The sequence below is a fragment of the Streptomyces sp. NPDC053069 genome (assembly GCF_044546895.1).
Taxonomy (GTDB): Bacteria; Actinomycetota; Actinomycetes; order Streptomycetales; family Streptomycetaceae; genus Streptomyces.
This window is the reverse complement of sequence record NZ_JBITZN010000002.1, coordinates 441,350-497,192: the sequence shown is the minus strand read 5'-3', so window position 1 is coordinate 497,192 and position 55,843 is coordinate 441,350. Positions and strand designations below refer to the sequence as shown.

The 55,843-nt window shown below is 71.6% G+C and carries 47 protein-coding genes and 2 tRNA genes (1 of these 49 only partly in view); 17 read left to right on the top strand and 32 right to left on the bottom strand.

All coding sequences use genetic code 11. The features are described from left to right. A protein-coding gene (locus ACIGXP_RS05915) for an SOS response-associated peptidase (protein WP_399764432.1) crosses the window boundary here: on the bottom strand, window positions 1-29 show its start. 787 nt of this gene lie to the left of the window's left edge; the window shows 29 of its 816 coding nt (coding positions 1-29); it begins with the start codon at window positions 27-29; the stop codon falls past the left edge of the window. A gap of 50 nt (window positions 30-79) precedes the next feature. Here ACIGXP_RS05915 and ACIGXP_RS05910 point away from each other — a divergent pair, with 50 nt between their 5' ends. From ACIGXP_RS05910 to ACIGXP_RS05895, 4 genes are all read left to right on the top strand, one after another. Then, entirely contained in the window at window positions 80-802 is a 723-nt protein-coding gene (locus ACIGXP_RS05910) for a M50 family metallopeptidase (RefSeq protein WP_363214479.1), read from the top strand. A gap of 91 nt (window positions 803-893) precedes the next feature. After that, complete coding sequence (aroA, locus tag ACIGXP_RS05905; protein ID WP_363214480.1) at window positions 894-2,210, top strand: 3-phosphoshikimate 1-carboxyvinyltransferase; 1,317 nt, start codon at window positions 894-896, stop codon at window positions 2,208-2,210. Window positions 2,211-2,219: 9 nt separating this feature from the next. Next, complete coding sequence (gene rsgA / locus ACIGXP_RS05900) at window positions 2,220-3,230, top strand: ribosome small subunit-dependent GTPase A (RefSeq protein ID WP_399764427.1); 1,011 nt, start codon at window positions 2,220-2,222, stop codon at window positions 3,228-3,230. An 84-nt stretch (window positions 3,231-3,314) separates the two neighbouring features. After that, window positions 3,315-3,638 (top strand): multidrug efflux SMR transporter, encoded by a 324-nt coding sequence (locus ACIGXP_RS05895; protein ID WP_363214482.1) that lies wholly within the window; start codon window positions 3,315-3,317, stop codon window positions 3,636-3,638. Between the two features lie 19 nt (window positions 3,639-3,657). On the opposite strand, the gene ACIGXP_RS05890 is transcribed toward ACIGXP_RS05895, so the two are convergent. From ACIGXP_RS05890 to ACIGXP_RS05880, 3 genes are read right to left on the bottom strand one after another with little or no spacing between them, the layout of a single operon-like run. Next, on the bottom strand, window positions 3,658-5,451 hold the full coding sequence (locus tag ACIGXP_RS05890) for a dipeptide ABC transporter ATP-binding protein (RefSeq protein ID WP_399764423.1): 1,794 nt from the start codon (window positions 5,449-5,451) through the stop codon (window positions 3,658-3,660). Further along, a complete protein-coding gene (locus tag ACIGXP_RS05885) occupies window positions 5,448-6,329 on the bottom strand; it encodes an ABC transporter permease (RefSeq protein ID WP_399764420.1) in 882 nt (293 codons plus the stop codon). Before ACIGXP_RS05885 ends, ACIGXP_RS05890 begins: the two co-directional genes overlap by 4 nt. Next, a complete protein-coding gene (locus ACIGXP_RS05880) occupies window positions 6,326-7,315 on the bottom strand; it encodes an ABC transporter permease (RefSeq protein WP_399764416.1) in 990 nt (329 codons plus the stop codon). The genes ACIGXP_RS05885 and ACIGXP_RS05880 overlap by 4 nt, the downstream gene beginning before the upstream one ends. A gap of 135 nt (window positions 7,316-7,450) precedes the next feature. Here ACIGXP_RS05880 and ACIGXP_RS05875 point away from each other — a divergent pair, with 135 nt between their 5' ends. Further along, a complete protein-coding gene (locus ACIGXP_RS05875) occupies window positions 7,451-9,142 on the top strand; it encodes an ABC transporter family substrate-binding protein (RefSeq protein WP_399764413.1) in 1,692 nt (563 codons plus the stop codon). A 24-nt stretch (window positions 9,143-9,166) separates the two neighbouring features. On the opposite strand, the gene ACIGXP_RS05870 is transcribed toward ACIGXP_RS05875, so the two are convergent. After that, window positions 9,167-9,772, bottom strand: coding sequence for a TetR/AcrR family transcriptional regulator (locus ACIGXP_RS05870; RefSeq protein ID WP_399764410.1), 606 nt, complete (start codon window positions 9,770-9,772; stop codon window positions 9,167-9,169). Between the two features lie 179 nt (window positions 9,773-9,951). Here ACIGXP_RS05870 and hisN point away from each other — a divergent pair, with 179 nt between their 5' ends. Beyond that, entirely contained in the window at window positions 9,952-10,752 is an 801-nt protein-coding gene (gene hisN / locus ACIGXP_RS05865) for a histidinol-phosphatase (protein ID WP_363214488.1), read from the top strand. Between the two features lie 148 nt (window positions 10,753-10,900). Further along, complete coding sequence (locus ACIGXP_RS05860; RefSeq protein ID WP_363214489.1) at window positions 10,901-11,296, top strand: CBS domain-containing protein; 396 nt, start codon at window positions 10,901-10,903, stop codon at window positions 11,294-11,296. Between the two features lie 148 nt (window positions 11,297-11,444). Here the strand turns inward: ACIGXP_RS05860 and ACIGXP_RS05855 are convergent, their stop codons facing one another. Then, window positions 11,445-12,896 carry a catalase gene (locus ACIGXP_RS05855; RefSeq protein ID WP_399764403.1) on the bottom strand — a complete coding sequence of 484 codons (1,452 nt, stop codon included), beginning with the start codon at window positions 12,894-12,896 and terminating at the stop codon, window positions 11,445-11,447. 156 nt (window positions 12,897-13,052) lie between these two features. Here ACIGXP_RS05855 and ACIGXP_RS05850 point away from each other — a divergent pair, with 156 nt between their 5' ends. After that, window positions 13,053-13,469 carry a Fur family transcriptional regulator gene (locus ACIGXP_RS05850; protein ID WP_363214492.1) on the top strand — a complete coding sequence of 139 codons (417 nt, stop codon included), beginning with the start codon at window positions 13,053-13,055 and terminating at the stop codon, window positions 13,467-13,469. Window positions 13,470-13,593: 124 nt separating this feature from the next. On the opposite strand, the gene ACIGXP_RS05845 is transcribed toward ACIGXP_RS05850, so the two are convergent. The 4 genes from ACIGXP_RS05845 to ACIGXP_RS05830 form a co-directional block, all read right to left on the bottom strand. After that, window positions 13,594-13,667, bottom strand: a tRNA-Met gene (locus ACIGXP_RS05845). 76 nt (window positions 13,668-13,743) lie between these two features. Further along, entirely contained in the window at window positions 13,744-15,555 is a 1,812-nt protein-coding gene (locus ACIGXP_RS05840) for a tetratricopeptide repeat protein (RefSeq protein ID WP_399764400.1), read from the bottom strand. Window positions 15,556-15,759: 204 nt separating this feature from the next. After that, window positions 15,760-15,833, bottom strand: a tRNA-Met gene (locus ACIGXP_RS05835). A 41-nt stretch (window positions 15,834-15,874) separates the two neighbouring features. Beyond that, window positions 15,875-18,778 carry a UPF0182 family protein gene (locus tag ACIGXP_RS05830; protein ID WP_399764869.1) on the bottom strand — a complete coding sequence of 968 codons (2,904 nt, stop codon included), beginning with the start codon at window positions 18,776-18,778 and terminating at the stop codon, window positions 15,875-15,877. Window positions 18,779-18,942: 164 nt separating this feature from the next. Between ACIGXP_RS05830 and ACIGXP_RS05825 the strand changes: the two genes are divergently transcribed. Continuing rightward, a complete protein-coding gene (locus tag ACIGXP_RS05825) occupies window positions 18,943-19,488 on the top strand; it encodes a PPA1309 family protein (protein ID WP_363218147.1) in 546 nt (181 codons plus the stop codon). Window positions 19,489-19,566: 78 nt separating this feature from the next. On the opposite strand, the gene ACIGXP_RS05820 is transcribed toward ACIGXP_RS05825, so the two are convergent. From ACIGXP_RS05820 to ACIGXP_RS05805, 4 genes are all read right to left on the bottom strand, one after another. Beyond that, window positions 19,567-20,664 (bottom strand): PDZ domain-containing protein, encoded by a 1,098-nt coding sequence (locus ACIGXP_RS05820; protein ID WP_399764397.1) that lies wholly within the window; start codon window positions 20,662-20,664, stop codon window positions 19,567-19,569. A gap of 48 nt (window positions 20,665-20,712) precedes the next feature. Continuing rightward, a complete protein-coding gene (locus ACIGXP_RS05815; RefSeq protein WP_399764394.1) occupies window positions 20,713-20,886 on the bottom strand; it encodes a hypothetical protein in 174 nt (57 codons plus the stop codon). A gap of 128 nt (window positions 20,887-21,014) precedes the next feature. After that, window positions 21,015-21,476, bottom strand: coding sequence for a molybdenum cofactor biosynthesis protein MoaE (locus ACIGXP_RS05810; RefSeq protein ID WP_363218144.1), 462 nt, complete (start codon window positions 21,474-21,476; stop codon window positions 21,015-21,017). A 110-nt stretch (window positions 21,477-21,586) separates the two neighbouring features. Next, complete coding sequence (locus ACIGXP_RS05805) at window positions 21,587-22,699, bottom strand: SDR family oxidoreductase (protein ID WP_363218143.1); 1,113 nt, start codon at window positions 22,697-22,699, stop codon at window positions 21,587-21,589. A gap of 191 nt (window positions 22,700-22,890) precedes the next feature. On the opposite strand from ACIGXP_RS05805, the gene ACIGXP_RS05800 reads away from it, so the two are divergent. Both ACIGXP_RS05800 and ACIGXP_RS05795 read left to right on the top strand, forming a co-directional pair. Beyond that, a complete protein-coding gene (locus tag ACIGXP_RS05800) occupies window positions 22,891-24,327 on the top strand; it encodes a zinc-dependent metalloprotease (protein ID WP_363218142.1) in 1,437 nt (478 codons plus the stop codon). After that, entirely contained in the window at window positions 24,324-24,845 is a 522-nt protein-coding gene (locus ACIGXP_RS05795; protein ID WP_399764390.1) for an NUDIX hydrolase, read from the top strand. The genes ACIGXP_RS05800 and ACIGXP_RS05795 overlap by 4 nt, the downstream gene beginning before the upstream one ends. Window positions 24,846-24,909: 64 nt before the next feature. Here the strand turns inward: ACIGXP_RS05795 and ACIGXP_RS05790 are convergent, their stop codons facing one another. The 4 genes from ACIGXP_RS05790 to ACIGXP_RS05775 form a co-directional block, all read right to left on the bottom strand. Then, a complete protein-coding gene (locus ACIGXP_RS05790) occupies window positions 24,910-25,665 on the bottom strand; it encodes an AIM24 family protein (RefSeq protein WP_399764388.1) in 756 nt (251 codons plus the stop codon). A gap of 17 nt (window positions 25,666-25,682) precedes the next feature. Further along, window positions 25,683-26,363 (bottom strand): AIM24 family protein, encoded by a 681-nt coding sequence (locus ACIGXP_RS05785; RefSeq protein ID WP_363218139.1) that lies wholly within the window; start codon window positions 26,361-26,363, stop codon window positions 25,683-25,685. A 12-nt stretch (window positions 26,364-26,375) separates the two neighbouring features. Beyond that, on the bottom strand, window positions 26,376-28,097 hold the full coding sequence (locus ACIGXP_RS05780) for a TerD family protein (protein WP_399764385.1): 1,722 nt from the start codon (window positions 28,095-28,097) through the stop codon (window positions 26,376-26,378). Between the two features lie 129 nt (window positions 28,098-28,226). Further along, window positions 28,227-28,823, bottom strand: coding sequence for a M48 family metallopeptidase (locus tag ACIGXP_RS05775; RefSeq protein ID WP_363218137.1), 597 nt, complete (start codon window positions 28,821-28,823; stop codon window positions 28,227-28,229). A gap of 301 nt (window positions 28,824-29,124) precedes the next feature. On the opposite strand from ACIGXP_RS05775, the gene ACIGXP_RS05770 reads away from it, so the two are divergent. Genes ACIGXP_RS05770 through ACIGXP_RS05760 form a run of 3 tightly spaced genes read left to right on the top strand, consistent with a single transcriptional unit; the run spans window position 29,125 to window position 32,235 of the window. After that, window positions 29,125-30,342: a TOMM precursor leader peptide-binding protein gene (locus tag ACIGXP_RS05770; protein WP_399764381.1), complete on the top strand. Its 1,218-nt coding sequence runs from the start codon at window positions 29,125-29,127 to the stop codon at window positions 30,340-30,342. Next, a complete protein-coding gene (locus ACIGXP_RS05765) occupies window positions 30,335-31,705 on the top strand; it encodes an AarF/ABC1/UbiB kinase family protein (protein ID WP_363218135.1) in 1,371 nt (456 codons plus the stop codon). The genes ACIGXP_RS05770 and ACIGXP_RS05765 overlap by 8 nt, the downstream gene beginning before the upstream one ends. Before the next feature lie 5 nt (window positions 31,706-31,710). Continuing rightward, the gene (locus ACIGXP_RS05760) at window positions 31,711-32,235 is read left to right on the top strand and encodes a hypothetical protein (RefSeq protein WP_363218149.1); all 525 of its coding nucleotides are present in this window, start codon (window positions 31,711-31,713) and stop codon (window positions 32,233-32,235) included. Window positions 32,236-32,271: 36 nt separating this feature from the next. On the opposite strand, the gene ACIGXP_RS05755 is transcribed toward ACIGXP_RS05760, so the two are convergent. The 5 genes from ACIGXP_RS05755 to ACIGXP_RS05735 all read right to left on the bottom strand — a co-directional run bounded on the left by ACIGXP_RS05755 (window position 32,272) and on the right by ACIGXP_RS05735 (window position 36,165). Further along, window positions 32,272-32,484, bottom strand: coding sequence for a hypothetical protein (locus ACIGXP_RS05755; RefSeq protein WP_399764377.1), 213 nt, complete (start codon window positions 32,482-32,484; stop codon window positions 32,272-32,274). Between the two features lie 138 nt (window positions 32,485-32,622). Then, a complete protein-coding gene (locus tag ACIGXP_RS05750; RefSeq protein WP_363218133.1) occupies window positions 32,623-32,946 on the bottom strand; it encodes a hypothetical protein in 324 nt (107 codons plus the stop codon). Next, window positions 32,943-33,311 (bottom strand): WhiB family transcriptional regulator, encoded by a 369-nt coding sequence (locus ACIGXP_RS05745; RefSeq protein WP_023546912.1) that lies wholly within the window; start codon window positions 33,309-33,311, stop codon window positions 32,943-32,945. Before ACIGXP_RS05745 ends, ACIGXP_RS05750 begins: the two co-directional genes overlap by 4 nt. 173 nt (window positions 33,312-33,484) lie before the next feature. Then, window positions 33,485-33,805 (bottom strand): hypothetical protein, encoded by a 321-nt coding sequence (locus ACIGXP_RS05740; protein WP_399764374.1) that lies wholly within the window; start codon window positions 33,803-33,805, stop codon window positions 33,485-33,487. 164 nt (window positions 33,806-33,969) lie between these two features. Then, entirely contained in the window at window positions 33,970-36,165 is a 2,196-nt protein-coding gene (locus ACIGXP_RS05735; RefSeq protein ID WP_399764371.1) for an ATP-dependent DNA helicase UvrD2, read from the bottom strand. A gap of 183 nt (window positions 36,166-36,348) precedes the next feature. Here ACIGXP_RS05735 and ACIGXP_RS05730 point away from each other — a divergent pair, with 183 nt between their 5' ends. After that, a complete protein-coding gene (locus tag ACIGXP_RS05730; RefSeq protein WP_399764368.1) occupies window positions 36,349-36,606 on the top strand; it encodes a mycoredoxin in 258 nt (85 codons plus the stop codon). A gap of 228 nt (window positions 36,607-36,834) precedes the next feature. Here the strand turns inward: ACIGXP_RS05730 and nudC are convergent, their stop codons facing one another. The 5 genes from nudC to ACIGXP_RS05705 form a co-directional block, all read right to left on the bottom strand. Next, window positions 36,835-37,779, bottom strand: coding sequence for an NAD(+) diphosphatase (nudC, locus tag ACIGXP_RS05725; RefSeq protein ID WP_399764365.1), 945 nt, complete (start codon window positions 37,777-37,779; stop codon window positions 36,835-36,837). Window positions 37,780-37,933: 154 nt separating this feature from the next. Beyond that, window positions 37,934-39,337 carry a dipeptidase gene (locus ACIGXP_RS05720; RefSeq protein WP_399764362.1) on the bottom strand — a complete coding sequence of 468 codons (1,404 nt, stop codon included), beginning with the start codon at window positions 39,335-39,337 and terminating at the stop codon, window positions 37,934-37,936. Between the two features lie 53 nt (window positions 39,338-39,390). Continuing rightward, window positions 39,391-43,029 carry an ATP-dependent helicase gene (locus ACIGXP_RS05715; protein ID WP_399764359.1) on the bottom strand — a complete coding sequence of 1,213 codons (3,639 nt, stop codon included), beginning with the start codon at window positions 43,027-43,029 and terminating at the stop codon, window positions 39,391-39,393. 116 nt (window positions 43,030-43,145) lie between these two features. Continuing rightward, window positions 43,146-46,508 (bottom strand): ATP-dependent helicase, encoded by a 3,363-nt coding sequence (locus tag ACIGXP_RS05710; RefSeq protein WP_399764357.1) that lies wholly within the window; start codon window positions 46,506-46,508, stop codon window positions 43,146-43,148. 257 nt (window positions 46,509-46,765) lie between these two features. Further along, window positions 46,766-47,152 (bottom strand): MGMT family protein, encoded by a 387-nt coding sequence (locus ACIGXP_RS05705; RefSeq protein WP_399764354.1) that lies wholly within the window; start codon window positions 47,150-47,152, stop codon window positions 46,766-46,768. Window positions 47,153-47,338: 186 nt separating this feature from the next. On the opposite strand from ACIGXP_RS05705, the gene ACIGXP_RS05700 reads away from it, so the two are divergent. Next, window positions 47,339-50,281, top strand: coding sequence for a lysylphosphatidylglycerol synthase domain-containing protein (locus tag ACIGXP_RS05700; RefSeq protein WP_399764352.1), 2,943 nt, complete (start codon window positions 47,339-47,341; stop codon window positions 50,279-50,281). Between the two features lie 86 nt (window positions 50,282-50,367). Beyond that, window positions 50,368-51,915 (top strand): alpha/beta hydrolase, encoded by a 1,548-nt coding sequence (locus ACIGXP_RS05695; RefSeq protein WP_363218331.1) that lies wholly within the window; start codon window positions 50,368-50,370, stop codon window positions 51,913-51,915. A gap of 72 nt (window positions 51,916-51,987) precedes the next feature. Here the strand turns inward: ACIGXP_RS05695 and ACIGXP_RS05690 are convergent, their stop codons facing one another. The 4 genes from ACIGXP_RS05690 to ACIGXP_RS05675 all read right to left on the bottom strand — a co-directional run bounded on the left by ACIGXP_RS05690 (window position 51,988) and on the right by ACIGXP_RS05675 (window position 55,711). Then, entirely contained in the window at window positions 51,988-52,425 is a 438-nt protein-coding gene (locus ACIGXP_RS05690) for an RICIN domain-containing protein (protein ID WP_399764348.1), read from the bottom strand. Window positions 52,426-52,772: 347 nt separating this feature from the next. After that, window positions 52,773-53,951, bottom strand: coding sequence for an adenylyltransferase/sulfurtransferase MoeZ (gene moeZ, locus ACIGXP_RS05685; RefSeq protein WP_363218336.1), 1,179 nt, complete (start codon window positions 53,949-53,951; stop codon window positions 52,773-52,775). 63 nt (window positions 53,952-54,014) lie between these two features. Then, on the bottom strand, window positions 54,015-54,764 hold the full coding sequence (locus tag ACIGXP_RS05680) for a spherulation-specific family 4 protein (RefSeq protein ID WP_399764344.1): 750 nt from the start codon (window positions 54,762-54,764) through the stop codon (window positions 54,015-54,017). Further along, a complete protein-coding gene (locus tag ACIGXP_RS05675) occupies window positions 54,752-55,711 on the bottom strand; it encodes an NAD-dependent epimerase/dehydratase family protein (protein ID WP_399764342.1) in 960 nt (319 codons plus the stop codon). The genes ACIGXP_RS05680 and ACIGXP_RS05675 overlap by 13 nt, the downstream gene beginning before the upstream one ends. Between the last annotated feature and the right edge of the window lie 132 nt (window positions 55,712-55,843).

Sequence of the window (55,843 nt, the reverse complement as noted above, 5' to 3'; positions counted from 1 at the left end):
CTACGACTCGATGCATACCGTCCGCACATACGTGCCACACTGCCAGACTCCGCACAAGGAGAGGGAGCCACTCGGACACATGGACAGCCTCGCCGCCCTCGCGCTGCCCGACCTCTGGGACCGGCTCACCGGCACCCAGCCCGATCCCGCCCTGTGGGTGGTGCTCGCCACGGCGGCCGCCGCGCTCACCGTCGTCGTCCCGCACACCCCGTGGCGGATATCCCGCAACGCGATCACCATCGCGCACGAGGGCGGCCACGGCCTGATCGCACTGCTCACCGGCCGGCAGCTCACCGGTATCCGGCTGCACTCCGACACCAGCGGCCTGACGGTCAGCCGGGGCAAGCCGTACGGGCTGGGCATGATCCTCACGGCCGCCGCCGGGTACACGGCGCCCTCGCTGCTCGGCCTCGGCGGCGCCGCCCTCCTGGCCGCCGGGCGCATCACACTGCTGCTGTGGGCGGCGACGGCGCTGCTGGTGGCGATGCTGGTGATGATCCGCAACGCGTACGGCGTCCTGACCGTGGTGCTGGCCGGGGCCGCCTTCCTGCTGGTGTCCTGGCTGGCGGGGCCCCAGGTGCAGGCGGCGTTCGCGTACGCGGTGGTGTGGTTCCTGCTGTTCGGCGGGGTACGGCCGCCCTTCGAACTGCAGCTGAAGCGGTCACGGGGAGGCGCCGGGGAGTCGGACGCGGACCAGCTGTCCCGGCTGACCCATGTGCCGGCGGGGCTGTGGCTGTTCCTGTTCCACGTGGTGTCGCTCAGCTCGCTGATCGGCGGGGGGAGCTGGTTGCTGGAGGTGTGACGGCCGGCGGGGTCGGCGCTGCAGCTTTCGTCGAGGTTTCGGCCCTTTTGGTCGAGATCTCCGGTCGCGCCCAGCCACTAAAGTGGGGCGCATGACCGTGAACCCCGCACACACCGCCCTCTGGCCCGCCCCGCACGCGAGCGGAGCCGTCGACGCGACGGTCCACGTGCCCGGGTCCAAGTCGGTCACCAACCGCGCGCTGGTGCTGGCCGCCCTCGCCTCCGAGCCCGGCTGGCTGCGCCGGCCGCTGCGCTCCCGCGACACCCTGCTGATGGCCGGTGCGCTGCGCGCGATGGGCGTGGAGATCGAGGAGGGGGTCGGCCCGGACGGCTCCGGCGAGGCCTGGCGGGTGCTGCCGACTGGCCTGCACGGCCCGGCCACGGTCGACGTGGGCAACGCCGGCACGGTGATGCGCTTCCTGCCGCCGGTGGCCGCGCTGGCCGACGGCCCCATCCGGTTCGACGGCGACCCGCGGTCGTACGAGCGTCCCCTGCACGGCGTGATCGACGCGCTGCGGCAGCTCGGCGCCCGGATCGACGACGACGGCCGCGGCGCGCTGCCGCTGACCGTGCACGGCGGCGGCGCCCTGGACGGCGGCCCGGTGTCCGTCGACGCCTCCTCGTCCTCCCAGTTCGTGAGCGCCCTGCTGCTCTCGGGCCCCCGTTTCAACCAGGGTGTGGAGGTCCGGCACACCGGCGCCTCGCTGCCCTCCCTGCCGCACATCCGGATGACCGTCGACATGCTGCGCGCGGTCGGCGCCCAGGTGGACACCCCCGAGTCGGGCGGCGAGCCGAACGTGTGGCGGGTGACGCCGGGCGCCCTGCTCGGCCGGGACCTGACGATCGAGCCTGACCTGTCCAACGCCCAGCCGTTCCTGGCGGCGGCCCTGGTCACCGGCGGCAAGGTGCTGATCCCGGACTGGCCGGAGCGGACCACCCAGCCCGGTGACCGGCTGCGGGAGATCTTCACCGAGATGGGCGGTTCCTGCGAACTCACCGAGTACGGGCTGGTGTTCACCGGTTCGGGTGCCATCCACGGGATCGACGTGGACCTGAGCGACGTCGGCGAGCTGACCCCCGGCATCGCGGCGGTCGCGGCCCTCGCGGACTCCCCCTCCACCCTGCGGGGCGTGGCGCATCTGCGGCTGCACGAGACGGACCGGCTGGCCGCGCTCACCAAGGAGATCAACGAGCTCGGCGGTGACGTCACCGAGACCGCCGACGGCCTGCACATCCGCCCGCGCAAGCTGCACGGCGGGACCTTCCACACCTACGAGGACCACCGCATGGCGACGGCAGGCGCGATCATCGGTCTCGCCGTCGAGGGTGTGCGGATCGAGAACGTGGCGACGACGGCGAAGACCCTGCCGGACTTCCCCGAGCTGTGGACCGGGATGCTCGGGCAGTAGGGACACGCCATGCGCCGCTACGGCAAGCACACCGACGAGGACGACATCCGCACCCGTCCCAACCGCAAGGGCAACCGGCCGCGGACCAACATCCGGCCCAAGCACGAGGACGCCGCCGAGGGGCTGGTCCTCACGGTCGACCGCGGCCGGCTGACGTGCCTGGTCGAGGACCGGGTCGTCATGGCGATGAAGGCCCGCGAGCTGGGCCGCAAGGCGGCCGTGGTCGGGGACCGGGTGGCCCTGGTCGGCGACCTGTCCGGCAACAAGGACACGCTCGCCCGGATCGTCCGGATCGAGGAGCGCACCTCGGTGCTGCGGCGCACGGCCGACGACGACGACCCGTACGAGCGGGTGGTCGTGGCCAACGCGGACCAGCTGGCGATCGTCACCGCCCTGGCCGACCCGGAGCCCCGCCCCCGTCTGATCGACCGCTGTCTGGTCGCGGCCTTCGACGGCGGTCTGGAGCCGCTGCTGGTGATGACCAAGTCGGACCTGGCCCCGCCGGACAAGCTGCTGGAGCTGTACGGCGCGCTCGACATCCCCTACGTCGTCACCAGCCGCGAACAGCTGGAGAACGGGGACGCGGCGGACCGGGTGCGGGAGCATCTGGACGGCAGGGTCACCGCGTTCGTCGGTCACTCGGGCGTCGGGAAGACGACCCTCGTCAACGCGCTGGTGCCGCAGGAGCGCCGGCGTACGACGGGCCATGTGAACGCGGTGACGGGCCGCGGCCGTCACACCACGACGTCCGCCCTCGCCCTGCCCCTGTCCGATACGGACGGCTGGGTCATCGACACCCCCGGCGTCCGCTCGTTCGGCCTGGCGCACATCGACCCCTCGCGCGTGATCCACGCCTTCCCGGACCTCGAACCCGGTACGGAGGGCTGCCCACGCGCGTGCAGCCACGACGAGCCGGACTGCGCGCTGGACGCCTGGGTCGAGGAGGGCCACGCGGATCCGGCGCGGCTGTATTCGCTGCGCCGGCTGCTGGCCACCCGGGAGCGCAGGGAAGGCGACTGACCACCGCGTTGTTTGGCCGGGTGAGAGGCCGGTAAGTGCATAATCGCACCGAGCCGGAGATCCGGATCAACGGGAGGACAGCACATGGCGTGGCTGCTGGTCATAGTGGCCGGAATTCTGGAGACCGGCTTCGCCGTGTGCCTGAAGCTCTCGCACGGCTTCACGCGCCTGTGGCCGACGATCGCCTTCGCCTCCTTCGCCCTCGGCAGCTTCGGTCTGCTGACCCTGTCCCTGAAGAAGCTCGACGTCGGCCCCGCGTACGCGGTGTGGACCGGCATCGGCGCGGCCGGCACCGCGATCTACGGCATGGTCTTCCTCGGCGACCTGGTCTCCACCCTGAAGATCGTCTCGATCAGCCTGGTCATCGTCGGGGTGATCGGACTGCAGCTGTCGGGTTCCGCCCGCTAGGCGCTTGCGAGGCCTCCCGCTACAGCACCTCACGCGCCCTCGCGAAGTGACATGCGGCCCCGTCCCCCGCGAACTCCGGCACCTCGTGCGCGCACCGCTTCTGCTCGTCCACCGTGAGCTCCGCGTACAGCGGGCACCGCGTCCGGAAGCGGCAGCCGTCGTACCGCCGGGTGGGACTCGGCGGGTCACCGGCGAGCAGGATCCGCTCGCGCCGCCGCTCCCGTGCGGGGTCCGGCACGGGCACGGCCGACAGCAGGGCCTGGGTGTAGGGGTGCCGGGGCCGGGCGAAGACCTCGTCGACCGGGCCGGCCTCGACCGTGCGGCCCAGATAGACGACGCTGACCCGGTCGGCGATGTTCCGTACGACGGCGAGGTCGTGGGAGACGAACAGATAGGCCAGGCCCAGCTCCTCCTTCAGCCGCCGCAGCAGGTCGAGCACCTCGGCCTGGACGGAGACGTCCAAAGCGGAGACGGGTTCGTCGAGGACCAGCAGCTCGGGTTCGACGGACAGGGCGCGGGCGATGCCGATCCGCTGGCGCTGGCCGCCGGAGAACTCGTGCGGGTAGCGGTCGGCGTGGGCCGGTTCCAGGCCGACCCGGGTGAGGAGTTCGGGCACCCTGCGCGCGACGACACCCTTGCCGGCGCCCTGGGCGCGCAGCGGCTCGGCGATGATGTCACCGATGGGCATCCGGGGGTCGAGGGAGGCCATCGGGTCCTGGAAGACGATCTGGATCCGTCGGCGCAGAGCCTTGGCCCGGTTCTTGCTGAGCGCGCCGAGCCGCTGCCCGAACAGTTCCACCGATCCCCCTTCGGGCGCGGCGAGTTCGAGCAGTTCGAAGAGGGTGGTCGACTTACCGGACCCGGACTCGCCGACCAGCGCCAGGGTCTCGCCGCGCCGGATGTCGAGGTCCACGCCGTCGACGGCGTACACGGTGCCGGTGCGGCGCCTGACGACGGTGCCGGTGTGGACGGGGAAGGTGCGGGTGAGACCCCGCACCTTCAACACCGGCTCCGCCCTGGTCGGTTGGGGTCGGCGTGGCGTGTCGATGCGGGGGACGGCGGCGAGGAGCTGCCGGGTGTAGGGCGCGCGCGGGCGGTCGAATACGTCCGTCGCCGTGCCCTGTTCGACGACCCGGCCCTGCCGCATGACCGCGACCCGGTCGGCCAGCCCGGCGATGACGCCGAGGTCGTGGCTGACCAGCAGGACGGCGGCGCCGGACTCCCGCTGCGCGGTGCGCAGGACGTCCAGGATCTGCGCCTGGACGGTGACGTCGAGGGCGGTGGTCGGCTCGTCGGCGAGGATCAGGTCGGGTTCGGCCGCCATCGCCATGGCGATCATGGCGCGCTGGCGCATGCCGCCGGAGAACTCGTGCGGGAAGGCCCGTGCGCGCAGGGCGGGCTCGGGGATGCCGACGAGGTCGAGCAGGTCGACCGCGCGGGAGCGGGCCTGCGCACGGGAGACGTCCCGGTGGGCGCGGACGGCCTCGGCGATCTGGTCGCCGATGCGGTACACGGGCGTGAACGCCGACAGCGGGTCCTGGAAGACCATGGACACCCGGCCGCCCCGGATCCGGGTCAGTTCCCGCTCGCTCGCGCCGAGGAGTTCGGTGCCGTCGAGCCGTACGGAACCGCGCGTGGTGGCGTTGCCGGGCAGCAGTCCGAGAACGGCGAGGACGGTGGCGGACTTGCCCGAGCCGGACTCGCCCACCAGCCCCAGCACCTCGCCCCGTGCCAGGGTCAGGCTCACGTCCCGCACGGCTGCTTCGCCGTCGAAGTCGACGCCCAGGCCGGTCACTTCGAGCAACGGGTTCATCGGGCCGCCCCCTTCGCGGTCGGGTCCAGGGCGTCCCGCAGTCCGTCGCCGACCAGATTGACGGCGAGCACGAATACGACGAGCAGTCCCGCGGCGAAGAAGAACATCCACGGGTAGGTGAGGGCGGCGCCGGTGCCCGAGGCGATCAGCGTGCCCAGGGACACATCGGGCGGCTGCACGCCGAAGCCGAAGTACGACAGCGCGGTCTCGCTCATCACCGCGCCGCCGACCTGGATCGTCGCGTCGATGATCAGGAAGGAGGCCACGTTCGGCAGCACGTGCCGCCAGATGATCCGGAAGGGCCCGACGCCCATGTAGCGGGCCGCGCGCACGAAGTCGCGTTCCTTCAGGGACAGGGTCATGGAGCGTACGACCCGTGCGGTGATCATCCAGGCGAAGACGGCGAGCAGCCCGACGAACGCGATCCACCCGGCGGAGCGCAGCCGGGGCGAGATGATCGCGATGACCAGGAAGGAGGGGAAGACCAGGAGCAGATCGACGAAGAACATCGCCAGCCGGTCGGTCCAGCCGCCGAAGTATCCGGCGCAGGCACCCGCCAGCGCGGCGAGCCCGGTGGCCAGAACGGCCACCAGCAGCCCGATGACCAGCGACTTCTGCAGTCCGCGCACGGTCTGCGCGAAGACGTCCTGCCCGATCCGGTTGGTGCCCCACCAGTGCTGGGCGCTGGGTGCGGAGCGCAACGCGCCGTAGTCGATGTGGTCGTATGACCAGGGCGTGAGGTACGGCCCGGCGAACGCGAGCAGGAACAGCAGGACGAGGGCGACGGCTCCGGCGAGCGCGGACCCGTTGCGCACGAAGCGGCGCAGGACGAGCGCCGAACGGCCGGCCGGTGCCTTCGTGAGGGTCGCGGTCGTCATGCCGCCCGCCGGATGCGGGGGTCGAGGGCGGCGTGCAGCAGGTCGGCGAGGAAGCCGGAGAGCAGGATGGTGACGGCGGCGAAGACGTTCACGGCGACGACCGAGTTCACGTCGTTCTTGCCGAGGGAGTTCACGAACCACTCGCCCATGCCGTGCCAGCCGAAGATCGTCTCGGTGAAGGTGGCGCCGGTGAACAGGGCGAGGAATCCGTAGGAGAAGTAGGTCGACATGGGGATGAGGGCGGTGCGCAGACCGTGCCGCAGCAGGACGGCCCGGCGGCCGAGTCCCTTGGCGCGGGCGGTGCGCAGATAGTCGGAGCCGAGGACGTCGAGCATGGTGCTGCGCTGGTAGCGGCTGTAACCGGCCACGCTGAAGAGGGCGATGGAGAGGGTGGGCAGCAGCAGGTGCACGGACCGGTCCCGCAGGACCGGCCAGAGGCCGCCGTCCACGCCGGGGCTCTGCTCGCCGGTGAACCGGATCAGATCGGTGCCCGTGGTCTGGTTGAACCAGATCGCACCGGTCTTCAGCAGGACCGCCAGCAGGAACACCGGTGTCGACAGCAGCGCGAAGGAGACGACGGTGACCGCGCGGTCGCTGAGGCGATACTGCCGTACGGCCGTCCAGGCGCCGGCGAGGACACCGGCGACCGTACCGAGGACGGTGCCCGCGAGCAGCAGCCGCAGACTGACCCCGATCCGCCGGCCGAACTCGGCGTCGACGGAGGTGCCGTCGATGGTCTCGCCGAGGTCGCCGTGCAGGACGGCGCGGTCGGCCCAGTGCAGGAAGCGGTCGCGCAGGGGCTGGTGGTCGTTGACGCCGAGCGCGGTGAGGTGGTGGTCGACGGCGGCCGGGGACAGCGGTGGCTGCCGGCCCGCGTAGTAGGCGCGCGGATCGAGGGCCAGCGAGGCCAGCAGATACGACAGGCAGACGGCGGCCAGCAGCAGGACGGCGTGATGGCCGAGGCGCTTGGCCAGGTAGAGGGGCACGCATGAAATGGTCCAGTCCTCTTATTGCAGCAACATGAAGAGAACATGTCAGTAATCGGGGAGCTCTCCCCTGCCCGACCTGCGGCGTTCTACGTTCGGCGCATCCCATCGTCGCCCCTCACGAAGGACACCGACATGCGTCCCACCCCCGCCGCAGCATGGATCGCCACCACCGCGGCCACCGCGCTCCTGGTGACCGGCTGCGGCTCCTCGGGCCAGGACCACGCTCCGAAGAAGGCGGCGGCGCCCAGGGCCGACGGCCAGGACATCAACGCCCACCCGCTCGCCGATCTGCGTCAGGGCGGCACGCTGAAGCTGGCGATCGACCAGTGGATCACCCAGTACAACATCAACGACGTCGACGGCCAGCAGGGTGACGCCCAGGAGATCATCAAGACGGTCCTGCCCGACCTGTTCGACTCGGACGCCAAGGGCGCGCACCACATCAACCCGGAGTTCCTGCTCTCGGCGAAGGTGACCTCCGGCAGCCCGCAGACCGTCCAGTACGACCTGAACCCGAAGGCCAGGTGGTCCGACGGCACACCGCTGAGCTGGCGCGACTTCCGCGCCCAGTGGCAGGCGCTGAACGGCACGGACAAGGCGTACGAGGCCGCCGACACCAGCGGTTACGACCAGATCGCCAAGGTCGAGCAGGGCTCCGGCGCACATGCGGTCAAGGTGACCTTCAAGACGCCGTACGCCGACTGGCAGCGGCTGTTCGACCCGCTGTACCCGGCGAAGTACTACGACACCCCCGGCAAGTTCACCAAGGGCTGGGCCGAGCAGGCGCCGGTCTCCGCGAACGCCTTCAAGGTCGGGCGGTACGACAGGACCGCGCAGACCATCACGCTCGTCCCGGACCCGAAGTGGTGGGGCCCCAGGCCCAGGCTGGACTCGATCGTCTACCGCGTCCTCGACTCCTCCGCGCGCCCCGACGCCTACCTCAACAAGGAGATCGACTACACCACCGCGCTGCTGCCGGAGGACTACAGGCGGCTGGTCGAGGCGCCGCAGACGGACATCAGGCGGGGCGCGCGCTGGGACGAGGTGCACATCACGCTCAACGGCGGCCGCGGACCACTGAAGGACCTGCGGGTACGGCAGGCGATCCAGCACGCCGTCGACCGCAAGGGCATCGACGAGGCCTTCGCCAAGGACCTCTCCTTCGAACTGAAGCCGCTCGGCAACCACTTCTTCATGCCCAACCAGAAGGGATACAAGGACACCTCCGGCGGGTACGCCGACTTCGACCTCGGCAAGGCGAAGCAGTTGCTCGACGCGGCCGGCTGGAAGGACAACGGCGAGGGCAGGCCGCGCACCAAGGGCGGCAGACAGCTCGCCCTCGACTACGTCCTCAGCGCCGGCAGCACCGCCGCCCAGACCGACCAGGCCGAGCTGGTGCAGCAGCAGCTCGCGCAGGCCGGGGTGAAGGTCGAGCTCAAGAAGGTGCCGGCGAACGACTACTTCAACCAGTTCGTCAACCGCGGCAACTTCGACCTGACCAGCTTCCGCAACGTCGACGCCGTCTACCAGTCCATGCTCACCCCGGTCTTCGTCCAGCCGAAGAACGGCAACCTCTTCCAGAACTTCGGCTCGGTCGGCTCCCCGGGGATCGACGCGCTGCTGAGGAAGGCGGGGGAATCCACCGACCAGGCGACGGCGGCCGCCCTGTACAACCAGGCCGACACCGAGATCTGGCGCCTGGCCCACTCCATCGAGCTCTACCAGCGCCCGCAGATCCTCGCCGTCCGCTCGGGCCTGGCGAACTTCGGGGCGGAAGGGCTGGCGGACATCGACTACACGAAGGTGGGCTGGCTGAAGAAGTAGCCCGGCGTCCGGGACCGCCCGGGATCACACCGGCCGGCGCGGGACGACCGCTCGGACCAGTCCCGCCACGCCGCCCTCGCCCGGTGGGGCCGCGACGCAGGACAGGGCGAGGCGTACGACCAGTTCGCAGGGGCGGGTCAGCTCGGCGGTGTCGGCGGGGGTGGCGGTGTGGCCCGCCAGAGCGCCGACCGCGCGGTCCCGCACGATCCGTACGAAGTCGCGGGGCGTCGGCAGCGGCCCGTCCGCACGGCGCTGCGCCGGCACCGAGGAGGAGGACGGCACAGCGGCGAGCGGCGGGGCGGGCAGCCGTTCGCTCCAGCAGCCGGTGAGCATGGCCCGGATCAGCGGGTTCTCCCGCGCGGCGGCGCTCGTCCACTCGGCCACGGCGGTGAGCCGCTCCCTCGGCTCGCCCGGCCCGGCGAGGGCCCGCTCCACTCCGGCGAGGTATCCGTCGGCCTCCCGCCGCACCAGCGCCCGCGCCAGCCCGTCCTTGCTGCCGAACTCGTTGTACAGGGTCTGCCGGGACACCCCGGCCGCCGCGGCCACGTCGACCATCCGCACCGTGGACCACGGCCGGCGCGCGAGGGCCGTATAGGCGGCGTCCAGCAGGGACTCCCGGGCAGCAGGCATCCTCGCCTCCCTGAGACAGAGCGGCTCTGCGCCCAGATTTGACGCGCTTGTATGCACTGTCAAGGGTCCGCGGGGGTTCGGCGGATCCGTGGCCGGGCGGCCGCCCGGCCACAGCAGGCGGCACCCGACACCCCCGCCCTGCTGGCCGCGTAGCAGCAGCGGCGGATACCGTTCCTCACATGCCGGACTATCTCGACGACCTGCGCCTCGCCCACGTCCTCGCGGACGCCGCCGACGCCGCCACCATGGACCGCTTCAAGGCCCTCGACCTGAAGGTGGAGACGAAGCCGGACATGACTCCGGTCAGCGAAGCGGACAAGGCCGCGGAAGAACTCATCCGCAGCCGGCTCCAGCGCGCCCGCCCCAGGGACGCCGTCCTCGGCGAGGAGTACGGCATCGAGGGCACCGGCCCCCGCCGCTGGGTGATCGACCCCATCGACGGCACCAAGAACTACGTCCGCGGCGTCCCCGTCTGGGCGACGCTCATCGCCCTGATGGAAGCAGGCGAGGACGGCTACCAGCCCGTCGTCGGCGTCGTCTCCGCGCCCGCGCTGAGCCGCCGCTGGTGGGCCGCGAAGGGCTACGGCGCCTTCACCGGCCGCAGCCTGACCTCCGCAACCCGCATGCACGTCTCCCGTGTCGGCAAGCTCGCGGACGCGTCCTTCGCGTACTCCTCCCTCTCCGGCTGGGAGGAGCAGGGCCGGCTGGACGGCTTCCTGGACCTGACCCGCGAGGTGTGGCGCACGCGCGCGTACGGCGACTTCTGGCCCTACATGATGGTCGCCGAGGGGTCCGTGGACATCTGCGCCGAGCCGGAGCTGTCGCTCTGGGACATGGCCGCCACCGCGATCGTCGTCACCGAGGCCGGCGGCACCTTCACCGGCCTCGACGGCCGCCCCGGCCCGCACAGCGGCAACGCGGCCGCGTCCAACGGCCTGCTGCACGACGAGTTGCTGGGGTATCTCAACCAGCGTCAGTGAGACACGGGAGAAGCCCGCGCACGCCCCCAACTGGCGCCGCACGCCCTCTTGTTGACCCGTCCTTTACCTGGCACTCTGATGCCACCCCCACTTGTGAAATTGTGAATCCCTTCCCAACCTCAGGGATTCCTAGGAGGTGGCCCCTTCCATGCTCGTCCGAGACGCCATGAGCACGGTGATCCTCACCGTCGGCCCCGCCCACACCCTCCGCCAGGCAGCCGCCCTGATGTCCGCCCGCCGTGTCGGCGCCGCCGTGGTCCTCGACCCGGACGCCGGCGGCATCGGCATCCTCACCGAACGCGACATCCTCAACTCCGTCGGCCTCGGCCAGAACCCGGACACGGAACGCACCCACGCCCACACCACCACCGAGGTCGTCTTCGCGGCCCCGACCTGGACCCTGGAGCACGCCGCTCGCACCATGGCCCACGGCGGCTTCCGGCACCTGGTCGTCCTCGACCGCGGCGAGGTCGCCGGCATCGTCTCGGTCCGCGACATCATCCGCTGCTGGGTCCCGGCCCGCGAGCCCGCACCGGCCCTCTGAGCACAGCGCCTCCGCACACAGATCCTCTGCGCACGAATCCTGGACACACACGGAACGGGCCGGACCCCGAGCACCGTGGGGTCCGGCCCGCCCTGGGCGCACCACCCAGGCTCTTGAGGCACGGGGAGGAGCGGGCAGTGCCGCCGGCTCAGCCGCGCAGCGCCTGCACCGCCGCCTCCAGCCGCTTGCCGAAGTCGGCGTCGGCATTGCGGAAGTTGCCGATGGCGCGCTCGACGATGTCTTCGAGCGAGACCTGCGAGATCGCTCCCGCCAGGTTGGCGACCAGCCGCTCCCTCTCCTCCTCCGACATCAGCCGGTAGAGGTTGCCCGCCTGCACGAAGTCGTCGTCCTCGGCGTGCACCGGCGTCGGGTGGTTGCCCGTGCGACCGTCGACGGAGGTGGACAGCCACAGCGGCCGACCGGTCTGCTGCGGCCCCCCGAAGCTGTTCGGCTCGTAGTTCTTCGCCCCGCCGTGCCGGCCGTCGTACAGGAAGCCGTCACGGGAGTTCGTACGCGCCTCGGTGGCATGCGGACGGTTCACCGGCAGGTGGTCGGCGTTGATGCCGACGCGGTAGCGGTGCGCGTCGCCGTACGCGAAGAGACGCCCCTGCAGCATCTTGTCGGGCGAGGGGCCGATGCCCGGCACGAAGTGCGCGGGGCTGAAGATCGACTGCTCGACCTCGGCGAAGACGTTCTGCGGGTTGCGGTTCAGCTCCAGCTTGCCGATCTCGATGACCGGGTAGTCCGCGTGCGGCCACACCTTGGTCAGGTCGAACGGGTTGAAGCGGTACGTCGCCGCGTCCGCCGCCGGCATGATCTGCACACCCACGGTCCAGCTCGGGAACTCGCCGCGCTCGATCGCCTCGCGCAGGTCACGCTGGTGCGAGTCGGGGTCCTTGCCCGCGAGGATCTCGGCCTCCTGGGCCGTGAGGTTCTTGATCCCCTGGTCGGTCTTGAAGTGGTACTTGACCCAGAAGACCTCGCCGGACTCGTTGTTCCACTGGAAGGTGTGCGAGCCGAAGCCGTCCATGTGGCGGTACGACGCCGGGATGCCGCGGTCGCCGAACAGCCAGGTCACCTGGTGGGTCGACTCAGGCGACAGCGACCAGAAGTCCCACACGTTGTCGGCTTCCGTGGAGCCGGTGTACGGGTCGCGCTTCTGGGTGTGGATGAAGTCCGGGAACTTGATCGCGTCCCGGATGAAGAAGACCGGGGTGTTGTTGCCGACGAGGTCGTAGTTGCCCTCCTCGGTGTAGAACTTCAGCGCGAAACCCCGCGGGTCACGGACGGCGTCCGCCGCGCCGAGGTTGCCGGCCACCGTGGAGAAGCGCAGGAAGACCTCGGTCTCCTTGCCGATCTCGGAGAGGAAGCCGGCGCGGGTGTACGGCGTGACGTCGGCGGTCACCGTGAAGGTGCCGTAGGCGCCCGCGCCGCGCGCATGGACGACCCGCTCGGGGATGCGCTCCCGGTTGAAGTGGGCGAGCTTCTCCAGCAGCAGCTGGTCCTGGACGAGTACCGGCCCGCCGACGCCCGCCGTCTCGCTGTTCTGGTTGTCGGCGACCGGAGCCCCGGCCTCCGTGGTGAGCGGTCCCTGCGTCACGTGCGCCTCCTGAGTCACTGTCGACCAGTCCTGTCCCAGTCCTGTCCTGCGGCCAAAGCCGTTCCCGATCCTACATTGGACTAGGTCTAAGTCAAACAGCGTTCCAAAGTCACACCTATTCCCGACCTGGTACGCCTTCCTGTTAGGCTGGTGGCCATGAGCGACCTTCTGGAACGGCTGCGTGGACGCGGATGGCGGATGACCGCGCAGCGGCGTGTCGTGGCCGAGGTCCTCGACGGCGAGCATGTGCACCTGACAGCCGACGAGGTCCACGCACGGGCCGTCGCGAAGCTGCCCGAGATCTCCCGGGCGACCGTCTACAACACGCTGGGCGAGCTGGTCTCCCTCGGCGAGGTGCTGGAAGTCACGACGGACAAACGGGCCAAGCGCTACGACCCGAACGCACACCAGCCGCATCATCACCTGGTCTGCGGCCGCTGCGGCGCGATCCGTGACGTCCACCCGACGGGCAATCCGCTCGCCGATCTCCCCGACACGGAGCGCTTCGGCTTCACGGTGTCGGACGTCGAGGTGACGTACCGGGGGCTGTGCCCGGACTGCACGAGCGCGTAGGACAGCGTGTGAGAACAGGGGGCGCAAGCCCCCTTTTTTTCTTTCCTCGCTCCTCTGCTCGCATTCCACGAACAAACGACTGAGGGCCGGAACCCATCTCTGGATTCCGGCCCTCGGCCTTCAGTAGCGGGGACAGGATTTGAACCTGCGACCTCTGGGTTATGAGCCCAGCGAGCTACCGAGCTGCTCCACCCCGCGTCGGTGAACACGACATTACGTGAGACAAGCCGACGGAAGCAAATCAGTTGGGGGTGGAGTGGCCGGGCTCACTTGTTCACGCGGAAAGTTCTTCCCGCAGCGCATCTCTGAGCCGCCCCGCCCGCTCCGCAACCTCCGCCGGGCCCAGTTCGACCGCCCGGTTCGCCCACTTCTGCCCTTCCGCCAGCTCGCCCCGACGCGCGTAGACAAGGGCCAGCCGAAGAGCCGCCCGGCCATGCCCCGCATCAGCGGCCCGTGTCCACCACACCGCCGCCTCCGGCTCGCTCCCCTCCCGCGCGAGCAGCAGCCCGAGGTTGAAGGCCCCGTTGCGTGACCCGGCCTCCGCCGCCGCCCGGTACCACCGCGCCGCCTCGACCACGTCCCCGCGCGCCGCCGCGAGCATGCCGACCCGCACCTGTGCCCGCCGGTGTCCCTGGGTCGCCGCCCGCTCGTACCACTCCTCGCACTCGGTCTTCTCGTGCACGATCTCGCCCAGCTCATGCGCCGGCTCCGGCGGCCGGCGCGCGTCGAGCAGCGTGGCCAGCCGGTACGCCGCCTCCGCGCTGCCCGCGCCCGCCGCGCACCGCAGATGCCGCTCGGCCTCCTGCTCGTCGCCCTCGCGCAGCCGGGCGATCCCGACCTGGAGCGCCGCCTCGGTGTGCCCGGCGGCGGCGGCCCGTTCGTACCAGCGCAGCGCCATCGGTTCCTGGCCGCGCCCGGCGTAGAGGATCCCGAGGTTGAACGCGGCGTCCACGCTCCCGGCCTCGGCGGCCTTGGAGAACCACGGCTCGGCGCCGGTGGTGTCGCCGCCCTGGAGCAGCAGGATGGCGAGCGCGTTGGCGGCCTCCCGGTGCCCGGCGTAGGCGGCCCGCCGGTACCACTGCTCGGCCTGGGCGGTCCGCCCCTGCTCGGCGCAGAGCAGCCCCAGGTTGTACGCACCGTTGTCGTCACCCGCGTCCAGTGCCGCCCGGTACCAGCGCTCGGCGGTCTGGGTCTCGCCGCGCTCGGCGTGCAGCGCGCCGAGCGCGTTGGCCGCGTTGCCGTCGCCCTCCTGGGCGGCGCGCAGCCACCACACGGCCGCGCTCTCGGTGTCCCCGGCGTCGCGCAGCAGGAAGCCGAGCGCGCAGGCGGCCCGCGGCTCGCCGTCCTTGGCAGAGGTCAGATACCAGCGCCCGGCCTCCTTCAGTTCCCCGCGCCTCTCCAGGATCGCGCCGAGGTGCAGCGCGGCGCGCCGGTGTCCGCGGGCGGCGGCCTGCCGGTACCACTGTTCGGCCTCCGCGACAGCGTTGTCAGTGCCGCTCTCGTCCTCGCACCCGGCACTGTGGTCGAGCGCGCGGGCCAGCCGGTAGGCGGCCTCCCGGTGTCCGCGCTCGGCCGCTGCCCGCATCCAGAGCTCGGCGCCGACGTCCCCGCGGTGCTCCAGCAGGTCGGCGAGCGCGTAGGCGCCGAGGACATGGCCCTGCTCGGCGGACTGGCGCAGCCAGTACTCGGCGGCGGGCTCGTCCCCGCGCTCACGGTGATGGCGGCCCAGCGCGTGCGCGGCGGCGGCCGAACCGGCGACGGCGGCGACGCGCCACCAGCCGGCTGCCTCCTCGGGGTAGCCGCGCTGGTGCAGCAGGACACCCAGGTTGTTGGCGGCGGCCCGGTCGCCGGCCGCGGTGGCGGCCCGCAGATGGGGTTCGGCTCCGTCGAGGTCGCCGCGGCGCAGCAGCATGGCTCCGAGGACGCTCGCCGCCTCGGCGTCGCCGCTCTGTGCGGCCAGCCCGAGGCGCACCTCTTCCGCGGCGTCCCCCGTCTCGGTCAACTCGTCGCGGGTCGGCTCCTCACCGGAAGTCTGCACAAATCGCCCTGACTCGAACAGAGTTGCCTTGTCCCCCATAACGTCCATCGTCGCACCACCTGCAACCTGGGTACACCCGGTATACCGCAGCCCGTGAGGTCACTTCAGCGTTTTGTCGACATGCCCACAGGGAGACAAGTCAAACACACACCGCTCAACTCCCCACGGCGGCGCGGCCGTCCCTCCCCTCAGTACATGAGTTCGCACACCACGAAGGCCCGGATCCCTTGGGATCCGGGCCTTCGACTGCAGTAGCGGGGACAGGATTTGAACCTGCGACCTCTGGGTTATGAGCCCAGCGAGCTACCGAGCTGCTCCACCCCGCGCCGTTGCGTGTCAACCGTACCACGACGCGGGGCGCGCTTGATCAACTCCTGGTCTTGTCACCCTTGGACTGTGCGTCCTCGGCCCGCTTCAGCGCGTCCTGGAGATTCTTCTGCGCCTTGGCGTACGCGTCCCAGTCCGGGCCGTCCTTCAGTGCCTGCTGCCCGGCGTCGAAGGCCTTCTGGGCGTCCTGTAGTGCCTGTTCGACCGTCGGGTTGCCGGTGCCGGGCGGATTGGTGGTGCCGGTCTCCGGTGGCGTGGTGGTCGAACCCTTCACACCGAACACCTTGTCGAGCGCCTCGTCGAGGGTGTTCTCGAACGCCGTCTTGCCGTTGTAGGTGACCAGCACCTTGCCCAGCAAGGGGTACTTCAGCTTCCCACCGAGGACGTAGACCGGCTCCGCGTACAACAGTCCGCCGTCGAGCGGCACGGTCAGCAGATTGCCGTACTCGACCTTGGAATGCCCCCGGGTGAGCAGGCTGATCGTCTCCGCGATGTCCGGCCGGGAGTTGAACTGGCTCTGCACCTGTTTGGGACCGTCGGCCGTCGTGCTGGTCGGCAGTTTCAGGACTCTGATCTTGCCGTAGTCGCTGGTGCCCGGGTCCGAGTCGACCGCCATGAACGCGCTGAGGTTGTCACGACCGTTCGGTGTGAACGTCGTCGTCAGCGAGAACGACTGCTTGCTCTGGTCCGGCATTTTCATGCTCAGGTAGTACGGCGGCACCGCGCTGCCCGAGTCGTTGGTCGGGTCGTCGGGCACCTGCCAGACCTCACTGCCGGTGAGGAACGTCTGCGCGTCCGTCACGTGGTAGCGGGTGAGCAGCTCACGCTGGACCTTGAACAGGTCCTGCGGATAGCGCAGATGGGCCATCAGGTCGTCGGAGATGGCTCTGCGCGGCTCGACCGTGCCGGGGAAGGCCTTCATCCAGGTCTTCAGCACCGGGTCCTGGGTGTCCCACTGATAGAGCCTGACGTCGCCGGTGTACGCGTCGACGGTCGCCTTCACCGAGTTGCGGATGTAGTTGACCTGGTTCTGCTGGGCGACCACCGCGCGGTTGTTGTTGGTGGCGGTCAGCGAGTCGGCGGTCGTGTCCCCGAGGGTCGTACGCGAGGAGTACGGGTAGCCGTTCGACGTCGTGTAGGCGTCCACGATCCACTGGATACGGCCCTTGACGACCGCCGGGTAGGCGTCGCCGTCGATGGTCAGCCAGGGGGCGACCGCCTCGACGCGCTCCTTGGGCGTGCGGTTGTACAGGATCCGCGAGCCCTTGCCGATCGCGCCCGAGTAGAGGATCTGCGGCTCGTTGAACGCCACCGCGTACGCGGCCCGGTTGACCGGGTTGTCGAGGTTGACGCCGCTCCTGCCGGCGTAGCTGGTGGTCTTCTCGTCGCCGTTGTCCGCCGAGTAGTCGACCTCCTTCTGCGGTCCGCCGACGATGGAGTACGTGGTGGTCTTCTCGCCGTAGTAGACGCGCTGTTCGTATGTGCCGAGGTCACCCTTGGACGGCAGGTCGGACTCGGTGAAGACCGGCTGGCCCTGGTCATCGGCCTGGGTGCCCTTGGCGGCGACCACGCCGTAGCCGTGCGTGTAGCGGAAGTGGTCGTTGATCCAGTTGTTCTTCGGGACACCGTCCAGGTTCAGCTCGCGCAGGCCGATGACCGTGTCCTGCTCCTTGCCGTCCTCGCCGCCCTTCGCGGGATACCGGTCGACGTCCAGATTGGTCGGGAAGGCGTAGTAGTTCTTCATCTGCTGCGCCTGCTGGAACGTCGGCGAGACGACGTTCGGATCCATGATCCGGATGCTCGCCGCGTCGTCGGCGTCGCCCCGCAGCTTGGCCTTGTCCGCGGCCGAGGACTTGTCCGACGTCGGGGACTTGCCCGCGTACTCGGTGACCTTGGCGTCGTCGATGCCGTACGCCTCACGGGTCGCCTTGAGGTTCCTCTGGACGTACGGCGCTTCCTTGGCCTGCTCGTTGGGCTGGACCTGGAACTTCTGCACGATCGCCGGGTACAGGCCGCCGATCAGGATCGCCGAGAGGACCATCAGGCCGAAGCCGATCACCGGGAGCTGCCAGGTGCGCCGCCACAGCGTGGCGAAGAAGAGCAGCGCGCAGATCACGGCGATGCAGAACAGGATCGTCTTCGCCGGCAGATAGGCGTTGGCGTCGACGTAGCGCAGGCCGGCCCAGTCGCCGCTGGCCTTGAAGTCGCTGGACTTGACGGCCAGGCCGTACCGGTCGAGCCAGTAGGCGACCGCCTTCAGGGCGACGAAGACGCCGAGCAGCACCGACAGATGCCCGGTCGCGGCGGCGGTGGCACGCGCGCCGGGGCTGGTGACGCGCAGCCCGCCGTACAGATAGTGCGTGAGCGCGGCGGCAATCAGGCACAGGACGGCGGCGGCGAAGCCGAAGCCGAGCAGAAAGCGGTACCAGGGCAGGTCGAAGGCGTAGAAGGAGACGTCGAGGTGGAACTGGGGGTCCTTCTGGTGGAAGGGCACGCCGTTGACCCACATCAGCCAGGTCCGCCACTGGCCGGCCGCGGAGGCGCCGGCGACCAGCCCGACGAGCGCGGTGACGCCGAGCAGCAGCCACTTCTTGTACGGCGCGATGCCCATCCGGTAGCGGTCGAGGCTCTGCTGCTCCAGGGACATGGCGCTCAGCGGGGGCCGCAGCCGGTGCGCGAGCCAGATGTTGACCCCCACGGCGACCGCCATCAGCAGACCGAAGACGAAGAAGAGGCCGATCTTGGTCCACAGCACGGTCGTGAACACGGACGAGTAGTGCACCGACCGGTACCACAGCCAGTCCGTCCAGAAGCCCGCGAACATGGTGAACGCCATGCCGAGGACGGCCAGGACGCCCAGTGTCATGAGCAGGGTCCTCGCCCGCCGGGACGGGCGGCCCGCTCTGATCCGCGGCCCCGTCGGGCCTCCACCGCGGTCCGGCATCTGGAAAGCCAAGGTGCGCACCTCGAAGTTCGCTGTCGATCCGTCAGGCCCTCGTGTTCGCGGGCCCTCGGTTGCCCCCCGTGATCGCGGGCCAACACCTATGCAACTTACTCACGCACTGCTCGGTTCCCGATTCCGGCGAGGAACGAGGCAGGATTGTGACCATGTCCAACACTCCCATGGCAGCGAGCCCGCTCACCCGGGCCGTACTCGAGATCGACGAGTACGTCTCCGGCCTCGGCTGGGACCAGCCCGCTCGCCTCTTCGCCCTTGTCGACACCGCACGGCTGCGGGCCCAGGAACCCTCGCTCGCGGCCCAGCTGGGCCTCGACGGGGACGAGTCCGAGACCGCCGGTCTCACCCCGATCGAGCAGGAGGAGATCCCGTCCGGCAAGCCGCTGGACGAGTTCCTCGGCACCATCGCCTGGCCCGACGCGGTGGTCGGCTGCGCGCTGTCGGTGGAGCGCCTGATGCTGCCGCCGTCCGCCGAGGCGCAGGTCCCGCAGAATCTGAGCGAGGCCAAGCTGGCCAGGTGGGTCGCCGAGCACCCCGAGCGTCAGGAGGTGCGCATGACGGTCGCGGTGCTGCGTGACGGCGGCCGTGAGTCGGCGCTGCGGCTGCGCGAGAAGGACTCACCGACCGAGGTCCTGACGGGCCCGGACCTGGTGCCCGGCCTGGCGGAGGCCCTGGCGGCGACGTTCGAGGACTGATCCCGCCCCGGTGCGGTACGGCGATGGGGGCGCCCCGGCTCTGCGGGGCGCCCCCAGCCGTGTCACAGCGCGTGCCGGTCAGCCCTTGGTGGTGCACGCGGGCAGCGCCGCGGTGTTCCCGCTGCGGATGTCCTTCAGCGCGTCGAGGGCGTCCCCGATCGTCTTGACCTTCACCAGCCTGAGCCCGCCCGGGGTGTCCTTGGCGGCGGCCGCGCAGTTGTCGGCGGGCGTCAGGAAGTACTGGGCGCCCTTGTCGCGCGCGCCGACGGTCTTCATCTCGATGCCGCCGATCGGTCCGACGGTGCCGTTGTCGTCGATGGTGCCGGTGCCGGCGACGAACCTGCCGCCGGTCAGGCTGCCCGGGGTCAGCTTGTCGTAGATGCCGAGGGAGAACATCAGGCCGGCGCTCGGCCCGCCGACATCGGCGAGCTTGATGTCGATGGTGAACGGGAAGGTGTGGTCGGTCCCGGCGGAGATCCCGACGACGGCCCGCTCGGCGCCGCTGTCGTGGGAGGTGGTCGTGGTGATGGTGACGTCCTGGCTCTTCGTCGCCGTCCTGTGCGCCTTCTCGGCGGCGACCTGCTCCTTGGCCGGGACGACGGTGAACACGACCTTCTGCCCGGGCTTGTGCCGGGTGACGAACCGGGCGACGTCGGAGGGCTGCTTCACGGCCGTACCGTCCACGGCCTTGATCACGTCACCGGCGTGCAGCCTGCCCTCGGCGGGTGAGCCCTTGACGACGGTGGAGACGATCACCCAGGACTTCACGGGGATGCCCAGCTCCTTCAGGGCGGCGACCTTGGCGCTCTCCTGGGACTGGCTGAACTCCTCGGCGTTCTCCTGGGTGGACTGCTCCTCGGTCTTGCCGTCCGGGTAGAGGGTGTCGTGCGGCACGATCTTGCTGTCGTGCGCCAGCCAGCCGTAGACCGCCTCCACCAGGTTCATCCGGAAGTCCGCGCTGGTCACCCGGACGGTCGTCATGTTCAGGTGACCGTCGGTCCGGTACGTCTTGTGCCCGGTGATCTGCAGTACCGGCTCGCCGTCGTGGTCCCCCAGCGTGTTCACGGTCGGGCCGGGGGACATCTCCGCGTACGGCACGGGGATGAGCACTCCCGCGCACAGGAGCGCGATCAGCATCAGGGTGGAGGCGAGCATCGTCGCGGTGCGGCGTGGCATGCCTCGACAGTACGGGACGCCTGTGTCAGCGGACCGTCAGGGCACCCGTCACGCGCCACCGGCGCCCGTGTGGGACCGCTCCATGGCCTCACGGAACCGGGCATAGCCGTCCAGCTCGGGGCCGTCACCGCGCACCCGGCGTGTTCTGTTGGCCCAACTGCCCCACAGCCCGCCGCCGATCGCAGCCAAGAGCGGGATCAGCAGCCAGACAAGCACCCCCATGCCGACCTCCCAACGCCATGAGCGTCCGCAACTGACTGATCAGCAGATTAACCATCCGCACTGACAACGCTCACGCGAGGGGGCCGGTTACGCAACTTGGGGGGAACAGATGCCCCGAGTGACGGACGTCAGCAGGCGCCCACCCATTCCTCCGTACCATCGGAGAACTTCTGGTGCTTCCAGATCGGCACCTCGTGCTTGAGGTCGTCGATCAGCTTGCGGCAGGCGTCGAAGGCCTCGGCCCGGTGCGGACACGCCACGGCGACGACCACGGCGAGATCCCCCACGCTCAGGTCGCCCACGCGGTGCACGGCGGCCAGCGCCCGCACCGGATACTCGGCCACCACCTTCTCGGCGATCCGCCGCATCTCGGCCTCGGCACTGGGATGGCAGGAGTAGCCGAGGGCGTCGACATCGGCGCCCCCGTCGTGGTTCCGCACGGTGCCCACGAACAGCGCCACACCCCCGGCCGCCGCGTCCCCGACGGCCTGGAAGACCTCGTCCACGGAGAGCGCGGTCTCCCGGACACCGATCAGCTTGATGGGATCCTGCGCCGCCTGCTCACCGGGGTGCTCGTTCGCATGTGCCATGCCCCCATCGTGCCGCACGCCCGTGACACCGAGGAATACGAGATTCACCAGGCACGCGCGTGGAGCGTCTTGGATGCTCGTACGACGTCACGCCCCCGGTGCGACACCCCTCACACCCGCCGCCGGGCCTTCCGGGCCCGCCGAACCACAGCGGCAGCGCCCAGCAGAGCCACCGTCGCCCCCGCGGCCCCCGCAGCCGTGGCGTCCTTGCGTCCCAGCCGCCGCCCGGCCACCGTGTGCCGCCCGGAAACCTCCTCCAGCAGCTCCGCGAGCACCTCCTCGTTGGTCCACCGCGGCCGCCACCCGGCGTCGTGCAGCCGGCTCCCGCTGACCACCCACGGGTACATCGTGTACGCCAGATCCCCCGCCGGAGACGGCGTGAGCCCGATCCGGTGCAGGCGGGCCGCCGCGCCGAGCGCGACCGCCGACGGCAGCTCCATCCGCCGGATCCCGCTCAGCTCCTCGACCTCCTCCTGCTCCAGCCACCCGTCGCAGCCGACGGCCAGTTCCCCGTCGACCTTCTCCAGGACGGCGTACTCCAGAGCACTGCACAGGTCCTCGACGTGGCAGAACTGCCACGCGGGGCGTGACCCGGCGACGACGAGCAGCCGCGGCGACTCGAAGTACCGGGTCAGCGCGGTGTCCGTGCCGCCGACCAGCACCGCGGGACGTACGACGGTGACGTTCAGCCCCGGATGCGCCCGCGGCGCCCGCCGCGCCAGCCGCTCGATCTCCAGCAGGTCCCCGACCCCGGTGGCCTCGGCGGTCGCCCGCAGCTCGGCGTCCTCCGAAAGGGGCAGCTCGTTGTCCGGCAGCGCGCCGTAGACCATCGCCGAGGTGCACAGCACGACCCGGTGCACGCCGGCCGCCGCGGCGGCCGTGAGGACGGTCTGCGTCCCCCGGACGTTGTAAGCGGTACGAGCCGCCGCATCGGTCTCCAGATCGAGGTCGAGCGCGAGGTGGACGACCACGTCGGCGCCCCGCAGCTTGTCCGCGATGGCGGGGTCGCGCACGTCGAGGATGTGCCAGGTGGCGGCCGCGCACTCGCCGCGCCGCTCGTCGATGGCGATGACCTGCTTGATCTCCTCGGAGGCGGCGAGCCGCTCGGTGAGCAGGGCACCGACCCCTCCGGCGGCACCGGTGACCGCGACGACGGGTCCGCGTACAGCGGACGAGGTTGATGGGTTTCGCGCTGCGCGAACCTGCGGATCTGGGGAACTCACCGGGCGTCTCCAGCGGTTGTCTTCAGTACGAGCGCGAGTGACGCGTACGTACCAGGTGCATCCATCCTGCCGCAGGCCTGCCGTGGGCGAAGCACCGAGGCCCGATCGGGTCCGGGTGTCTACGCTGGGTGGTGTTGTCGGGCAGCCGCGCCGCCGGAGAGAACCGGCGGCCTTACCAGCCGAGGAATCCCGTGAGTGACACCCCATTCGGTTTCGGCCTTCCGCCGGAGGAGCCGGAAGACGGCGACGAGGGCAAGAAGAAGGACCAGGAAAGCGGTGGTGGGCAGGGACCGGCCAACCCGTTCGGCTTCGGCGGCCTGCCCGGAGCCGGAGGCTTTGGCGGCCCCGGCGCCGACAATCCGCTCGCAGCCATGTTCGGGTCCCTGAACCCCACCGACCTGGGCGCCGCGTTCCAGCAGCTGGGCCAGATGCTCTCCTACGAGGGCGGTCCGGTGAACTGGGACATGGCCAAGCAGATCGCCCGCCAGACGGTCGCCCAGGGCACCCCGGACGGCACGAAGGACGCCAGCGTCGGCGCGGCCGACCGCAAGGCGGTCGAGGAGGCCGTCCGCCTGGCCGACCTGTGGCTGGACGACGCCACCTCCCTGCCGTCGGGCTCGGCCTCGGCGGTGGCCTGGTCCCGCGCGGAGTGGGTGGAGGCGACCCTGCCCGCCTGGCAGGAACTGGTCGACCCGGTCGCCGAGCGGGTCGGCGCGGCCATGGGCGACGTCCTGCCGGAGGAGATGCAGGCCATGGCGGGCCCGCTGATCGGCATGATGCGCTCGATGGGCGGCGCCATGTTCGGCACGCAGATCGGGCAGGCCGTGGGCGTGCTCGCGGGCGAGGTCGTCGGCTCCACCGACATCGGCCTGCCGCTCGGCCCGGCCGGCAAGGCCGCGCTGCTCCCGGCCAACGTGGAGGCCTTCGGCAAGGACCTGGGCGTCCCGCAGGAGGAGGTGCGGCTCTACCTGGCCCTGCGCGAGGCGGCCCACCAGCGGCTGTTCGCGCATGTGCCGTGGCTGCGCTCGCACCTGTTCGGCGCGGTCGACGGCTACGCGCGCGGGATCAAGGTCGACACGGCCAAGCTGGAGGACGTGGTCGGCCAGTTCGACCCGCAGAACCCCGAGCAGCTGCAGGACGCCCTGCAGCAGGGCATGTTCCAGCCGGAGGACACGCCCGAGCAGAAGGCGGCCCTGGCCCGTCTGGAGACCGCTCTGGCGCTCGTCGAGGGCTGGGTGGACGCGGTGGTCCACGCGGCGGCGAAGCCGCGGCTGTCGTCCGCCGACGCCCTGCGCGAGACCCTGCGCCGTCGCCGCGCCACCGGCGGCCCGGCGGAGCAGACGTTCGCCACGCTGATCGGCCTGGAGCTGCGCCCGCGTCGGCTGCGCGACGCCTCCCGCCTGTGGGCCTCGCTCACGGACGCGCGCGGGGTCGACGGCCGGGACGGCCTGTGGGCCCACCCGGACATGCTGCCCACCGCGACCGACCTGGACGACCCGGACGGCTTCGTGCACCGCGAGCAGCTGGACTTCTCCGAGCTGGACAAGATGCTCGGTGAGGCGGCGGGCGGTTCCGCCGAGAAGCCGAACCTGAAGAAGGACGACGACAAGGGCGACGACGCCGAGTGAGCCTGTACGACGACGCGGTCCTCGCCCTGAAGGGGTACGAGGGCCAGGAGGAGCTGCGCCAGGCCTACCTGGACCATCTGGCGGCCCACCCGGACGGCATGTGGAAGGCCTGCGAGGCAGGGCATGTGACGGCTAGCGCCCTGGTGATCGACCCGGAGCGCGGCCGGGTGCTGCTCACCCTGCACAGGAAGCTGCGGATGTGGCTGCAGATGGGCGGCCACTGCGAGCCGGGCGACGCCTCGCTCGCCGCGGCGGCCCTGCGGGAGGCCACCGAGGAGTCCGGGGTGCCCGGGCTGACGCTGCTGCCCGGCGGCCCGGTGCGCCTGGACCGGCACCCGATCCCGGCGCCGTGCCACTGGCACTTCGACGTCCAGTACGCGGCACTGGCCCCGGCGGGCGCCGAGCACGCGATCAGCGAGGAGTCGCTGGACCTGCGCTGGTTCGCCTACGGCGAGGTGGCGGACGTGGCCGACGAGTCGGTCGTACGCCTGCTGGAGGCGACCCGGGCGCGCCTCTGACCCCGGGGCATGTGTAAGGGGCGTCCGCCATTGCCGACGCCCCTTACGTTGGCTCACTGGACGCTCAGCTCCAGACGTTCCCCTGGTTCTGTCCGCGCGCCCCGTGCTGGCCCATGCCGAACTGGGCGGCGAGACCCTGCCCGATCACCGCGTTCTGCGGCGGCAGCAGCTCGCTGGGCTGGACCAGTGCGAAGCCGGACCCCATGAAGCTCAGCTCCCAGCCCTCACCGGTGTTGCCGCGCCGGCGCCACACCCCGGAGGAGTGCGTCTGCGCCTGCATCTGCACGCGCAGCCCGGTGGACCAGGCGACGATCGCGTCCGCGTCGCAGTTGACGTACTTGTCGGGCGTGACCTGCATCAGCAGCGGCGCACCCGAGGTCATCAGGGCGACCTTGCCGCGCCCGGTGATGTTCAGCTGGTACTTCCCGGAGCCGGAGATGCCGTAGAGGCTGTCGACGGCGATGACCTCATGGTGCAGCGAGGAGTCCATGGCGAGGACGTAGGAGCTGTCGACGGTCAGCCCGTCCTGCTCGACGTCCATGATGTGCACGTGCTGGCCGAGGTTGGCGAGGTACACCGTGCCCTGTCCGTGACAGCGCATCAGGTCCAGGCCCTCGCCGGTGTACGCACGCGCGCGTGCCTGGCTGTTGCTGCGGTACTCGGCGTCGAACTCGACCAGGCCCTGGTAGGCGACCATGGTGCCCTTGCGGGCCAGGATGTCGTCGTGGCCCTCCAGGGTGACGCGGAGCATCTGCTTGTTCTGCAGGCTCCAGCGCTCCTGCGTCTGGACGTCGTTGTGTGCGAAAAGCGGGCTCTGCATGGCGTTCTGACTCCCCCTCAGCCCCGGATCCGGAGGCGGTCGGTGCTGTCTTCGCTGGGCTGGACGACGACGATGCCCTGGCCGGAGAAGGCCATCTGGTAGGCCTCGCCGCTGCCGCGGCCGATCAGCGACTGCGCCTTGAAGCTGCGCTTGCCCTTCACCCTCAGGTTCGGCGACCAGGCGACGAGCGCGTCGGGGTCGACGTACGTCTCGTCCTCGCCGCCGCCGCAGTCGACGACGATCGGCTTGCCCCGGGAGGTCAGCGCGACCCAGCCCTGCCCGGAGATCTTCGTGTTCCACAGCCCCTGCCCGGCGAACTTCGCGAGCCCCTTGACCCGCTCGACGCCCCACGTCAGATGGGCGTCGAAGGCGAGCAGGTTGGTGGCGTTGACGGAGATGCCGTCACCGTTGAGGTTGATCACGACGACGTCGGCGCCGTAGTCGGCGAGGTAGAGCAGGCCGTCGCCGGTGCACTTCATCAGGGGCGCCCCCTCGCCGGTGATCCAGTCACGGGCGATCTGGCGGACGGCCGGAGGGTTGGGCTCGTACTGGACGAAGCCTTCGTAGGCGACCATCGAGCCCACGCGCGCGAGGAGGTCGTTTCCGGTCTGCATGGCGACCTTCAGCATGTGGTTGCCGTGGTTCTCCATGCGGGCGGTGACGGGTGCGGGGGCGTAGCCCGCGAGCGGCTGGTTCATGACGGGCTCCCCTTAGGCCTCGTACGGCTGGACGACGATGAAGTTGCCGGGTGCACCCCGGAACTGGAGGTTCACGCTCTCGCCGGTGTCGCCCGGGTAGGCGTTGCGGCGCATGCGGACCTGGCTGGAAACGATCACCTGGGAGGCGGCCGACCAGGCCACGATGGCGTGGCAGTCGGCGAAGGTGGTCGGCGTGACCGGCAGGACCACGGGCGTGCCGTGCGTCTTGACGACGATCGTGCCGGTGCCCTGGAACTGCATGGTGAACAGCGCGCCGCCGGGGATGCCGTGGCCCTCGATACGGCGCACCTCGTACTGCAGGCTCTCGTCGAAGGCGAGGACGTTCTCGGCGGAGACGCAGATCGCGTCGCCCTGCAGCTCGACGGGGTGCAGGTGGGTGGAGTTCTCGGCGAGGAACACCTGGCCCTGACCGGTGCAGCGCATCAACTGCATCTCCTGGCCGGTGGTGTTGCCGACGATCCGCCCGGCGAAACCGGCGCCCTTGTAGCTGAAGTCGACCTTGCCCTGGTAGAGCACCATGCTGCCCTGCTTGGCCAGCACGGGCTGGCCGCCGATGCCGAGGTCGACGCGGATGAGCTTCTTGTTCTGCGGCGTCCAGCGCTGCCCCGTCGGCGTCTCCTTGAACGCCTGGAGCGCGGCGGTCACTCCGGCACCGCCCTGCGGGACGCCCTGCGGCACCCCGTAGCCGGCGGGCTGCTGGCCGGGGACCTGGCCGTAGCCCGGCGGCATGGGCGGGGTGGGCTGGCCGCCGTAGGAGGGCGGCTGCTGGCCGTAGCCCGGGGGCATCGGCGCGGTCGGCTGGCCGCCGTACGACGGCTGCTGCTGGGGCGGCTGGCCGTACGGGTGCTGCTGGGGCTGGCCGTACGGCGCGGGGGCCGGGGCCGGCGGGGGGACGGTGCCGCCGGGGGGCGGGGTCAGGGGGCCGACGACCGTGGGCGCGGCGTGCACGTTCGACGCCGGGGCCGGTGCCGGGGGCGGGGTCTGGCCGGGCGGGGTGAAGCCTTGCGGCGGAGTGCCACCGGCCGGCGGGGCGAATCCCTGCGAGGGGGACTGCGACATGGGGGCCGGGGCGGGTGCGGGGGTGGTGGGGGCGGCGAACGCCGGCGGGGCGTTGGTCTGGGCGGGCGGGGCGAAGCCGGGGGCGGCACCGGGCTGCGGCTGCTGCGGGGCGGCGGGTGCCTCCTCCTCCAGCACCTCGCCGCCGAAGTTCTTCAGCAGGGCCTCCAGGCCGCCGTCGAAGCCCTGTCCGACCGCGGCGAACCGCCACACGTCCTTCAGGTAGAGGTCACCCAGCATCACGGCCCGCTCGGTGGAGAACTCCGCGCCGGTGAAGGAATACCGCGCGACCTCCTCGCCGCCGGCCACGATACGCAGATAGCCGGGCGCGACCTGCGACATCTGCCCGGCGCCGTCGATGGTCGCCGTGAAGGACAGCTTGTGGATGTGCGGGGGGATCCGGTCCAGCGTGACCCGGAACGATTCGGTGTCGCCTGCCTGGGCACCCAGCAGCTGGACGGACTCCTCCGGGGACTTCGGCTGGTTGAAGAAGACGAAGTACCGGTCGTCCGAGAGGCGCTCGTCGGCGTCCAGACCGAAGCAGCTGATGTCGAAGGTGAGCCCGGGAGCGGAGATCTGCACGCCTATGTACAGATCCGTGCCCGCCGTGAGGTCACTGATCCTGGCCTTGTGGCCGCGTTGGAATTCCCTGGCCATGCGTAACGACCGTCCCCCATCCCGAATGTGAGTGCGTCGCGCCAGGCTAACGGCAAAGACCGACATCACACGCAGCCGGTACAGACCCGGTACACAACCGCACCCGGAGGCGGACGGCCGGCCCGCGGCTCATTCGCCGCGCGCCCCCGGCACTTGCGGCAGCCGCTCGGCGGCGACGACCCCTTCGAGATAGCCGCGGGCCCGCTCGGTGCGCGGGTACGCCTCCAGCAGCCGCCAGAAGTCGGGCCCGTGACCGGGGACCAGCAGATGGGCCAGCTCATGGCAGAGGACGTAGTCGATGACGTAGTCGGGCATCCCCTGCAGCCGGTGCGAGAGCCGGATGCTGCCCTCGGCCGGGGTGCACGAACCCCAGCGGGTGTTCTGGTTGGTGACCCAGCGCACGGAGGCGGGCCGGGCCCGGCCGTCGAAGTACTGCGCCGACAGCCGCTCGGCACGCTCGCCCAGCTCGGAGTCACCGAGCTTCCGTTTGCTCTCCTGGGCGGCGAGTTTGTCGAGCATGACGGCGATCCAGCGCTGTTCCTCCGCCTTCGACATCCGGGCGGGGATCAGTACGACGGTGCGATCGCCCTCGCGGTACGCGGAGACCGTCCGGCGGCGCCGGGTGCTCCTGCGGACCTCGATCGCGCTCGCCCCCGAGCCGCTGGGCGGCTGGCTCGTCGTGCTGCGCTGTGGGTTTCCGGCGCGGTGCAGTGGGTCGGCGGGCACGCCCCGACGTTACCCGCTGGGCACGGCCGAAGTCCCGGCTCAGGAACGGTTCGATGCGGAACCCCCACCATGCGTTTGATTCCTATGACTCCTCCGACTGATCCGCCCATCCGTTTTATCCCGTTTACGGCAGGAATAATGCCCTTTATCGGCAGGCTTATATGACAAACGTGCCCGGCCTGTGGATAACTCCCGGCGCCGGACGGACCGGCACGGCATGCTGGCAGACGTCGGCGGAGCAGGACCGGCTCCGCGGGCGACGAGAGGTCCGCAATGCCTTCCACGGATACGGGAGCCAGCCATGCATCCGGTGATGAAACCCGCGCTGCGGCGCGGCTGGCGTGATCGCGACACCGTGCAGTTCGGGATGACGCCGGCGCACGCGCTGACGCTGGGCCCGCTGGACCCGGCGACGAGCGGCTTCCTGGACCTGCTCAACGGCACGCGCGGGCTGCCGCTGCTGCGCGAGGAGGGCCGCCGCCTCAACCTGCCGGACGGCCGTGTCGACACCCTGCTGGCACGGCTGACCCGCGCGGGCCTGGTCGACGACGCGCGCGGCGGCGGACCGGCCGCGGACGCCCTGCGCGAGAAGGAGGACGTCCTGCGGCGGCTGCGCCCCGACCTCGCCGCGCTCTCCCTGACCACGGCCGAGCCGGGCGCCGCGCTCGCCCGGCTCGCCGCCCGCCGCGCGCTGCGCGTGCAGGTACGGGGCGCGGGGCGGGTCGGCGCCGTACTGGCGTCGGTGCTGTCGGGCGCCGGGGTCGGCGAGGTCGACGTGCGCGACGCGGGACGCGTCGAAGCGTGGGACCTGGCCCCGGGCGGACTGCCCGCCGAGTCGCTCGGCGACCGCCGCGAGACGGCGGCGCGCGCCGCCGTGCGCCGCGCGGCACCCCACCGCCCACCGCGCCACACCCACTCCCCCGGATCCGGCGCCCAGGACGCCGGGCTCTCCCTGGTCATCCTCGCGCCACGGGACGACGTGGCCGTGCACGCACCCGACCCGGCCGACACCGAGCCGCTCATGACCGCCGGAACACCGCACCTGTACGCCGGTGTGGTCGAGGGCACAGGCGTCGTGGGCCCGCTCGTCCTGCCCGGCGAGTCGGGCTGCGCCGGCTGCCTGCACCTCGACCGCTGCGACCGGGACCCGGCCTGGCTCCGGCTGACCGCCCAGTGGCGGTCCCCGAAGGGCCGCCGGGTCGGCGCCTGCGATGTGACGCTGGCCACCGCGGTCGCGGGGCTGGCCGCGGCGCATGCGCTGGCCTTTCTCGACGGGCAGTCCCCGTCCGGCGTGGGCACCCGCTGGGAGGTGTCCCTGCCCGGCCTGGACTGGCACGACCGACCGGTCCGGCCGCATCCGGGATGCGGGTGCGGTGCGGCGCGGAGAGGTAAGAAGGGGGAGCACTCCTCACCGGACGGCGAACGGCGCGCGACAATGGCGGTGCAACGGCCGTCGGCGAAGCGGCGACGCAGGACAGGCGAGGCGCGGCCGACTGGGACTTGGAGGGCGCATGTCTGATCTTCCCCGGAAGGCGGTCACCCGTACCGCCAAGCTCGCCGCGCTCCCGCTCGGCTTCGCCGGACGGGCGACCTGGGGGCTGGGCAAGCGGATCGTGGGCGAGTCCGCGGAGATCGTCGGCCGGGAACTGCAACAGCGCACCGCGGAGCAGCTGTTCAAGGTGCTCGGCGAGCTGAAGGGCGGCGCGATGAAGTTCGGGCAGGCCCTGTCCGTCTTCGAGTCGGCGCTGCCCGAGGAGATCGCCGGTCCCTACCGCGCGGCCCTGACAAAGCTCCAGGAGGCGGCACCGCCCATGCCGACCCGCACCGTGCACGCGGTGCTCGACGAGCGGCTGGGTCCGGACTGGCGCGATCTGTTCGAGGAGTTCGAGGACAAGCCGGCCGCCGCCGCATCGATCGGACAGGTGCACCGGGCCGTGTGGCACGACGGCCGTGAGGTGGCGGTCAAGGTGCAGTACCCGGGCGCCGGCGAGGCCCTGCTCTCCGACCTGGGACAACTGAGCCGCTTCGCCCGCCTGTTGGGGCCGCTGATCCCGGGCATGGACATCAAGCCGCTGATTGCGGAGCTGAAGGACCGCGTCTCCGAGGAGCTGGACTACGCACTGGAGGCGCAAGCCCAGTCCGCCCATGCGGAGGAGTTCACCGACGACCCGGACGTGGTGGTCCCGGCGGTGGTGCACCAGTGCGAGCAGGTGCTGGTGACCGAGTGGATCGACGGCATCCCGCTGTCGGAGGTGATCTCGGACGGCACCCAGGAGCAGCGCGACCGGGCCGGCCAGCTCCTGGCCCGCTTCCTCTTCTCGGGCCCGGCCCGCACCGGCCTGCTCCACGCCGATCCGCACCCGGGCAACTTCCGGCTGCTGCCCGGCGGCCCGGACGGCGAGGACGACTGGCGCCTCGGAGTCCTCGACTTCGGCACGGTCGACCGGCTGCCCGGAGGCCTGCCTCTGCCGATCGGCACCTCCCTCCGCATGACGCTGGACGGCGAAGCCGAGTCGGTCTACGAAATGCTCTGCGACGAAGGTTTCGTGAAGGAGTCCATAGAGCTGGACCCCGACGCGGTCCTCGACTACCTGCTGCCGATCATCGAACCGGCCCGGGTCGAGGCGTTCACCTTCACCCGCACCTGGATGCGCAGCCAGGCGGCCCGCATCGCCGACCCCCGCTCCCCCGCCTACCAGCTGGGCAAGCGGCTGAACCTGCCGCCTGCCTATCTGCTGATCCACCGGGTGACCCTGAGCACGATCGGCGTCCTGTGCCAGCTGGGCGCCACGGTACGGCTGCGCGAGGAACTGGAGGAGTGGCTGCCGGGCTTCGTGCCCGCGGAAGACCTGAGCGAGGCAGAGCCGGCGGCGGAGGCGTGAGCCCCATGGGCGGCATCGGCTGGTCCCACCTGGACGAACAGCGTCGCCGAGAGATCGACGCGGACGTGCTGCGCGACCGGCGGATGGCGGCGCTGAAGACCACGTGGGAGGCCCTGCGCCCGCTGGGGCTCAGCCTTCACGAGGCGGAGCTGCTCGTCTACGCGCGCTACGAGGCCCTCGGCGACCGAGTGCAGCACCGGCCGCCCGATCCGCTCGACCTGCCCTCACTCGCTGCCCGGGTTGCCGCCCACCCGGGACGGGTCGCTGCGATCGAGGCCGTCTGGGACGGCGACACCGTCCATGAGTGGTTCGTACTCCTGATCGCCGTCCTGGACGACCCGGCGGGGGATGGCCACCTGGCGACCGTCTACCGCCGCCGGGGCGGGCCCTCTCCGAGCGCCGCTGCCGCCGAGGCAGGCCGGGCTCTGGCCGACCACCTCGGGGTGCCGTTCCACTTCGCCTCTCCGGACGACCCCGACGACGAGGCCCCCCGCTGGCGAACAGTTCGGCGTCCGTCCGGCAGTTCATGACCTGACGGTCCGGTGGGAGCGGCCGGAGAGCCTCGCTCACCACCAGGCCGAGTCCAGGCGCCCCTCGATCGCCCTCAGGTTCTCCCGGGAGCAGGTGTCGCAGAAGTACTGGCGGATGCCGTTCTCCACGGAGCAGGTCCAGGTGGTCGGCGGGGCGCCGTCGGCGGCGGTGCCGCAGCGGGCGCACACGAGCACACGGCGCTCCGGAGTGGAGCCGCCCTGATCACTTCCTCCGGGAGGACTCGTCACCCGGCGACGATAACTCCGCCGACGGCCGATCGCCGGACAACGCACCGCGGGGGCCGGTCCGTTCGGCCGGACCGGCCCCCGCGCAGAAGGCTTCGCCCCCCGACGGGCCGGGAGGCCACCGCTTCTCAGGTGTGATCGTTACTGCATGACCGCCATGGCGAGCGCGCGCCGGGCGCGCAGCGAGGCCCGCTCGGCCCTGCGCTGCATCCGCTGGGCGACCGCCAGGCGCACGGCCCGGCGTTCCCGCGCGGCGTCATGGAGTCGCTCGTGCATATGCGCACGAGCCAGGGCTTCTTGCATGAGTTGCATCTCCCGGGTCCTGTTCTGGCGCGCTTCGGTGGCGCTGGTGGTGGTGACGTCTGGGGTCGCGGAGCCTGCGAGCTCGCTGGTGGACGGCTTCATCGGGGCCTGCTTCTTGGGGTCGTGCGTGAGGGGACGGTCGATCGTTCCTGCGGTGTTCATGCCGTGACCGGGTTCTTCCGCGGGCGACCACGCGGCCGCTTCCGGGCAACGACGACACCCTGGACGAACAGCTCGCCACCCCAGACGCCCCAGGGCTCACGCCGCTCCTTGGCACCGGCGAGGCAGGCCTCGATCAGCGGGCAGGTGCGGCAGAGGGACTTGGCGTACTCGACGTCCGCCGGCGACTCGGCGAAGAAGACCTCCGGGTCGTAGGAGCGGCAGGGGACGGGTACGCCGAGGTTCTCGATGGCGTCGTCGAGCGCGGTGAGCGCGGTGAGGGGGGTCAAGGTGGAGTCCTCCGTGAGGCCGGGCGGGGGGATCGTTTGCGAAGGCGGTACGGACGGGGCGTGCGCTTCGAGTTGCACGGTTGGTCTTCCTCGTCTGGTCGTTCCGGCCGGTTGACCGGGTGTCGGCTTGGTACCGGGTTCTTTTCTTGTCCCGAGGCCCCTCCGCTCCGTCGTCCCCGATTTGGGGAAAACAGAAGGGCCGCGGATCCCGGATGGGGTTCCGCGGCCCTGAAGGCGCCGGCCTGATCGGATCAGGCTGGATCACTCCAGGGTTTTGGCCCACGGAAGGCCCACATCTGGTGGTGCTGCGTCGTCTGCTTCCGGAATCCGGCACCGGCCGCCGCAAAGGCATAGGCCTGCGCCTGTGCCGCTACCGCTTCCAGTGCCTTGGTCGGTCGCTCATTGCGCTCACGGACGGGAAGATCCGCGAGAGCGAGGGAGGACGCCGGGCGGGCGGCACGAATGCCGGACAGACCGGTGCCCTGGGAGGAGGCGCCGAGCATGCACAGGGAGACGGCCGAGCGATCGGTCAGTTTGGCCGTGCTGATGGTGCTGGTGTTGATGCTGATCACTGGACTCGCCTCCTCTCGGCGTCTCTGGGACTGGGGTGAGCCAGTCCGTTCGGATATGCAAGTACAACACGGAGTTGGGGCCTTCGAGAAGGCCGCTGCATCCGTGCCTAGAACCTATGGGGATTGCTGGGGCATGCGCAAACTATTTTTTCGACGAGTTGGCATCAGTCGTCCTCGTCGGCTTCCCCGGCCTCCTGGCCTGCGCAGATGGCCAGGACATCGGTTCCGTAGCTGCGCAGCTTGCGGCTGAGGACGCCGGGGATGCGGGAGAGTTCGGCAGGGCTCTCGGGCCGCGACTCGGCGATGGCCATCAACGTGCGGTCGGTGAAGACGCAGAAGTCCGGCTGTCCGCTGCGCTCGGCCTGCACCGCGCGCCACTCCCGCAGCCGTTCGTAGAGCCCTTCGTCCATGTCCGACGGGCAGTCCTCGCAGCGCATCAGCTTCATCTCGCCCGCGTCGGTGAGCGTGCGGCCGCAGACCCGGCAGCGGGCCGGGGTGCGCTGGGCGCGCCGGGGAGCGACGGCGCCGGCCCGGACGGTCCCGTGTTCGACGCTTCCGCCGGCACCCGTGCCGGTGTGGCCGACGGTGGCGGTGGTGCCGGGACGCAGCCCGTCGAGGAAGCGGCTCGGTCTGCGGTTCGGCCGGCCGCCCGGCGAACGGGACAGGGCCCAGGAGACATGAAGCCGTTCCCGCGCGCGGGTGACGCCGACGTAGAGGAGCCGGCGCTCCTCCTCGATCTGCTCGTCGGTCCTGGCGTAGGTGATGGGCAGCATGCCCTCGGCGATGCCGGCCAGGAAGACGACGTCCCACTCCAGGCCCTTGGCGGCGTGCAGGGAGGCGAGGGTGACGCCCTGGACGGTCGGGGCGTGCTGGGCGTTCGCCCGCTCGTCCAGTTCCGCCACGAAGTCGCCGAGGGTGGCGCGGGGCCTGGCGGCCGCGAGGTCCTGGGCGAGGTTGACGAGAGCGGCGAGGGACTCCCAGCGCTCTCTGGCGGCGCCGGAACCGGCCGGCGGCTCGGTGGTCCAGCCCTCCCCGGACAGGACGGCACGCACCTGGGAGGGCAGGTCCACGGCGTCGTCCAGCAGCGAGTCGTTGCCACCGAAGCGGGCCGCGCCGCGCAGGGCGGTGCCGGCCTTGCGCACCTCGGGCCGGTCGAAGAATCGCTCGGCGCCGCGCAACTGGTAGGGGACGCCGGCGTCGGCGAGGGCCTGCTCGTAGATCTCGGACTGGGCGTTCGTACGGAACAGGACGGCGATCTCGGCGGCCGGGACACCGGCGTCGATCAGCTCGCGGATGCGACGGGCGGCGCCTTCCGCCTCGGCGGGCTCGTCGGTGTACTCGGTGTAGACGGGCTCGGGGCCGGGGGCGCGCTGGGAGACCAGTTCCAGCCGGTGGTCGGCGGCGCGGCCGCGGGCCTGGGCGAGCAGGCCGTTGGCGAGGTGGACCACCTGGGGCGTGGAGCGGTAGTCGCGGACGAGTTTGACGACGGTGGCGCCGGGGTGCCGGGTGCGGAAGTCGAGGAGGTGGTCGGGCGTGGCCCCCGTGAAGGAGTAGATCGTCTGGCTGGCGTCGCCGACGACGCACAGGTCGTCGCGGTCGCCGAGCCACAGCTCCAGCAGCCGCTGCTGCAGGGGGCTGACGTCCTGGTACTCGTCGACGACGAAGTGCTGGTACTGGGCGCGGACCTGTTCGGCGATGTCGTGGCGGTCCTGCAGGACGGCGACGGTCAGCAGCAGGACGTCCTCGAAGTCGATCACGGCGCGGTCGCGCTTGAGGTCTTCGTAGGCGGCGTAGAGGTGGGCGATCTCGGCGGGGTCGCGTGGGGCCTCGCGGCCGGCCTTCGCGGCGGCGTACGGGTAGTCGGCGGGGATGGTCTGGGTGACCTTGGACCATTCGATCTCGGCGGTGACGTCCCGCAGCTCGCCCCGGTCGAGCCGGGTGCCCAGGCTCGCGGCCGCGTCGGCCACGAGCTGGATCTTGCGGTCGATCAGCCGGGGCATGCCGCCACCGATCGCTTTCGGCCAGAAGTACTGCAGCTGGCGCAGGGCGGCGGAGTGGAACGTGCGGGCCTGGACTCCGTGGGCGCCGAGCTGGCGCAGCCGGCCGCGCATCTCTCCGGCGGCGCGGTTGGTGAAGGTGACGGCAAGGACGCTGGACGGCTGGAGGATGCCGGCTCGCACTCCGTAGGCGATGCGGTGGGTGATCGCCCGGGTCTTGCCCGTGCCCGCTCCGGCCAGTACGCACACCGGGCCGCGCAGGGCGGTGGCCACCGCGCGCTGCTCGGGGTCGAGCCCTTCGAGTACCGCGTCGGCCGAGTCCGGTGTCTGCGGGAAAAGGGTGGAGTGCGTTGCTGCTGTCACACCGCCATGCTGCCAGGTCGCAAGGGACTGCCGTGTCGGTTGTCCACAGGCGGGCAGCCGTAGTCGTATGAATGCGGCAGGCGTCACAGTCGCCTGTGGATACCCCCGGCGGGAATGACCGACGGCTCGCGTACGTTGGCTCCCCCGGACGATTTTTCCAGCTGCCTGAGGAGCGCGAGAGACATGCAGGGGACTGTGACGATGTACAGCACGACTTGGTGCGGCTACTGCCGGCGGCTGAAGAGCCAGCTGGACCGGGAGGGCATCGCCTACACCGAGATCAACATCGAGCAGGACCCCGAGTCCGCCGCTTTCGTGGAGAAGGCGAATGGCGGAAACCAGACGGTCCCGACCGTTCAGGTGGTTCCCACCAATGGTGGCTCTGAGGTCGTGATGACGAATCCGAGCCTCGCCCAGGTGAAGCAGGCGCTCGGCGTCTGACCCTCGCGAGCCGCAGCCCCGACCGGTTTCTCAAGGCTCTGCTCTGAAGGCTCTGCGACAGCATGCAGAGGAACTGGTTTCGACCGTCCACCGATCTGCTGGAAGCGCGATGAGCTCGGACGGGTCAGCGGCGGATGAAGACCGGCGCCCACGTTTCCGCGGCGACGGCAGCAGGGCGGCCCCTGATGGATCAGGGGCCGCCCTGCTGTGTCCCGGGCCTGCTGTGGGTCAGACGAAGCTGCGTGTCGGCAGCGGCTTGCCGTACCACATCTCGATCAGGCGGGCCGCGATGGAGATGCCGTAGGGCGGCAGCACCTCGCCGGACTCGAAGGCCTCGTGCAGTTCCTCGCGGGAGAACCAGCGGGCCTCGTGGATCTCGTCGCCGTCGACGTCGATCTCGGTGGAGGTGGCGCGGGCGATGAAGCCGAGCATCAGGCTGGACGGGAAGGGCCAGGGCTGGCTGGCGACGTACTCCACGGGACCGACGGTCACACCGACCTCCTCGGACACCTCGCGGCGCACCGCCTGCTCGATGGACTCGCCGGGTTCGACGAAGCCGGCGAGCGTCGAGAAGCGGCCCTCGGGCCAGTGGACCTGGCGGCCGAGCAGGATGCGGTCGTCGGCGTCGGTGACCGCCATGATCACGGCCGGGTCGGTGCGCGGGTAGTGCTCGGCGCCGCAGGCCTGGCAGCGGCGGATGTGACCGGCGGCGGCGATGACCGTACGCTCGCCGCAGCGGGAGCAGAAGCGGTGGGTCCGCTGCCAGTTCTCCAGGCCGACCGCGTGCACCATCAGCCCGGCGTCGCGCGGTGAGAGCAGCAGGCCCGCCTCCCGCAGCCCGGCGGGGCGCGCGGACTGGTCGATACGGCCGGGCAGCGCGTCCTTCTGGAGTGCGAAGTAGCTGACGCCGTCCTCGTCGATGCCGAGGAAGTAGCGGTGCGCCTCGGTGAGCGGGGCCTCGAAGGAAGGCGTCATGACGAGTTCGGTCCGGCCGTCCGGTGTCTCGTCGATGAGCACCTGGCCGCCGGAGACCACGAAGCAGCGGGTCGTGGGGTGGCTCCACGCCGCCGCGAGCCAGGCCTCGTCGAGCCGGTGGTGGGCGGCGCGGTCGATGCCGCTCGGGGCGGTCAGTGAGATGGGGCGATCGGCTGTGTCGTCGGTCCAGGTGGTCACGGGTGCTTCCAACTCCCCCAGGGCAGCGGTTCGTTCGGCGGGCGGTTCGGCGGGACGTACGGCGGGAGGGCACCGGGCCGGGCGGGGGCGGGGCGGCGGGGCGGTCCTTCCAGTGTGCCCCGCCTGTGCTGTCCGCCCGTACGGCGTCGGCCGGTCAGGGTGTGGGTCGCCAGTGCTCGGCCAGGTCACCCCAGAGGTAGGCGCTGGTCTCGACGCCCTTGAAGAGGAGGTCCAGCTCGACCTTTTCGTTCGGGGCGTGCCAGCCGTCGCTGGGGACGGAGATGCCCACGAAGAGCACGGGGGCTCCGAGAACTTCCTGGAGGTCGGCGGCGGGTCCCGAGCCGCCCTCGCGGGTGAAGCGGACCGACTTCTCGAAGGCGCGGCCCATGGCGCGGACCACGGACTGCAGTGCCGGGTGGTCGAGCGGGGTCAGGCACGGGCGGGTGGCCGAGCCGAAGCTGATCTCGTGCCGGATCCCGGCGGGCACCTGCGACTCGGCCCAGGCGCGGACGGCCTTCTCCAGGTGGTCGGGGTCCTGGCCCGCGACGAGCCGGAAGGAGAGCTTCACCATGGCCGACGACGGGATGATCGTCTTGCTGCCGGGGCCCTGGTAGCCGCCGCCGATGCCGTTGACCTCGGCGGTCGGGCGGGCCCAGATGCGTTCGAGGGTGCTGTAGCCGGCCTCGCCGTGGGGGGCGCGGGACCTGGCGGTGTCCAGCCAGCGCTGCTCGTCGAAGGGCAGCTCGGCGAACAGTTCGCGCTCGCGGTCGGTCAGCTCGACGATGCCGTCGTAGAAGCCGGGGACGGCCACGCGCGCGTGCTCGTCGTGCAGGGCGGCGACCAGGCGGGCGGCTGCGGTGGCCGGGTTGGGTACGGCGCCGCCGAAGGAACCGGAGTGGATGTCCTGGTCGGGGCCGTAGAGCCGGATCTCGCACTCGGCGAGGCCGCGCATGCCGGTGCACACGGTGGGGGTGTCCTCGGACCACATGCCGGTGTCGGAGACGATCACCGCGTCGGCGGCGAGCCGTCCCGCGTGTTCTTCGACGAGTGCCCGGAAGTGCGGGGAGCCGGATTCCTCCTCGCCCTCGATCAGCAGCTTCAGGTTGACGGCGGGGGCGGTGCGGCCGGTGGCGGCGAGGTGGGCGCGGACGCCGAGTGTGTGGAAGAACACCTGGCCCTTGTCATCGGCGGCCCCACGCGCGTAGAGCCGGTTTCCGCGGATGACCGGCTCGAAGGGGTCGCTGTCCCAGCCGTCCTCGCGGGCGGCGGGCTGCACGTCGTGGTGGCCGTAGACGAGGACGGTGGGCGCGTCGGGGTCGTCCGAGGGCCACTGGGCGAAGACGGCCGGGGCGCCCTCCGTCGGCCAGACCTCGGCGGTCGGGAAGCCGGTCTCCTTGAGCTTGGCGGCGAGCCAGTCGGCGCTGCGCTGTACGTCGGGCTCGTGGTCGGGCTGGGCCGACACGGAGGGAATGCGCAGCCATGCGGTGAGGTCGTCGAGGAAGGCGGCGCGGTGCTGCTCGATGTACGTGCGGACGGCGCTGTCCGGGGTCTGGCTCATGTTCACGAGCCTATCGGCCCGCACCGGCATCCTCGGCGGGCGGTTCGTCACACTCAGGTCGCCCGATGTGCCGCTTCGGCGTCTTCCGTTCCCGCGCCCTCCGTTCCGGCGTCCCCCGTGAGGAGGCGCTCCAGGGCGGCCCGGTCCGGCAGGTCCCGCGGTCGTACGACCTCGCCGCTGCGCACGTACAGGAAGGCGGCCCGCACGGCCTCCGGCGGCACGCCCTGCTGCTCCGCCCAGGCCAGCCGGTACACGGCGAGCTGGAGCGGGTCGGCGGTGCGGGTGCGGCTGGTCTTCCAGTCGACGATCTCGTACGTTGCCTCGTCGCCGTCGCCCAGCTTGTAGACCGCGTCGATACGGCCCCGCACGACGCGGCCGGCGAGGGTGAGCTGGAAGGGAGCCTCGATGCGGTAGGGGGTGCGCTGGGCGTACTCGCTGCGTTCGAAGGCCTCCTTCAGGGCTTCCAGGTCGTGTTCGTCGGCGATCTCGGCGTCGCTGCCGGGCAGCTCGTCCGGTTCCAGCAGGGGCAGCGTCAGCTCCTCGAAGCGGGCTTCGACCCAGGCGTGGAACCGGGTGCCCCGGCGCGCGGCCGGTTGCGGGGGGCGTGGCATGGGGCGCGCGAGTTCACGCGCGAGCCCGTCGGGGTCCTTGGCCAGGCGCAGCAGCTGGGTCGCGCTGAGCGTGGCGGGCAGCGGGACGTCGGTGACGGCCTGCCGGGCCCGCAGCAGCTCTCCGGAGAGCGCGTCCAGGTCACGGTCCCAGGAGGCGATGGTGCGGGCCTCCTCGGGGGTGAGGGAGGTATCGGGCGTGGAGTCGCCGGAGGTGCGAGGGGCGTGTGCGCCGGGCGCGGGTGCCTGGTGGGGGACGGTCGGCCGCTCGGCGCTCCAGGAGTCCCATGCGTCGGGATCCTGCACCTCGGGTCCGCCGCCGCGTCGGGGAAGCTCGCCCTCGTACGGATCCTCGCCGTACGGGTCCTCGCCGTACGGGTCCCCGCCGTACGGGTCCTCGCCGAATACGTCCTCGCCGTACGGGCCCTCGCCGTCGTGGTCCTCGGCACAGGGCTCGTCGTCGTACGGCTCCCCGCGGTACGGGTCCTGGTCGTCGTCCTCTTCGTCCGGCGGTGCGGGCCAGTCCGGGTCGTCGAGGGCGGCGGGGTCGTGCGCGGCCGGCGGGCGGTCGCGATCCTCGGCGGCCAGGGCGTCCAGGTGGGCGAGGACGGTGTCGGCGGCGGCGCGGCGGCGGGCCTGGGCGGCGGCGTCCAGCGGGAGCGGCCACACCTGGTCGGCGCCGGCGGAGTGCAGGGCGGGGTTCTCCTCGTCCTCGGCGGGCTCCTCGGCCCACGCCTCGATCTCGCCGTATCCGGCGGCGCAGTGGTCGTGGAGGGCCTGGAGGAAGTCGGAGGGGCCCCGCGGCTTCTTCTGGCTGGGCCCCCACCAGTGGCCGGAGCCGAGCAGCAGGGAGCGGGGGCGGGTGAAGGTGACGTAGCCGAGGCGGAGCTCCTCGGTGTGCTGGTGGTCCTTCATGGCCTCGTGGAAGGCCTTCATGCCGCGCGCGTCCCAGCTGTCGACGTCGGGCAGGGTGTCCGTGTCGCCGCGCAGGGCGTGCGGCACCACCTTGGCCTGCGCCGTCCACTTCTCGCGGCCCTGCGCGCTGGGGAAGGTGCCCTTGACCAGTCCGGGGACGGCCACGACGTCCCACTCCAGCCCCTTGGACTTGTGGGCGGTGAGCACCTTGACGGTGTTCTCGCCGCCGGGCAGGGAGTTGTCGAGGCCCTTCTCGTACTGCGCGGCGGTGCGCAGGAAGCCGAGGAAGGCGAGCAGGGTCGCTTCTGCGTCGCTCGCCGCGAAGGAGGCGGCGATGTCCAGGAAGTTGGAGAGGGTCTCGCGGCGGCGGGCGGCCAGGGCGTGCGGGGACGCCGACAGCTCCACCTCCAGGCCGGTGACGGCGAGGACGCGGTGCAGGACGTCCATCAGCGGGTCGGCCAGCGAGCGGCGCAGGTCGCGCAGCTCGGCGGCCAGGCGCGCGAAGCGCACGCGCGCGTCGGGCGAGAACGGCAGCCCGTCGTCGTCCGCCGCGGCGTCCATGGGTGCTTCGAGGAAGGTGTCGAGGGCGTCCGCGAGTGATATCACCTCGGCCGGGTCGACCCCTTCGACGGCGGCGGCGAGCCGGCGGTCGGGGTCGTCGGTGCCGTCCCCGCGCGCGTGGCCGACGAGCAGGCGGGCGCGGCGGCCCAGCAGGGCGAGGTCGCGGGGGCCGATGCGCCAGCGCGGGCCGGTCAGCAGGCGCACCAGGGAGGCGTTGGCGCCCGGGTCCTGGAGGACTTCGCAGACGGCGACGAGGTCGGCGATCTCGGGCAGGTGCAGCAGCCCGGACAGGCCGACGACCTCGACGGGGATGTCGCGGGCCACGAGGGCGCCCTGGATCTCGGCGAAGTCGGTCGCGGTGCGGCACAGGACGGCGATCTCGCCGGGGGCCGTGCCGGTGCGCACGAGGTGGGCGATCGAATCGGCGATCCAGTCGGTCTCCTCGGCGTGCGTGCGCAGCAGGGCACAGCGGACCGTGCCGTCGTGCTCGGCGCCGGGGGCCGGGCGGAGGGCCTCCACGCCCGCGTGCATGGCGCGCAGTGGCTCGGCGAGGCCGTTGGCGAGGTCGAGGAGGCGGCCGCCGCTGCGCCGGTTCTCGCTGAGCGCCTGCCGGGTGGCGGGCAGGCCGTCGGGGTGCGCGAAGTGCGCCGGGAAGTCGTCCAGGTTGGCGACGGACGCGCCGCGCCAGCCGTAGATGGCCTGGCAGGGGTCGCCGACCGCGGTCACGGGATGGCCCGTGCCGCCGCCGAAGAGGCCCGCCAGCAGGACGCGCTGGGCCACTGAGGTGTCCTGGTACTCGTCCAGGAGCACCACGCGGAACTCCTCGCGCAGCAGCCGGCCCACCTCGGGGATGCCGGCGAGGCGGGCGGACAGCGCGATCTGGTCGCCGAAGTCGAGCAGGTCACGCTCGCGCTTGGCGGCCCGGTAGCGCCGGACCAGGTCGGTCAGTTCCCGGCGGGCCGCGGCCGTCTCGGGGACCTTGCGCAGATCGGCGTTGGTGAGCCTGGCGTTCTGCAAAGTGCCCAGCAGGTCCGCGTCCCAGGAGCGCAGTTCCTCGGGCTCGACGAGGTGTTCGGCGAGTTCGGAGTCGAGGGCGAGCAGGTCGCTGACGAGGTCGGCGAAGGAGCGGGTCAGCGCCGGGTAGGGGCCGGGGGCCTCGCGCAGCACGCGCGCGGCGAGCTGGTAGCGGGTGGCGTCGGCGAGCAGCCGGGAGGTGGGCTCCAGGCCGAGGCGCAGACCGTGGTCGGTGAGCAGGCGGCCGGCGAAGGAGTGGTAGGTCGAGATCACCGGCTCGCCGGGCGGGTTGTCCGGGTCGATGACATCGGGGTCGGTGACGCCGGCCTTGATCAGTGCCTTGCGGACGCGTTCGGCCAGCTCGCCGGCGGCCTTGTTGGTGAAGGTCAGGCCGAGGACCTGTTCAGGGGCGACCTGGCCGGTGCCGACCAGCCAGACCACGCGGGCGGCCATCACGGTGGTCTTGCCCGACCCGGCTCCGGCCACGATCACCTGCGGGGCGGGCGGCGCGGTGATGCAGGCCGTCTGCTCCGGGGTGAACGGGATGCCGAGGAGCTCCTTGAGCTGCTCGGGATCGGTGATACGGGTGGGCATGTCGGAAAAGGCTAGCGGCGGAGACTGACAGTCGAGCCCGGGTCGGCCCTCCCGAGAGGAAGAAGCGCAGGTCAGCCCATGTGGTGCCGTACGTCACCCCGGCATCTCCCAGGGGCTCACTCGACCACGTGCCGCCCCTCGGGCCGGGCGCTGCACGAGGCGCGGAACGCGCAGTGGGTGCAGTGCTGGCCGGTGTTCGGCGCGAACCGCTCGTCGAGGACCTTGCCGGCGGCGGTGGCCAGCAGCTCGCCGACCCACTGCCCCGACAGCGGCTCCTGGGTCTGCACCTTGGGCAGGCTGTCGCCTCCGTCGCGTTTGGCGGCCCCTTGCCTGAGGTGCACCAGTTCCGCACCGCCGGGTTCGGGACATACCCCGTCGAAGGCGTCGTCGACGGCGCCTTCGCGGACGGCGAGCTGGTAGACGGCGAGCTGGGGGTGGCGGGTCACCTCGGCGGCGCTGGGTGCCTGTTTGCCGGTCTTGAAGTCGACCACGTAGGCACGGCCCTCGCCGTCGGTCTCGACGCGGTCCATCTGGCCGCGGATGCGGACCTGGTAGTCGCCCGCTTCGAGGGTGACGTCGAAGTCCTGCTCGCTGGCCACCGGGGTGCGCCCGGCGCGGTCCAGCACATGCCAGTTCAGGAAGCGTTCGAGCGCCACGCGCGCGTTGTCCTTCTCCTGCTGGGACTTCCAGGGCGCGTCGAAGGCGAGCGCGTTCCACACCGAGTCCAGGCGCTCCATGAGGACGTCGAGGTCGGCCGCGCTGCGGCCGGAGGCGACCTCGTCGGCGAGGACGTGGACGACGTTGCCGAAGCCCTGTGCGGCGGTGGCCGGTGCGTCGGCCTTCACCTCGCGGCCCAGGAACCACTGGAGCGCACAGGTGTTGGCGAGCTGGTCGAGGGCGCTGCCGGAGAGTACGACCGGCCGGTCGCGGTGGCGCAGCGGCACCTTGCTCTCGGTCGGGTCGTACATGCCCCACCAGCGGTAGGGGTGTGCGGACGGCACCAGCGGGCGGCCGTCCTCGTCGGCGAGGGCGGCGAGCCGGGCCAGGCGGCGGGCGGCGGCCTGGCGCAGGGCGGCGGACGCGCGCGGGTCGACCGTGGTGGCGCGCAGCTCGGCGACGAGCGCGGCCACGGACAGCGGGCGCCGGGGACGGCCGGTGACGTCCCGGGGTTCGACGCCGAGTTCGGTCAGGAAGCGGGACGGCTGGTCGCCGTCGTCGGCCGGTGCCTTCACCGCGGTCACGACGAGGCGCTCACGCGCGCGCGTGGCGGCGACGTAGAACAGCCGGCGCTCCTCGGCGAGCAGCGCACCCGGGGTGAGCGGTTCGGCGAGGCCGTCCCGGCCGATGCGGTCGGCCTCCAGGAGGGAGCCGCGGCGGCGCAGGTCGGGCCACAGGCCCTCCTGGACGCCGGCGACGACCACCAGCCGCCACTCCAGGCCCTTGGAGCGGTGCGCGGTCATCAGGCGGACGGCGTCCGGGCGCACTGCGCGGCGCGTGAGCGTGTCGGCGGCGATGTCCTCGGCCTCGATCTCCTCCAGGAAGTTCAGCGCGCCGCGGCCCCCGGTGCGCTCCTCCGCGCGCGCGGCGGTGGCGAACAGCGCGCACACCGCGTCCAGGTCCCGGTCGGCGTTGCGGCCGGCCGCGCCGCCCCGCCGGGCGGTCCGCTCCAGGCGTGCGGGCCAGGGCGTGCCCTCCCACAGGTCCCACAGCGCCTCCTCGGCCGTACCGCCGCCGGCCAGCCGTTCGCGGGCCTTGCGGAGCAGCGCGCCGAGGCGCTGCGCCCCGCGCGCGTACGCCGGGTCGTGCACGGCCAGCCGCTCGGGTTCGGCGAGCGCCTGTGCGAGCAGTACGTCGGAGGGGGGCGGCACGGGGTTGCCGGCCGCCCGCTCCTCCTCGCGCAGGGCGCGCCCGAGGCGGCGCAGGTCGGCGGGGTCCATGCCGGCCAGGGGCGAGGCGAGCAGGGTGAGCGCGGTCTCCGTGTCGAGCCAGGAGGCGGTGCCCGGGGCGGGCTCGGCGGCCTCTTGCGGAGCGTCCTGTCCGGCGGAGGGCTCACCTTGCGGGGCGCTGTTCTCCTCGTCGCGCCGCGCCTCCGCCCCGGCCACCGCGCGCAGGGCCGTCAGCAGCGGGGCCACCGCCGGCTCGTGACGCAGGGGCAGGTCGTCGCCGTCGATGTCCAGCGGGACGCCGGCCGCGGTGAGGGCGCGGCGCAGGGTCGGCAGGGTGCGGGCGCCGGCCCTGACCAGGACGGCCATGTCGCTCCAGGCGACACCGTCTTCCAGGTGCGCTCGGCGCAGGATGTCCGCGATGTTGTCCAGTTCTGTACCTGCTGTGGGGTACGTGTAGACCTCGACGCGACCGCCGTCCCGTACGGCGGTCGGCTCGCGGTGGGCGCGGACCTTCTCGGCGGGGAGCCGGGGCAGCGGCATGCGCTGGGTGATCAGGCGGGTGGCGGCCAGCAGGGCGGCACCGGAGCGGCGGGAGGTGCGCAGCACCTCGACGGGGGCGGGGCGGCCGTCCACGCGTGGGAAAGCCGCCGGGAAGTCGAGGATGCCGTTCACGTCGGCGCCGCGGAAGGCGTAGATCGACTGGTCGGGGTCACCGAAGGCGAGCAGGGTGCGTCCGTCGCCGGCCAGCGCGTGCAGGAGCCGTACCTGGGCGGGGTCGGTGTCCTGGTACTCGTCGACGTACACGGCGTCGTACTGAGCGGCGAGCCGGGCGGCGGTCTCCGGGCGGCGGGCGAGCAGGACCGCGCGGTGGACCAGTTCCGCGTAGTCGATCACGCCCTGCATGTCGAGCACGTCGAGGTACTCGGCGAGGAAGGCGGCGGCGGCGCGCCAGTCCGGGCGCCCGATACGGCGGGCGAAGGCGTCCAGGCTGTCCGGGCCGAGGCCCAGCTCGCGGCTGCGGGCGAGGACCGCGCGGACCTCGTCGGCGAAGCCGCGTGTGGTCAGGCAGGCGCGCAGTTCGTCGGGCCAGCGCACATGGGTGAGTCCGAGCCGCTCCAGCTCCGGCTGCCCGGCGAGCAGCTCGCGGACGGCGACGTCCTGCTCGGGGCCGGAGAGCAGGCGCAGCGGCTCGGCGAACGGGCCGCTGCCCTGGTGGGCGCGCACCAGGGCGTAGCAGTACGAGTGGAACGTGGTCGCCCGGGGCGCGCGGGCGGCGCCGATGCGCAGGGCCATGCGGTCGCGCAGGTCGACGGCCGCCTTGCGGCTGAACGTCAGCACCAGGATGCGCTCGGGATCGGCGCCCCGGGCGATCCGCGCGGCCACCGACTCGACGAGCGTGGTGGTCTTGCCGGTGCCCGGTCCGGCGAGGACGAGCAGGGGGCCGCTGCGGTGGTCAACCACGGCGCGCTGTGCCGCGTCCAGAGGAGGGGGGTCCACGGCGGCCGGCGGCGTACGGACCAGTCGGTAAGCGCCACGGCTCCCCTGCCGCACCGGTTGGTGCGGCAGACGCCTGGTGGTGGAGGAGGAGCTCACGTGATCGGCCGGTCCTGGTGGTTGTGCTGGTGGGCGGGCGGTCATGCGTGCGAGGCGGTGGCCGCGGGGTGAGGGGGACACGTGCAGCCGACGCTACGCCGCCGCACCGGAAGGAAGCAGGGCTTCGGCTTCTTCCCTCACGGCCCGGGGGTCACGCGGGTCCCTCATCTCACGAACGTACGTCATGCCACGGGAGTCCCCGATGTCACCCGTACGGGCCACGGGCTCTCCCCGGAGGCATCCGATGGCGGAAGCTGTCAGATGTGACCCTCCGCGTCCGCCCCGCCGTCCCATCGGGCCCGCCGCACGTCCAGCCGCGGCAGATGGCCCTCGGCGCTCCTGGCCGCCTCCTTCAGCGGGGTGCCCTCGTCGCGGTAGTGGGCGAGCGCGCGCAGCTCGTGGCCGGGCAGCAGCAGCCCGTCGGCGCGGACGACCCGCCACCACGGCACGGCGCCTCCGTAGAGGGACATCACCCGGCCGACCTGGCGCGGTCCCCCTTCGTCGAGCCACTCGGCGACATCGCCGTACGTCATGACCCGGCCCGGCGGAATCCGCTCGGCGACCTCCAGGACCCGCTCCGCGTACTCCGGCAGGGCGTCCGCGTACTCCCCCGGGGTGTCCTCGGCAGGGCTCTGCTCGCTCATTCGTCCCATCCTGCCGCACCCCACCGACATCGCGGCGCGGACCGCGAGGAGCGGCCCTCTCGCCCCGGGACGCCGCTTCCGGCAGACTGTGCGCCCACGCATCCGCACCCTGATGCCCGCGTGTGTCGGTGGGGCATGCCACCATCGTGCGGGCGGTGACTGGTGATACGAGACCAAGAAGAGACCATGAATCAGCAGGGCGGGCACCCCGAGGGCGGGGCGGGCACCCCTGACGCCGGCGCGCGCCCCGGCACCGGTCCGCGCCGGCAGGACGGTGCCGAAGACGCCGGTTCCCGCAAGGACGACGGCACGGCAGACACCGGCTCGCCCGAGGACGACGGCCCACGCGCGCGTGAGGACGGCGACCGCGCGGACGGCGGTACGCGCGTGCGGGGGGACGACGACCGCGCGCGTGACGGCGGCGACGGCGCGGGGGACAGCGGCGACGGCGCGGGCGACGGCGGCGACGACACCGAGGACGCGCACGTCCCGGACAGCACGCCCCCCGACCGTGGTCCGGGCGCAGACGACGATCCGCACGCCGAGGCGGTGGAGGGCGACGAACCGCTGCTCCCCGCGCGCGTGCACCGCCCCTCCGACCTGATGCGGCTGCTGGTGGGCCTGCTCGCCGTCGTGGTGCTGCTCGCCATCGCCGCGTTCGCGCACGGCACCACCTCGGGCCTCGAACAGGACATCAACAAGGGCACCGGGCAGGCCCCCGACCTGCTCATCAGGTTCGCGGGTCTGGCGTCCAGCATCGCGATCCTGCTGGTACCGGTCGCCTTCGCGATCGAACGGCTGATCAAACGCGACGGGCTGCGCATCGCCGACGGCGTCCTCGCGGCCGTCCTCGCCCACGGAGTGACCCTCGCGACCGACCTGTGGGTCGCACGGGCCGCTCCGGGCTCGATCCAGGAGGCGCTCACCCAGCCCTCGCCTGGCGACATCCACGCCCTGACCGACCCGGTGCACGGCTACCTGGCCCCGGTCATCGCCTACATGACGGCCGTCGGCATGTCCCGCAGACCCAGATGGCGCGCGGTGCTGTGGATCGTGCTGCTGCTCGACGCGTTCTCGATGCTGGTCACCGGCTACACCACCCCGTTCTCGATCATCCTGACCGTGCTGATCGGCTGGACCATCGCCTACGGCACGCTGTACGCGGTCGGCTCCCCCAACGTCCGCCCCACCGGCCAGACGCTGATGGCGGGCCTCAGGCACGTCGGTTTCCACCCCGTCAGCGCGGCCCGCGAGGAGGCCGTGGAGACGGAGAACAGCGACCGCGGCCGGCGCTACTTCGTCACCCTGGAGGACGGGCCACCGCTGGACGTCACGGTCGTCGACCGTGAGCAGCAGGCCCAGGGCTTCTTCTACCGTGCGTGGCGCAATCTCACGCTGCGCGGTTTCGCCACCCGCTCCAGCCTGCAGTCGCTGCGCCAGGCGCTGGAGCAGGAGGCGCTGCTGGCGTACGCGGCGATCGCGGCCGGCGCCCACGCGCCCAAGCTCATCGCCACCTCCGAGCTCGGCCCCGACGCCGTCATGCTCGTCTACGAGCACACCGGCGGGCGCACGCTGGACTCGCTGGCCGACGCGGAGATCACCGACGAGCTGCTGCGCAACACCTGGCACCAGGTGCGGGCGCTGCAGTCGCGGCGCATCGCGCACCGCAGGCTCGCGGGTGACGCGATTCTGGTGGATCGTTCCGGCAGGGTGATCCTCACCGAGCTGCGCGGCGGTGAGATCGCGGCCGGGGAGCTGCTGCTGCGCATGGACGTGGCCCAGCTGGTCACGACGCTCGGTCTGCGGGTGGGGGCCGAGCGGGCGGTGGCCTCGGCGGTCGGGGTGCTCGGACCCGACGCGGTCGCCGACTGCCTGCCGATGCTGCAGCCGATCGCGCTCACGCGCTCCACGCGCGCGACGCTGCGCCGGCTGGCCCGGGAGCGCGCCCAGCGGGAACGGGAAGCGGTCCTGGAGGCGTCCCGGCAGGCCAAGCAGGCCCGCCTGGAGGAAGCCTCGGAGGCGGACGGGGCCGCCCTGGAAAAGCCCGACAAGAAGGCGGCCCGCGCCGAGCAGCGCGCGGAGCGGCGGGCCATCGACGAAGCCCTGGACGAGGCCCGCGAGGAGGACCTGCTCACCCAGATCCGGCACGAGGTGCTGCGGATCAGGCCCCAGGCCCCCGTGGAGCCGGCCCGGCTGGAGCGCGTACGGCCGCGCACGCTCATCAGCTTCATCGCGGGTGCGATCGGCGCGTACTACCTGCTGACGCAGCTCACCCACATCGAGTTCGGCACGCTGTTCGCGCAGGCACAGTGGGGCTGGGTGATCGCCGCGGTGGCGTTCTCCGCGCTCAGCTATGTCGCCGCGGCGATGGCGCTGCTGGGCTTCGTGCCGGAGCGGGTGCCGTTCCTGAGGACGGTGGCGGCGCAGGTCGCCGGGTCCTTCGTGAAGATCGTGGCGCCGGCCGCGGTCGGCGGTGTGGCCCTGAACACGCGCTTCCTGCAACGCGCCGGCGTGCGCGCGGGGCTCGCGGTGGCGAGCGTCGGCGCGTCTCAGCTGTTCGGGCTCGGCTGCCACATCCTGATGCTGCTGTCCTTCGGCTATCTGACCGGCACCGAGAAGACCCCGTCGCTGTCGCCGTCCCGGACGGTCATCGCGGGCCTGCTGACCGTGGCGGTGCTGGTGCTGGTGGTGACGTCGGTGCCGTTCCTGCGGAAATTCGTCGTCACGCGCGTGAGGTCGCTGTTCGCCGGTGTCGTGCCGCGGATGCTCGATGTGCTGCAGCGGCCGCAGAAGCTCGTCACCGGCATCGGCGGCATGCTCCTGCTGACGGCCTGCTTCGTGATGTGCCTGGACGCCTCCGTCCGGGCGTTCGGCGACGGCTCGGCCTCGCTGAGCATCGCCAGCGTCGCCGTCGTCTTCCTCGCCGGCAACGCGCTCGGGTCCGCCGCGCCCACCCCCGGCGGCGTGGGCGCGGTCGAGGCGAGCCTCACGCTCGGCCTGATCGCCTTCGGGCTGCCCAAGGAGGTCGCCGCTCCGGCCGTCCTGCTGTACCGCCTGCTGACGCTGTGGCTGCCGGTGCTGCCGGGCTGGCTGGCGTTCAACCACCTCACCCGCAAGGGAGCCCTGTAAGCGGACTCCTTGACGGCAGGGCGGGCGCGTACCTCGTACGGCCCGCGCCCCGCGCGCGCCTCGGCGTGCGCCCCCAGGATGGGAGCATGGCGAACCCCTCCCGGCTGCGCGCCGCCGCCCTGACCAGCACGGGCGTGCTGCTGTCCGCCCTGCTGGCCGGATGCGGCGCCGGCACCCCCAAGGACGGCGACCTCACGGCGCAGAAGCTGGACTGGACGGACTGCCCGGCTCCGTCCGAGGCGGAGGGCGGCGGCAGCGCGCCCTCTCCGCTGCCGAACGGCACCAGCTGGCAGTGCGCCACCATGAGGGCGCCGCTGGACTGGAGCAGACCGAAGGGCGACACCATCGACATCGCCCTGATCCGCGCCCGGGCCAGCGGCCCGGCGAACCAGCGGATCGGCTCGCTCGTGTTCAACTTCGGCGGCCCCGGCGGCAGCGGCGTCAGCACGCTGCCCGCGTTCGGCGCGGACTACACCGCTCTGGGCACCCGCTACGACCTGGTCAGCTTCGATCCGCGCGGAGTCGGCCGCAGCGCGCCGGTGAAGTGCGAGAGCGACGCCCAGCTGGACACGTACTTCCAGCAGGACGCGACCCCCGACGACAGCGCCGAGCGCAGCGCGCTCCTGGACCGCACCAAGCAGTTCAACGAGGCCTGCGAGAAGAACTCGAAGAAGATCCTGCCGCACGTGGCGACCACCGACGCGGCCCGCGACATGGACCTGATGCGCCAGGTCCTCGGCGACACGAAGCTGCACTACTTCGGCATCTCCTACGGCACCGAACTGGGCGGCGTGTACGCCCACCTGTTCCCCAGGAACGTCGGCCGGGCCGTGCTCGACGCCGTCGTCGACCCCACCGAGAACCCCGAACAGAGCGCGCTGGGACAGGCCAAGGGCTTCCAGCTGGCGCTCGACAACTTCGCCGCGGACTGCACCTCGAAGACGACGGAATGCCCGATCGGCGACACCGCGCAGGACGTGAAGAACCGCATCGCGAAATTCCTGAACGACCTGGAGAAGAAGCCGATCTCCGGCATCACGCCCCGGCAGCTCACCCAGACCGCCGCGACCAACGGCATCGCGCAGGCCCTGTACTCCAAGGACTTCTGGGAGTACCTCACCGAGGGCCTCGAACAGGCCTACGCGGGCGACGGCAAGATCCTGATGCTGCTGTCCGACTCGTTGAACGGCCGCAGCGAGAACGGCGAGTACAGCAACATCACGGCGGCGAACATCGCCATCAACTGCGCCGACGACAAACCCCGGTACACCGCCGACTACGTCCAGCAGAAGCTGCCCGAGTTCCGCGCCGCCTCCCCGCTGTTCGGGGACTACCTGGCCTGGGGCATGGTCAGCTGCACCGACTGGGCCGTGCCGGGTGCCGCCGACCACCCCGACGTCAGCGCACCCGGCTCGGCACCCATCCTTGTCGTCGGCAACACCGGCGACCCGGCCACGCCGTACGAGGGCGCGAAGAAGATGGTGGACGCACTCGGCAAGGGCGTCGCCGTGGAACTGACGTACAAGGGCCAGGGGCACGGCGCGTACGACAGCAAGAACAAGTGCGTGCAGAGCGCGGTGAACGACTACCTGCTCAACGGCAAGGAACCGAAGGCCGGCACGGTCTGCTCATGACAGGGACGGGGCCCCGGACGCGTGCTGTCCGGGGCCCCTGCTCCACGACTCAGCCGGGAGCGACGTCGAAACTCAGGCCCAGCGCTGGGCCTTGAGACCGCCGTCGTAGTTCGTGTAGAGCACGCCGTCGTTCTGGCCGAGCGTGAGCTTGGTCGCCTTGTCCTGGAGCCGCCAGCCGAAGGAGTCCTTGGTCTCGTACCACTTCTGGTTGTCACCGCCGTTGCAGTGCAGGACGTAGACCTTCCCGTCCTTGTTGCTGTCCAGGCAGTAGCCATAGCTGGTCTTGAACGTCCAGGACCCGTCGGACTGCTTCGTCTCGGTCCACTTGGAGGGCGTCGAACCGCAGTCGGCCGCCGCCATGGGGATGTTGTTGATGACGCCCAGACACTTGCCGTTGAGCTTGTTCTGCCAGGTGACGGTGCCGTCGGCGAATGCCTCGCCGGCGCCCACCAGGATCACAGCCGGGGCCAGGACCATCGCCGCGAGCCTGCCCATCAAACGCCTCTTCATTCGAACTCCCCGTCTCTTCTGCCGAGCGTGACGACAGCGGCGCCACAAGATCGCGAGGTGGTCATGCCTCGCACGTGGCCGGACAACCGCTGCGACTGTGATCACGCAATGGAGGTCAACCTCAACGCGCCGACAAGCGCCCAGAGTTGATCACAAACTAGCCGAAAGGATCAACACACTGCAATGCACATATCCCAACGGCAGACACAGGCCGGTGTCGATGGGCTGATCGGTGAGATCACTCGGGGAGACCGACTGACGACGACAGAGGCCCACGGCATCCGAACCGGTCGGAGCCGGTCGGAGCCGTGGGCCTCTTCCATGCCGCTGGCCGGCGGGCAAGCCGGTCAGTAGACCGGCTTGTGCGGTTCGATCTGGTTGACCCAGCCGATGACGCCGCCGCCGACGTGGACCGCGTCGGAGAAGCCCGCGGACTTCAGGACGGCCAGGACTTCCGCACTGCGGACGCCCGTCTTGCAATGCAGGACGATCTTCTTGTCCTGCGGGAGGGTCTCCAGGGCGGTGCCCATGAGGAACTCGTTCTTCGGGATCAGCTTGGCGCCCGGGATGGAGACGATCTCGTACTCGTTCGGCTCGCGGACGTCGATGATCTCGATGCTCTCGCCCTCGTCGATCCACTCCTTGAGCTGCTTCGGAGTGATCGTGGAGTCGGCGGCCGCCGCCTGGGCCTCCTCGGAGACGACGCCGCAGAAGGCCTCGTAGTCGATGAGCTCGGTGACGGTCGGGTTCTCGCCGCAGACCGCGCAGTTCGGGTCCTTGCGGACCTTGACCTGGCGGTACTGCATCTCCAGGGCGTCGTAGATCATCAGGCGGCCGACCAGCGGCTCGCCGATGCCCGCGAGGAGCTTGATGGCCTCGTTGACCTGGATGGAGCCGATGGACGCGCACAGCACGCCCAGGACGCCGCCCTCGGCGCAGGAGGGGACCATGCCGGGGGGCGGGGGCTCCGGGTAGAGGCAGCGGTAGCAGGGGCCGTGCTCGGACCAGAAGACGGAGGCCTGGCCGTCGAAGCGGTAGATCGAACCCCACACGTACGGCTTGTTCAGCAGCACGCACGCGTCGTTGACCAGGTAGCGGGTCGCGAAGTTGTCCGTGCCGTCGACGATCAGGTCGTACTGGCCGAAGATGTCCATCACGTTGTCGGCTTCCAGCCGCTCCTCGTGAAGGATCACGTTCACGTACGGGTTGATGCCCTTGACCGTGTCACGCGCGGACTCGGCCTTGGAGCGGCCGATGTCGGACTGGCTGTGGATGATCTGGCGCTGCAGGTTCGACTCGTCGACCTCGTCGAACTCCACGATGCCCAGGGTGCCCACACCCGCGGCGGCCAGGTACATCAGCGCCGGCGAGCCCAGGCCGCCCGCGCCCACACAGAGCACCTTGGCGTTCTTCAGCCGCTTCTGCCCGTCCATCCCGACATCCGGGATGATCAGGTGGCGGGAGTACCGGCGGACCTCGTCTACGGTGAGCTCAGAAGCTGGCTCGACCAGGGGTGGCAGCGACACGGGGACTCCGTTGGTCGGTCAAACAGTACGGTTGTTCTTCCCGTAACACTGCCACGGCCTTTTTCATTCCGAGACACCTGTTCCGATACGCGAGACGATGTCGTCCCAGTAGCCGGGCATCGTCTCCCAGGGGTCGGTGCGTCCGCCGTGGTCCGTGCGGTCGGTGAAGTAGATCGTCGCCGCTCCCTGCCAGCGGGCGATGCGCAGTGCCTCCTCCAGGTGGCCGCGGGGTAGGCCGTGCACGAAGTGGCAGAAGCGGTCCGGCGGGTAGTCGGCGGTCCACTCGGCGACCTGCGACCAGCGGTAGGCGGCCCAGGAGCCGGAGAAGGTGACCAGCTGGTCGGCGTTCTCGGCATAGCCCGGGTGCGGATGGGTGCCGTGGCCCAGCACGATGTGGGCGGTGTCACTGATCGCCCGGAGGGTGGTGACCGCGCGGCGGACCTCGGGGAGCGCCGCGCGGTCGGTGGGGCAGCGGTCCAGCAGGAAGCCGTCGACGTGGTACCAGTCCAGGTGGCGGTGGGCGTCGGAGAGCAGATCGGCGAAGGCGCGGGCGCCGTGGGTGAGGTCCAGGTGGCCGAGGACCCGTACCCCCGCGCCGCGCAGCCTCGCCGCCGCTTCCAGGCAGTGCGGGTCGGGACGGGTGCCCGGTCCGGCGGCCACGTTGAGGACCACCCAGTCCAGCGGGGTGCCGGGGCGGGCGAGTTCCGCCCACTGAGCGGGGGCGACCAGCGGATGGGCGTAGCCGGGGATGCCCAGGGCGGTGCGCAGGCCGGTGCTCGTGGCGCCTGCTGCGGTGCTGGTCAGATGCGGCATGCCGCCTCCATCCAGATGTCGGCCAGGGACTCTTCGAGGTTGATGCGGGGCCGCCAGCCGAGCCGGTCGCGTGCGGTGCGCACGTCGGCCTGCTGCCAGCTGCCGCAGCCGTCCGGGTACGGGTAGGCGACCGGGGCCGCGTGGTCGGAGTCGGGCCGGGGGTGGCCGATGGCGCCGCGCAGCGGGCCGGGCGGGGCGTCCAGTTCGTGCAGGGCGCCGCCGTATCCGGCCACGCGCGCGAGGACGGCGGCGGCGTCGCGCAGGCGTACGGCGCGGCCGGAGCCGATGTTGATGACGCCCTGTGCGGCGGAGAGCGAGGCGGCGTGCACGGCGCGCGCGACGTCGCGTACGTCGACGAAGTCGCGCTGGACCCCGAGGCCCCCGAGTTTGAGTTCGCCGTCGCCGGACTGCATGGCGCGCCGCATGGCCTCGGCGAGCCGGCCCAGCGGGGAGCCGGCCGGGGTGCCGGGGCCGGCCGGCGAGAAGACCCGCAGTACGACGGCGTCCAGGCCGGAGCCGAGGACCAGTTCGGTCGCGGCGAGCTTGCTGACGCCGTAGGGGCCCCCTGGGCGGGGTACGGCATCCTCGGCGGTGGAGGAGCCGGGCTGGCTCGGCCCGTACTCGGCGCTGCACCCGATCTGCACCAGACGGGCGCCGCAGCCGCTGCGGCGCAGGGCCTCGCAGACGGTGGCGACGGCGACGGTGTTGTGCCGGGTGAGGTCGCGGGCGCCGCCGCGGATGGCGCCGGCGCAGTTGATGACCACACCGGGGTGCACCGCGTCGAGGAAGCGGGTGAGTGCGCCCGGGCTGCCGGTGGCCAGGTCGAAGCGGACGTCGGCGTCGTCGCCGCGGCCGAGCGCGGTGAGCTGGACGGCCGGGTCGGCGAGGAGACGGTCGGCCACGAACCGGCCGATGTATCCGTTGGCTCCGATCAGCAGGACCCTCATCGGACGGCTCCCGGGGTGTGCGCGCCGGCGACAGCGACGGGAACGGTGTGCCTGCTGGGGCCGTGGTGGCGGCATCCGTTGAGACAGGGGCCGATATGACAGCGTCCGTTGTGACAGAAGCGTTCGGACGGA

Bases quoted from the DNA above. Each gene is read 5' to 3' on its own strand.
- ACIGXP_RS05700 (WP_399764352.1), top strand. From the start codon at position 47,339: ATGAATCAGCAGGGCGGGCACCCCGAGGGCGGGGCGGGCACCCCTGAC.
- ACIGXP_RS05715 (WP_399764359.1), bottom strand. From the start codon at position 43,029: ATGCCCACCCGTATCACCGATCCCGAGCAGCTCAAGGAGCTCCTCGGC.
- ACIGXP_RS05705 (WP_399764354.1), bottom strand. From the start codon at position 47,152: ATGAGCGAGCAGAGCCCTGCCGAGGACACCCCGGGGGAGTACGCGGAC.
- ACIGXP_RS05910 (WP_363214479.1), top strand. From the start codon at position 80: ATGGACAGCCTCGCCGCCCTCGCGCTGCCCGACCTCTGGGACCGGCTC.
- ACIGXP_RS05695 (WP_363218331.1), top strand. From the start codon at position 50,368: ATGGCGAACCCCTCCCGGCTGCGCGCCGCCGCCCTGACCAGCACGGGC.
- ACIGXP_RS05790 (WP_399764388.1), bottom strand. From the start codon at position 25,665: ATGCAGAGCCCGCTTTTCGCACACAACGACGTCCAGACGCAGGAGCGC.
- ACIGXP_RS05870 (WP_399764410.1), bottom strand. From the start codon at position 9,772: ATGCCTGCTGCCCGGGAGTCCCTGCTGGACGCCGCCTATACGGCCCTC.
- ACIGXP_RS05675 (WP_399764342.1), bottom strand. From the start codon at position 55,711: ATGAGGGTCCTGCTGATCGGAGCCAACGGATACATCGGCCGGTTCGTG.
- ACIGXP_RS05765 (WP_363218135.1), top strand. From the start codon at position 30,335: ATGTCTGATCTTCCCCGGAAGGCGGTCACCCGTACCGCCAAGCTCGCC.
- ACIGXP_RS05825 (WP_363218147.1), top strand. From the start codon at position 18,943: ATGTCCAACACTCCCATGGCAGCGAGCCCGCTCACCCGGGCCGTACTC.
- ACIGXP_RS05750 (WP_363218133.1), bottom strand. From the start codon at position 32,946: ATGAACACCGCAGGAACGATCGACCGTCCCCTCACGCACGACCCCAAG.
- ACIGXP_RS05860 (WP_363214489.1), top strand. From the start codon at position 10,901: ATGCTCGTCCGAGACGCCATGAGCACGGTGATCCTCACCGTCGGCCCC.
- ACIGXP_RS05680 (WP_399764344.1), bottom strand. From the start codon at position 54,764: ATGCCGCATCTGACCAGCACCGCAGCAGGCGCCACGAGCACCGGCCTG.
- ACIGXP_RS05875 (WP_399764413.1), top strand. From the start codon at position 7,451: ATGCGTCCCACCCCCGCCGCAGCATGGATCGCCACCACCGCGGCCACC.
- ACIGXP_RS05690 (WP_399764348.1), bottom strand. From the start codon at position 52,425: ATGAAGAGGCGTTTGATGGGCAGGCTCGCGGCGATGGTCCTGGCCCCG.
- ACIGXP_RS05760 (WP_363218149.1), top strand. From the start codon at position 31,711: ATGGGCGGCATCGGCTGGTCCCACCTGGACGAACAGCGTCGCCGAGAG.
- ACIGXP_RS05830 (WP_399764869.1), bottom strand. From the start codon at position 18,778: ATGCCGGACCGCGGTGGAGGCCCGACGGGGCCGCGGATCAGAGCGGGC.
- rsgA (WP_399764427.1), top strand. From the start codon at position 2,220: ATGCGCCGCTACGGCAAGCACACCGACGAGGACGACATCCGCACCCGT.
- ACIGXP_RS05810 (WP_363218144.1), bottom strand. From the start codon at position 21,476: ATGGCACATGCGAACGAGCACCCCGGTGAGCAGGCGGCGCAGGATCCC.
- ACIGXP_RS05895 (WP_363214482.1), top strand. From the start codon at position 3,315: ATGGCGTGGCTGCTGGTCATAGTGGCCGGAATTCTGGAGACCGGCTTC.
- ACIGXP_RS05890 (WP_399764423.1), bottom strand. From the start codon at position 5,451: ATGAACCCGTTGCTCGAAGTGACCGGCCTGGGCGTCGACTTCGACGGC.
- ACIGXP_RS05820 (WP_399764397.1), bottom strand. From the start codon at position 20,664: ATGCCACGCCGCACCGCGACGATGCTCGCCTCCACCCTGATGCTGATC.
- ACIGXP_RS05815 (WP_399764394.1), bottom strand. From the start codon at position 20,886: ATGGGGGTGCTTGTCTGGCTGCTGATCCCGCTCTTGGCTGCGATCGGC.
- hisN (WP_363214488.1), top strand. From the start codon at position 9,952: ATGCCGGACTATCTCGACGACCTGCGCCTCGCCCACGTCCTCGCGGAC.
- ACIGXP_RS05780 (WP_399764385.1), bottom strand. From the start codon at position 28,097: ATGGCCAGGGAATTCCAACGCGGCCACAAGGCCAGGATCAGTGACCTC.
- aroA (WP_363214480.1), top strand. From the start codon at position 894: ATGACCGTGAACCCCGCACACACCGCCCTCTGGCCCGCCCCGCACGCG.
- ACIGXP_RS05885 (WP_399764420.1), bottom strand. From the start codon at position 6,329: ATGACGACCGCGACCCTCACGAAGGCACCGGCCGGCCGTTCGGCGCTC.
- ACIGXP_RS05785 (WP_363218139.1), bottom strand. From the start codon at position 26,363: ATGAACCAGCCGCTCGCGGGCTACGCCCCCGCACCCGTCACCGCCCGC.
- ACIGXP_RS05720 (WP_399764362.1), bottom strand. From the start codon at position 39,337: ATGAGCCAGACCCCGGACAGCGCCGTCCGCACGTACATCGAGCAGCAC.
- ACIGXP_RS05770 (WP_399764381.1), top strand. From the start codon at position 29,125: ATGCATCCGGTGATGAAACCCGCGCTGCGGCGCGGCTGGCGTGATCGC.
- ACIGXP_RS05730 (WP_399764368.1), top strand. From the start codon at position 36,349: ATGCAGGGGACTGTGACGATGTACAGCACGACTTGGTGCGGCTACTGC.
- ACIGXP_RS05850 (WP_363214492.1), top strand. From the start codon at position 13,053: ATGAGCGACCTTCTGGAACGGCTGCGTGGACGCGGATGGCGGATGACC.
- ACIGXP_RS05840 (WP_399764400.1), bottom strand. From the start codon at position 15,555: ATGGACGTTATGGGGGACAAGGCAACTCTGTTCGAGTCAGGGCGATTT.